The sequence below is a fragment of the Roseateles sp. P4_D2 genome (genome assembly GCF_056401875.1).
In genome coordinates this window covers 228,148-282,962 of the sequence record NZ_JBFUIM010000001.1, presented here as the reverse complement: position 1 = coordinate 282,962, position 54,815 = coordinate 228,148, and the positions used below count along the sequence as shown (strand labels likewise).

Below are 54,815 nucleotides of genomic sequence, written 5' to 3'. Positions count from 1 at the left end.
ACCTGGATCGCCCTCGCCACGCTGACCGCGCTGGAGCTGGTACTGGGCATCGACAACATCATCTTCATCAGCATCCTGGTGGACAAGCTGCCCAAGGCCCAGCAGGAAACCGCGCGGCGTGCGGGCCTGTTCGCAGCGATGTTCATGCGCATCGGCCTGCTGATGGTGCTGGCGTGGATCGTCGGCATGGTCGAGCCGCTGTTCAACGTGCCCGGCGTCGAACGGGGCATCTCGGGGCGCGACCTCATCCTCATCGGCGGCGGCCTCTTCCTGATCTGGAAGAGCACCGGTGAAATCCACGGCTCGCTCGAAGGCGAGGACGAAGACACCAGCGCCGGCGGCAAGGCCAAGGCGGCCTTTGGCGCCGTCATCCTGCAGATCATGGTCATCGACCTGGTGTTCTCGCTGGACTCCATCATCACCGCCGTCGGCATGGTGGACGACGTGCGCATCATGATTGGCGCCGTCATCGCCTCGGTCGGTCTGATGATGCTGTTCGCCGGCCCCATCGGCCGTTTCGTGTCCAACCACCCGACCATCAAGATGCTGGCCCTGAGCTTCCTGGTCGTCGTCGGCGTGGTGCTGGTCGCCGAGGGCTTCGGCCACCACGTGCCCAAGGGCTATATCTACTTCGCGATGGCCTTCTCGCTGGGTGTGGAGATGATGAACATCAAGATGCGCCGCAAGTCGGCCAGCAAGGTCAAGCTGCGCCAGCAGATGCCCGGCAGTTCGGGCGATTGAATTGAAGCCCCTCGTCCAAGGCTTACCTTGGCCGGTCCCCCGAGGGGACGGCGATGCTTGCCGGATCGACCGGCAAGCACATCGCCCAAGGCGGGCCGGCTAGGGAGCGGCCCGGCGCTCGGCCCGCAAGCTTCGGTGCAACTGAATGGTGGGACGATCGAGGTCATGGAAAAGCTGATGCGTTTCCCGACCGCGGTCCCGCACGATCCGGACATTGAGGCCTGGATGCAGGCCCATACGGGCGCGCTGGGCGACATTGCCCGGCACTGGTTCGACGCCATGCGCCGCTGCGGCGCCGACGTGCGCGAACTGCTGCATGACGGCCACCCGACCGCCTGCGTCGGCGACGCGGCCTTCGGCTACGTCAATGCCTTCACGGCCCATGTCAATGTCGGCTTTTTCAAGGGCGCCGAGCTGGCCGACCCGGCCGGCCTGCTGCAGGGCACGGGCAAGGCCATGCGCCATGTCAAACTCCGGCCCGCCGAGCCCGTCGACGAGCCCGCCCTGCGGGCACTGATCGAGACAGCCTGCGCCGACATGCGCAGGCGCCGGTGATGGCGCTGCGCCTGCAGCCGTTCGAGGCCTTCGACGACCTGCCCTTCAGCCTGAGCGTCGAGGAGCTGGTCGCAAGGCTGGGACCGCCTAACCAGCATTCCCGCAACGCGGCCGCGCTGGACGAGTACGACTACGGCCACTGCGTGCTGCGCTTCCAGGACAGCGGCCGCCTTGAGGAGATCACCCGCCGCGCGCCGGTGCTGCAACTGGACACGGTCGTCATTCCCTTTTCCGCGCTGGGCGGCTTCGTGCTCGCGCAGGATGCCGACGCCTTCGAGCGCGCCGGCTTTCTCGTCAGCCCGACCCTGGGCATCGCCTTCGTGCCAGAGGAGCCCGACTGGGTCACCGCGCTGGCGCGGCATTGCATTCCGACATGGCGGGCGCTGGAGCAGCGCTGATCAGGTGGCCCAGATGCGCGGGTCTGTGCTCGACAACGCCCACAGCCGCTGGCGCCACAGCGCCCTGACCCGCCGCAGCGCCAGCGTCACCGTCTCGACTTCGTCGCCGACGACGCGGGCAAGCAGCATTGCGCCGCGTGGGCTGGCCAGATGCGTGACGCCGCTGCGTGCCACGTCGTCCAGCAAGGCGCGGCTGTGGGTCAGCAGCGCGTCCACATCAGCCAGTGTGCCGGTCTGCGCATAGACCAGCGTGCCGAGCACCCGATGGCCGGCCAGGCCACAGGGGCCGTCCATCAGCGCCGCGTCCGTCGCATCCAGCCAGCCACGGTCCAGCCATTGACCGGTGATCTCCAGATGCTGCAGCATCCGGCCGGCCTCAAAGGGTTGCGCCGCGGCGGGCAAGCCCAGGCCCAGCACCTCGGTCGCGAACAGGCTGGCGCCCGGCGCGAGGCTGAGCTTCACTTCGTTGCGGGCGATGCAATCCGGATAGGCCAGCGTCTCCTGCGGCAGCCATTCCAGGCGAGCGCCCTCGCCCACCGTGGCCTGCACGACCTGGGCCGCCTCGCCGGCGTTGGACCGATAGAAGCGCGTCGCCGCCGGTGTCGTCACCAGCAGATGGGCACCGGCCTGCACGTCGACGTGGATGTCGAGCCGGTCACCGCCAACCAGGCCGCCGGGCGGATGCACGAGCACCGCATGCGCGATGCCGGCGCCCTCGGGGTAGAGGGTCTTCAGCAGGCGCAGCGGGCCGTCGTGGCGGGCATGCACGCGGGTGGCGTTGCCGCCATCGCGCGCCGCGCTCAGCGTCAGGCGCGCCGGCCAACGGATGGGATCAGCCGACAAGCAGGCCCTTGGTCTCGATGAAGCGCACCACCTCGTCCAGGCCGTCGCGCGTCTTCAGGTTGGTCATGACCCAGGGCTTGACGGGCCGCATGCGGGCGGTGTCACTGCGCATGACGTTCAGGTCGGCGCCGACATGAGGCGCCAGGTCGGTCTTGTTGATGACGAAGAGGTCGCTCTTGGTGATGCCGGGGCCGCCCTTGCGCGGGATCTTCTCGCCGGCGGCCACGTCGATGACGTAGATGGTCAGGTCAGACAGCTCGGGGCTGAAGGTGGCCGCGAGGTTGTCACCGCCGCTCTCGACGAAAACGATGTCGGCGTCGGGGAACTTCTCCAGCATGCGGTCCACGGCCTCGAGGTTGATGGAACAGTCCTCGCGGATGGCGGTGTGCGGGCAGCCACCGGTCTCCACGCCCATGATGCGTTCGGGCTCCAGCGCACCGGCCACTGTCAACAGGCGCTGGTCCTCCTTGGTGTAGATGTCGTTGGTGACGACAACCAGGTCCCAGCGCTCGCGCATGGCCTTGCACAGCATCTCGACGAGGGTGGTCTTGCCAGAGCCCACGGGGCCACCGACACCGACACGCAAAGGCGGTAGCTTCTTGGTGCGGTTGGGAATTGCGTGCAAGGGAGTCATGTGAGCCCCCCAACCTGCCGCTGAGCGTCAGGCCCCCCGAGGGGGATAAAAAAACTTGGAGCGGTCCGGCGTTTTTTTGTCATGAGCGGAACAGTCGTGAATATTGATTTTCGTGGCGGGCGCCATGGATGCCGAGCAGCGGCGCGAAGGCCATGGGCTCGGGCGCTGCCAACGCGGTCGCCACGGCTTGCGGGATGACTTGCACGAGGCGTGCCAACAGGCGCTGCCCCGAGGTCTGGCCCAGGGGCACGCAACGCACCGCGGCCTGCATCAGGTTCTCCGCCCAACCGAAGGCGATGGCCTGCAGCGCCGGCTCCAACGCAGCACCGCGGGACGCCGCGACTGCACCCATGACGACGGGCCAGGTCGGCGCCGGTTTGAGCTTTTGCAGCAGGGGCAGCACCGCGGCATCGGGCATCAGGCCCTGCATCCAAACCACAAGGCTGCGGCCCATCTGCTGGGCCTGCTGCAGGCTCTCGCTGGTTTCGCGCGTGTGCAGCACCCAGGCATTGAGTTCTGCCAGCCGCGCGCCATCAAGCGCCAGCGTCGCCGCGTGCGCCGCCGCCGCGATCGGCAGCTCGGCGCGCGCCTGCACGAGTTCGAGCTGGTTCAGCAGCCAGTCGCCGGCACTGGTCTCGTCATGCACGACGCCGGCGTCAACCGCGGCCTCCAGGCCCTCGGAATAGCTGAAGCCGCCGACCGGCAAGGCCGGCGAGGCCAGCCAGAGCAGGTGCAGCAGCGAGGTGGGGGCAGCGGGGGTCGGCATGGGGCGATTCTGGCCCCGCCAGACGCACCCAACCTTCGCCATCAGAAGTGGAATGCGACGCCCGCGCCGTAGAAGCGCGCCGAGAGAGTCTGCTTGGGGTCGTTGCTGCCCCAGCCTTGCAGGTCAGGCCGCGTCCAGTCGGTGGCCACTGGGGGCGACGACCTGCGGCCTGCGGCGGGCGGCGGGCGGCATGCTAGTCGCGAGTTGTGCCGTGCTGCAGCCATCGGCGGCATCTAGGCCGCAACGGGGAAATTGCCGACCTACCTGCTACCGCTCACACCGGCGCCGTGCCTACACTGCGCCGCACTTCAAGGAGGCTCAAGCATGCGAGACAAGACAGCGGCCGTCAGACGTCCCGCCCTGGCCGGGCTGTTCGCCGCGGTGCTGGTCAGCGCCACGCCTTGCGCCCAGGCCTGGGAACCACCAGCCGGGGCCAGCGCCCACGAGATCCTGATCGGCGCTCGCAAGGATGCCGACGAGGGCCGCTTCGCCGTGGCCGCCGAGAAGCATCTGTGGTTCCACGAGCATGTGCTGGAACGCGATCCGGCGATGTCGGGGGTGCGCATGTCCTTTGCGCTGTCCGCCTGGGCCTCGTTGGCGCACCGCCACGCACCCGCCATGACCCAGCTGCTGGCCGTGCGCGACCAGGCCTTGGCACGGATCGATGCCGGCGGCCGCCCGGGCCAACAGGCGCTGGGCGAGGTCATCCACATCAACAACTACCTCGGCGGCCAGAGCGAGTCCACCCGCGACGCCTTCAAGCGCCTCGCCGACCGCGACCCGGTGCTGGCCGAGCGCGACGTGCTCGACGTGCTGCCCGCGCTGATCCAGCTGAACGAGTTCGAGCTCGCGAGCCAGCATCTGCGCGTCGACGCCGTCGTGGGGCGCGTGGAAAGCCTTTACAAGCTCATCCAGGAACATCCGCCGAGCAAGCTCTCGGCCAGCGAGCGGGCCGAGATGCTGCGCTCTCAACAGCGCGTCATCGACGTGCAGCTGGCCCGCGTGGTGCTGGTGCTTGGCAAGGAACGGCGCGACGCCGAGGCCGAGCAGGTGCTGGCGCGCGGCCGGGCCTTGCTAGGCCCTGAAGCCAGCGTCCACCACATGACCCAGGCGTTGCGCGGCGTTGCGCCTCCGGACGACCGCGACGGCTGACGCGCGCGGGCGTCAGTGCCCGTGATCGTGGTCATGCTTGCAGTCGGGGCCGTGCACGTGGACCGGAATGGGCAGCGGCTTGCGCGCCGGTGCCGACGCCGTTGCATGGTCGTGCGCGTGGCCATGGGCATGGTCGTCATGCCCATGGTGATGATGGCCATGCCCAGCCCCTTCGCCATACGCCCCAGCCTCGGGCTCGAAGGCGGCCTGCGCTTCGGTCACGATGAGGTGCTGGCGGCGCAGCATGTCGGCCAGCACGGGGTCGGGCTCGAACTGCAGCAGCTCGGCCTGCAGCTCTAGTGGCACATGGCGGTTGCCGAGGTGGTAGGCGGCGCGCAGCAAATCAAATGCGGAGCCGTGCTCTGCGCAGAAACGCACCTGCAGCACGGGCTGGGGGGCGGCGATGACGCGCAGCAGGGAACCGTCTTCACCCACAAGCACGTCGCCGCCGCGCAGCGCCGTGCCGCGGGGCAGCACCACGGCCACTTCGCGACCGGAACTGTCAGTCGCGCCGAATCGGCTCTTGCTGCGGGTGTCCCAATCGAGTTCGAGAGCCGGAGAGCGCTTGAGCAGCACGGCGGCGAGGCCACCGCCTTGAGGGAGGCGTTTGGAGAAGGTGTGCATGATGGGTTCGGAGGGCAACTGGTTAGTATTGTCGACGCGGTCACCTCAGGAGCGGCAAGCATGGACATCGTTCAACTGGTAGAGGCGCAAGACTCTCTCGGCTTTGTGCTTCCCGACGCCGTGCTGGCACGCCTGAATCTCGCAGCAGGTGACACCCTGCAGCTGACCAAGACGCCCACTGGCATCCTGCTTACGCGGGCCAATGCTGCAACGACCGAGCCGCAACCCGACTCCGTTCCACAACCTTGACTCCCCAATGACCGCGCCCACACTCGAAACCCTCACCGTCTCCGTCCAGGACCACATCGCCACCGTCCGCCTGAACCGGCCGGACAAGGCCAACGCGATGAACGCGGCGATGTGGCAGGACATCCGCCGCGCCTTCGACTGGGTGGACACGCAGCCAGAAGCGCGCGTCGCCGTGCTGGAAGGCGAAGGCAGGCACTTCACCGCTGGTATCGACCTGCAGATGATGATGGGCATCGCCCCGCAGATCGAAGACCCCTGCGACGGCCGCACCCGCGAGGGCTTGCGCCGCGTCATCCTGGACATGCAGGACACGCTCACCAGCCTGGAGCGCTGCCGCAAGCCCGTGCTCGCGGCCATCCACGGTGCCTGTGTGGGCGGCGGCATCGACCTGATCTGCGCCGCCGACATGCGCTACTGCAGCGCTGACGCCTACTTCTCCATCAAGGAGATCGACATCGGCATGGTTGCCGATGTCGGCACGCTGCAACGCCTGCCCAAGCTGATCGGCTCGCAGGGCCTGGTGCGCGAGCTGGCCTACACGGGCCGGCGCGTGGAAGCGGCCGAGGCGCAGCAGGTCGGCCTCGTCAACCGCGTGTTCGACAGCCGCGAGGCGCTTGGGGTTGGCGTGCGCGAGATCGCCGCGACGATTGCGTCCAAGTCGCCGCTGTCCATCCGCGGCACCAAGGAGCAGCTGAACTACGCCCGCGACCACTCGGTGGCCGACGGCCTCAACTACATCGCGACTTGGAACGCCGCGATGTTGATGAGCGAGGACCTGACCAAGGCCATGATGGCCGGCAAGGGCACGGCACCCTCTTTCCGCAATTGAGCGCGAACGCAGCGGACGCCGGCACAGCCACGTTCTACGACGGCTACGCCACCCAGTTGGCCGCCACCGAGGCCAGTCGCAGCGCGATGCTGCCCCTTCTCGAAGCTGCTTTGCCGCCGGGCGCCTGGGTGCTGGACGTCGGCTCGGGCTCGGGCCGGGACGTGGCGGCGCTGCAGCAGGCCGGGTTCGAGGCCTTCGGCGTGGAGCCCAACGCCACCATGCGCGAAACCGCGCTGCGGCTGCGGCCCGGCCTTGCCGGACGGCTGCGCGACGCCAGCCTTCCCCAACTGGGCACGCCCTTCTCGGACTGCTGCCCCCAGGGCTTCGACGCCGTGGCGTGCAGTGCCGTGCTGATGCACATCGCCCCCGCCGACCTGCCCGGCGCACTGGCTTCGCTTGCTCGGCAGCTCCGCCCTCTCGCCGCAGGCGACGTGGCCCGCTGCCGGCCCGCACTGCTGATTGCCCTGCCGGAAATGAACCCCGGCCAGTTGAGTGGTGACCGCGACGCCGATGGCCGTCGGTTCCACAACCACGCCCCGGCCACGGTGCAGCGGCAGCTCACCGAGTTGGGACTGATGCTGGAGAGCAGCAGCGTCAACGACGCGGTGCTGGCCAGCGCCGGCACGCGCTGGCACATGCTCGTGTTCAGGCGGGTCTGAGCGCGTCGCGAAGACGCTTCGCCATTGCGACGCGGCTCGTCATCGCAGATGTTCATTCCAGCACCCGATCAGGCAACAATTCGTGCGTCGATAAAAGCGCGCCGTGACGGGCCGCCGACCGGATTCGTTCAGCCAGGGAGACCGCGTGGATTTCGCTCAACGGCAGCACCGCCCGGGCAGGCGCTTCACCGGCATCGGCGTCGTGGTGCTGCTGCATCTCGTGCTGGGTTGGGTCTTGGTCAGCGGCCTGGCGCACCACATCGTCCAGGTGGCCCGGCAGGCCCCTGTGGAGATCAAGCTCATCCAACCAGAAACACCGCCGCCGCCATCGCCGAAGATGGCCTTGCTGCCACTGCCCACCTTGTCTCCCCCACCGCCGCGCTTCATACCGCCGCCCGAAGTGCAGGTGACGCAGCCGCCGGAGACGACCGTCGCCGCCGCAGCCATCCCCCAGCCTTCGCCTGGCGCGGGCACTGAAGCGGCACCACAACCAGGCCGGGGCCAGCCGGGAGGCGCGCTGGTGCGCACACCGCTGCAACTGGACTTCAGCAAGTGCGGCTCACCGGCCTATCCCGACATCGACGTGCAAGGCACGACGATGGTCGTCTTCACGATGGACATCACCGGCGCCATCTCTGAAGCGCGGGTGGCCGAGTCCAGCGGTCAGTCACGCAGGCATAAGGTCCTGGACCGCCTGGCCGTCAACTTCGTGCTGTCGTGCAAGGGCACGCCCGGCACGGTGAATGGCAAGCCCGTGACGCTGCGCGGCATCACGCCCATCACCTGGAACCTGAAGGACTGAGAAGGCGGCTTTGGCCAGGACGGGCGGGCCTGCCCGCGTGCGTTGGCTTCCAGCGTCCCTCGTGCCGCGCCGCGCTGAATCCCGTGGCTAATTCCTTTTCGTGCTGTCCGGCGCGAGCTTGCGCCGCCTCATGGCTTCCATGCGCAGCCCCTGCGCGGCAGCAATCAGTTGGCTCTGCTGCGCGGGCTTCCCAGCGCTAAGCGCCATGGTCTCGAGGAAGGCTGCCGAGGCTTCCGCGTTGGAGATGAACTCCACGCTTTGCAGCGTGTCCTTCTTGTCGATGGTCCACTCCTTGAACGGCGCGTCGGGCGCTGGGTTGCGACGCATCTCCGCAAGGATGTCGCCGCGGGTCACGCCCGCTTCGAGGCGGCCCTGCCACTGCTTGGCCCATTGGGCCGAAGGCTCGTCGCGCACGTTTTGCGCCAGCGAAACGAGCGTATGGTGGGCCTCATCCGCATTGCCGGCATAGGCGTAGGCCAGCGCAGCGGAGCGCGCGAGCGCGTCGACTTCGCGTGCGGTCTGCCAGGCCGAGATGACACCCTCCAGCGCTGCGCTGTCCGGGGCATCCGTGGCGGCCACCTCGGTCTTGAAGGCGGCCAAGGCAGCTTCCGGCGATTGCGGGTTCAAGCCGCGGGCGCGCTGCAGGTGGCCCTGAGCAGCCTGGAGATAGGCGCGCTTGGCATCGCCCTCGTTGCGCTCGGCCAGGCGCAGGTTCGCCATGCCCAGCAGATAGCGGGCCTCGAAATTGGCGTCCTCCCCTTGCAGCACGGCGTTCAGCGCCGGCAGGGCGTCCTGCGGGTTGCCCCAGTCGATCTGCGCCCGGCCCAAGGTGAGGCGGGCCAGGTCGTCGTTCGGGAACTGCGCCGCCAGGCCGGCGACCTTCTTGAGCAGGGCCTCCCCGGCCGGCCGGCTCGGGCAGGCCTTCAGGGCGGCATCCGCGAGCACGAATTCGCCCGCCGCGCGGGGCAGCGCGTGGAACCTCACCCGGCTGGCGGGCAGCGATGGGAGTCCCACACGCAGGGCATCCGTGCCCCGAAGGCTATACCGCCACATCACCTGGCCGATCTCGGATGCCTTCAGGCCGTAGGCCCGCTCGAAGGCTGTCGTCGGGGAGGCGCCGCGGTCGACGAGACCGAGATAGCGGTTCAGGCGCTGGCGCCTTTCTTCCGAGGACAGCATGTAGTGCGTCAACAGCCAGGACTTCGCCTCGAACTCCAGGCGTGCCCCGCCCGGTCCGGCGTAGTTGTGGGCGTTGGCGAGGTTCTCCTCCAGGACGTCGCCATATTCCAGGCTGGATACCCGGCTGTCTCTGACAAGTCGCAGGTAGCCGCCGATGTCCTTCGGCAGCCGGCCCACCACCATCTGCTTTTCCGAGAACCGCACGGCGGAGAAGTACTGCGCGAAGCCGTCGACGAACGACGTCGGGATGCGGATGTCCGTGTGGCGATAAAGGAAGTGCCGCGCATACGCCTCAAAGACATAGGACAGGGTGTCGTTCAGCGGCGACCGTTCGAGTTGCTCGTCGGCGAGGCTGGAGACGCGTTCCAGATGCACCCCGAACCCCTGGACGCCGGAAGCGCAACTGCTGTACAGGCCCACGGCATCGGCCGGCACGCTGGCATCAACCTCACGCAGGGCCGAGACCCGGCTGTGGTAGTACAGCGTCAGCTTGGGTTCCTGCTGGTCGGCCTTGCCCTTGGTTTGATGATTAGGCCGGGTGTACAGGCGCAGCAGATGGTCGAGCTTTTCCAGGTTGTCCAGCAGCTGGGTGACGTCTTCCTGGTTGGCGTCGGAGTACACGACGAAGCGCTGGCTTTCGGCCCGCAGCCACGCGGAGAGGTCGCCCTTCTTGCCGGCCACCTCCACGCGCTCCAGGTTTGCCGGGCGGGTTTGCTGGGCGCTGGCGGCGCAGGCCGACAGCAGACAGAAGGCGGCGGCGAGTGTGTTTGCCCAGGGTCCCTTGCGCATTGGCTGTTCCTTCTGGAAGTGTGGCTCGGTGCGTGGTTGCAGATCCGAGCTTTCATCCTAACGGCCAGTCACTGCCGCGCGGGCGCCCTCCAGGGCCCAAAGCAGGTTCAGCGACACATTGTTATGCCCGGCCCGCTTGGCCCGGACGTAGGTGGCGACGGCGCCCAGCGCGCGCAGCTCTTCAAGCGTCGTGACGCCGACGCTAGCCAGCATCGCTGCGGACTTGGGGCCGAGGTTGGCCAGGGACTCGATCGTGTCTGACATGTGCGGACCCTAGTCGATCTGGTCAATCGCCCAATCGAACGACGGGTCGCCCACGTCGTTGTGCGCGATGTTGAAGTCCTTGCGCTGGATCAGCAGGTCCACATAGGCGCGGCCCTTGTAGCGCGCTTCGTAGGCGATCACGTCGTTCACGTTGCCCGGCGCATTCGCACTGGTCAGGATCAGGTGCACTGGCAGACGGGGGTTGGCCGCGAAGCGCGCCTGTTCGTCCTGGATGTTCTTGGCCGTCAACGCCCAGAAGGAGCCGTCGAACAGCAGGTAGTTCCTGAAGAAGGGCGTGCCCACGGCTTCGGTGCTCAGCAGGATGGAGCCCAGCAGCCCGCCGTAGGACGTGCCCGAGAAGCTGCGCACGCCGGTCGTGCGGTAGTTGGCCTCGATCAGCGGCGCCAGTTCCTCCTTCAGGAAACGGGCATAGGCCGGCGCGCCGTTGACGGTGTAGTCGATGGCCCGGCGGTCACCCGGGCCCTGCTCGATGTTCACCAGGATCATCGGCTTACGGCGTTTGTCCAGCAGCTGCGAGAACGCATTGAAGCTCCACTGCCCGTCGGTCGCGTACATCACCGCATAACTCTTGCCCGAGGTCGCGTAGTTCTCCGGCAGGTAGACGTGATACGGGTAGTTGATGCCGGTGATCCTGGACGTGATGGACTTGTCGCGCTCCAGCGTGCCCACGTAGACGTAGTTGGGCGTGATCACCACCGGCGGCGGCGTGACGGCCGGCGTCGCGTCGCTGCTCGACCCGCCACCGCCGCAGGCGGACAGCAGGCAGGCAAAGCTCAGAAGCAAACACAGGCGTCTGGACATGGAAGGCCCTCGAGTTGTCTTCTGCGCAGTTCCGGGCACTGCGGTCACGCAGACCCCCGGCGCAGCAGCGTCAGCCCGATCAGCCGCGACACCACGGCCGCCAGGTAGCCCACGCCAACGAACATCTCCAGGCTGGTCGCAGCCCGAGCCAGCGGCCGCACCGGGATGACGTCGCCGATGCCCGTGCTGGACAGCAGCGCGAAGCTCAGGAACATCAGCTCGGACCAGGTGCGGGGCTGTTCGGCGTTGACGGCGGCCGAGAAGCTGCCTGGTTGCACCGCCTGCAGCACCACGAAGCTGTAGGCAAAGCCCCAGGCCAGCAGTGTGAAGGTCGCGCCGGCCGCATACAGCTCGTCGGTCGTCGCATGCATGTCGCTCATCATGTAGGCGACGAGGCTGCCGGCGGCATAAAAGTAGAACAGCGCTTCCAGTGCGGCGGACCAAGGCTGCAGCCAGTGCATTTCCCACACCGCCTGCAGCACCAGCATGACGATGGCCGGCAAGGCCAGGCACACGCTCAGCCACGTCAGGCCCGGCGTGCGCCGCACCATGCCGGTCGTGAAGATCAGCACCGTGATGCCGAAGGCGCTCAACGCGATGGGACCAGCGCGTGTGGATTCAAGGATGGGGTAGAGCAGCAGGCCGACCAGCTGCACGATCAGCAAAATGGCCGACGGGTGGCGGCGCGTAAGGGCGAGAAGTCTTCGGTGGGGGACTTGCATGCCGGGATTCTGTGCCGTACGGCTTCGCGCCAGGCGCGAATCAGGGGCGCGCCTCGCTCGACTGCCGCTGACGCAAACCGGCGCGCTTCCTTCGGCGGATCTCAGAAAGGCGTCGTGCTTCGCGATCCGAGATCGATAGAAGTCGCCATTCGCACAGGCCTGTTCAGCCGCGCCGACGAAGCACCAGCGCCAGCAGGCCGCCACCCAGCAGCAGCGCCACCGAGGGCTCGGGAACCGGCGCATAGGGCACGTTCCAGTCGATGCCGCTCTGGCTGCTCAGCGTGTAGCCGATGGCACTGCCGGCCACCGTGACGCCGCTGACGCCTTGCCAGGTCAGCGTGCTGGCGAAGTCGCTGCTGGCCTCGCTGAACCAGTTCGGCCCGGCGCCGGCCGTGCCAGCAGACGCTCGCGAGAAGACACCCAACTCGAACGGCGTGCCCAGCTTGACCGTGACGCTGAAGTTGACGTCCTGGTCAATCACCTGGTGAAACGGAAAGCCGCCCTGCCCCTGGCCTTGGGCGCGAAAGCTCTGCCCGCCAACCGGCGCGTTGTTGAGCCAGACCTGGCTGCCGATCCGGGTGTAGCTGTTGCCGATGGGCAGGCCATCGAGCACGCCGTCGAGATGGACGCTGAAGCTCACCACGGCGTTCTGGCCGACCTGGGCCGGGTTGGCCGGCATCAGCGTCCACGTGTCGGTCCATCCTGCCGTGCTTTCGGCCGCTGCGAAGCCGGCGCTGGCATTGGCGCGGAAATGTGCGTACATCCCGACCGAGCCGTAGGTAGCGCTGCCATGCGAGTCCGCCTGAATGGAAGGCGTTGCCTGGTTGTAGGTGCCGCTGGTCGCCAGCTGCTGTCCCGGCGTGGTAGTCGAGGCGGCGTTGCAGTTGGACAGGCCCGGCTGCCAGTCGAACAAGTTGCCTTCAGTCGGGAAGGCGCCGGTGGCCAGGCCGGCGCAACTCGATACGAGAGCGCCCGTGGCGCCGAGATTCTGTTGGCTCAGTTCGGCCGCGAAGGTGGGCAAGCTTGCCAGCGCGAGGGGCAGCACTTTGAGGCAGATGCGCATGTCGGGCTCCTTGTTTGGTGACCGAAGGCTAGGCCTCCGCCCGGGCGCCGTCAGTCCCTAAATCCGGCTGATCCCTTGCGTGCTGGAAATACGTCTGTACACCGAAGGTGTCGTGTTCGGGGGCCGCCGAAATGTTGGTGTTTGCGGTGTCTTGCCAGCGAACGGGCTGGGACCCCGGCTTTCGGCTTTTCCGCGGGCGCTTTGGTCGACCTGCAGTCCTGCTCCTTACAGCAGCACCCCCATCCGGGTGGTCGCTATGAACCTAGGGAGTAATGCCTGCGGCCTGGCGGCGACTGCAGCACGCGGGGTGTCGCCCCGCGTGCCAACCAACAGGAGATCTCTCGAATGAACAACGCACATCACACCGCCCCTGCCCCCCACCGCCCAGCCATCACGCCCCATCGGCTGGGCGCCCTCGGAGTGGCGCTTGCGGCTGCCCTCTTGCTTCCTCAAGGGGCCGCCGCACAAGCGCCGGCATACCAGATCACGTTCAAGAACCTGACGAGCAACGCCGCGGCGACGGGGGCGGCGACGGCACAGACCGGCCAGCGGCTTTCGCCACCGGTGTTCATCACGCACAGCGCTGACTACACGGGTTACACCGTCGGCCAGGCCGCACCGGAGACGATCTGGCGCATTGCAGAAGGCGGCAATCGCAGCTTCCTGCTCGGCGAAGCCAACGCCCTGGTCGGCACGAGCGTGCGCAGCGTCGTGGCGCCGCTGTCTGCGCCTTTGCCTCAACAGGACGCCGTGACGGTCATGGTGAATGCCGACGCTTCCCACCACCTGCTGTCGTTTGCCAGCATGCTGGGCTGGACGAATGACGGCTTCATCGGCGTCAGTGGCCTGGACCTGTCGACCATCACCGGCACCGTCACGATCAACCTGTACGGCTACGACGCGGGTTCGGAGAAGAACAACGAGGCCAACGGCTTTCTCGGCGCACTCGGGCTGGGCAACGCCCGCGATCCCGAAGGTGGGTTGATCACCACCCACCTGGGCATCCGGGGCGACGCGAATGCGCCAGCGGCCTGGAACTGGCTGCCTGGCCCCGCAGCCAGCCTGACCATCAGCGCTGTGCCCGAGCCGAGCACATGGGCGCTGCTGGTCGGCGGGCTGCCGCTGCTCCATCTGCTGCGCAAGCGTGCAGGCGCCGGGAACGCGCACAAGGTCTGAGCGAAGTTGGGTAGAGGATGTGAAGGCAGCGGCGGGGCCGGCAGCAGCATGTCCACGCCAGCGCGGATGCCGCCTGCTTGGTGCTGTAGGTAGCGCCGGCACGGTCGGCTGATGCGCATGTTCAAGCGGCTTCATTAGTACGTTGCCAGCTTCCCCCCAACAAGAGGGCTTGCCACGAGGCAACCACGAACCTAGCCTCGCCAATCGGACGGATGCAGTGACTGACTGATCTTGTCGCGAGGGCTACTGGACAGGCACTTCTCGCCAACTGCCCAGGTCGGCGAGGTTGCGGCCGGAAAGAGTGGTTGCTCCGAGACGGCCTGCGCCTCCAACCCAAATGCGGTTAATTCGGAGTGTTCATGAAGATCACAAGACTTGGCGCAGCCTTCGTATTGGCGGGATTGGCTACGCTTTCGCAAGCGGGTGTCCTCCTGAGCGAGGGCTTCGACGACGTGGCGACCCTGGCCGGCAAGGGCTGGGTCCTGGCCAACGTCAGTTCACCCAGCCCCGGCACCGACTGGTTCCAGGGCGACAACACCACGGCGTTTACCGCGCAGGCGGGCGCTGCCAACGCTTACATCGCTTCCAACTACCTGGCCGCTCCTCCCGGCGGGTTCATCGACAACTTCCTGATCACACCGTACTTCTCCCTGGAGTCCGATGTGACCCTGACGTTCTATGTCCGCGGCGACGGTTCCGCGGGTGCGGGCTTCTCCGACACCTTTGCCGTGCTGGCCGGCGCCACCGCCCAGGGTGGCAGTGAAGCCGTCACCGAGAGACTGTCGCCGACGGTGGCATTGGTTGATGACTGGACCGCGTACACCGTGATGCTGCCCGGGTTGGGCGCGGGCGCGATAGGCCGCTTCGCCTTTGAGTACTTCGGCGACGCCGACACATCCAACTACATCGGCATCGACACCGTGATGGTGGCCGCGGCCGAATCAAATGCCGCGCCCGAACCCCAGACCCTTGCGCTAGTGGCACTGGGCTTGGCTGCATTGGTGCAGGCGCGCCGCAGGTCGGTCTGACACGAGAGGATGATCACCATGGCTGAAATCAAGTTCAAGGCTGCGGGTCTGATTGCCGTCATGTCGGTGCTCGTCGGGTCGGCCCCGGTATTTGCGGCCGATGCGGTGGGAATGCGCATCGTGCGCGACCCGGTGACGGGCCAGCTGCGCCCGCCCACGGCCGACGAAGCGAAGGCGATGGACGAGGCCGCCGCCAAGGCCCGCGCTGATGCGGCCGCTGCCGCACCCGGAACCAATCCCGACACCCGCGATCCGGTGGAAATCCGTACGACCAACGGCGTGCGCTACCGAGTCAACGATGCCTTCTTGTCATATTCGGTGGTCACCCGCAAGGCGGACGGTTCGCTGGACATGCAGTGCGTGACCGGGAAGGAAACCGCAGAGCAGCTGGTCCGCGACCCCAAGGCCGCCGTCTCCACCGTTGATCAATCTCGCGGGAAGCACAGCCATGAAGAAAAGTGAGTTCCTGGGCGCACTGGCGGGCGTCCTGCTGGCCGCCTCTGTCCTGCAGGCGCAGGCCGCAGCCACCATCGTCATCCAGAACTTGAACGCCGCGGGCGAAGGGTTCAACGACCCGACGCCTGCAGCTCCCGTGGGTGGCAACGCCGGCACGACACTCGGCCAGCAGCGCTTGATTGCCTTCCAGACCGCGGCCAACATTTGGGGTGCGACGCTCACCAGCTCGCAGACCATCGTCATCCGTGCCAGCTTCGAGCCGCTGACCTGCACTGCAACCTCCGCCGTTCTGGGCAGCGCCGGCGCATGGAACATATGGCGTGACTTTGCGGGCGCGGCCAAGGTCAACACCTGGTATCCCCAGGCGCTCGCCAACAAGCTTGCCGGCGTGAACCTGAGCGCTGGCGACCCGGTCGATGGCCAGGACATCCGCGCGCGCTTCAACTCGCGCCTCGGCTTGTTTGCAGATTGCCTGCCAGGCTCGCCCTTCTACCTCGGACTCGACAACAACCACGGTCCGAACGTCGACCTCGTCACCGTGCTGCTGCACGAGTTCGCTCATGGCCTGGGCTTCCAGACCTTCACCAGTGGCAGCAGCGGCGCGCAGTTCGACAACCGTCCGTCGATCTGGGATCACTACATCTATGACGACACGGCCAAGCTGCTGTGGGTGGACATGACCAACTCGCAACGTGCGGAGTCGGCGTTGAACACCGGCAAGCTGACCTGGAGCGGAGCCGGGGTGCTGGCCAGCCTGCCCACGGTACTGAGCCTGGGCACGCCCTCGCTCACGATTGGCGGGCCCGCGGCCGGTTCCGCGGCGGGGCCGTACAACATCAGCACGGCCTCCTTCGGCGCGCCGCTGTCGTCGTCCGCCGTGACCAACACGCTGATGCCGGTGGTTGATACCGGCACCTCGACGGGTCTGGCCTGCAACCCATTGAGCGCCGCCAACGCGCTGGCCGTGAATGGCCGCATCGCCTTGGTGGACCGCGGCACCTGCACCTTCGCCATCAAGGCCAAGAACGTGCAGAACGCGGGCGCCATCGGTGCGATCGTCGTGAACAACGTCGCAGGAAGCGCGCCCGCCCTGGGCGGCGCCGACCCGACAGTGACGATTCCAGTGATCAGCGTGTCCCTGGCCGACGGGAATCTGTTGAAGACCGCGCTGTCCAAGCGCACGCGCACTTCCTCGGGCGTCACCGCGCTGATGGGCGTGAATGCCTCGCAGTACGCCGGTGCCGACATTTTCGGCCGAGCCCGCCTGTTCGCGCCGAATCCGTTCCAGGGCGGGTCGTCGGTATCGCACTTCGACACCATCGCCTTCCCGAACCTGCTGATGGAGCCGGCAATCAACGGCGATCTGCTGCACGCAGTCACTCTGCCCCAGGACCTGACCTTCGCGTTGCTGAAGGACATTGGCTGGTAGGCCGCACTTCACTGGGATCGACTCAGGGGCGCGGAGAAATCCGAACTCACACGCACGGCAGCGCCGCGCCTTTCAGTCGCGCCTCACCGAAGGCCTGCCGTGGGCTACGGGGCGCCGCGCGTCGAAGTCCTGCTGAGTGAACACGGCCAGGGCATGGGCTCGCTGCTCATGACCGACGTGGTTGTTGGCTGAGGCACTGTGGGTTCTGGCGTCGGCCTATGAGCAGAACAAGGCCGCCCAGCTTGCGGCCGTGCACAGCCTGTTGGACGAGCCCGCGTTTTGCTTCGAGGACCGCGATGCGGTCGCGGTGGCGGCCGACCTGTTCGCGAAAGCGTCGTGCGGGTTCTCGGACTGCCTGATCGCGGCCAAGCACCAGCAGCTGGGCTGCGAGTTCACGGCAACGTTCGACCGGCGGATGGCGAAGTTGCTGGGGGTGCGGGTTATTTGAAGCGGGTGGCGGCGAACAAAACGCCGGGTCCTGCACTCCTGAATTGGCGTTGTCGATACAGAGGGTCGGTGTGGTTGCCGAGGACTTTGGGGGATTGAGATTTAAGACTTGACCCCGGCTTCTTGACCCGTATCAGTACCTCAAGGACGTGCTCCATCGGCTGCCGACACAGCGAGTCGGTGACATAGCCGAGTTGTTGCCCCATCGGTGGTTCCCCGCGATATCCGGCTAGGCAGCCAAACGCCTGCCAGAATCTTCGCTGGGCGCGGGCGATGGCCTATTTTGGAGGGCGCGTGAAGGTTTGGAACAGGCTCTGTATGGTCGCGCCGCTGGCGGTTGCGGCCTCTATGGCTCAGGCAGCGATGGGGGAAATCAGCGAAGTGGCAGGAGCCGTACTCCCTGTGCCCTTGGTCGCTGAATACGCCTGCGGCACCTATGCGGAGGGCGTGCTGAGTAGCGTTTTCATCGCGCGATGGTCTCAGAAGTTGAAGTCTGGGCCTTCCGAAAACGACGCGCTCAAAGAGGCTCTCACTGAGTACACCCGGCTAATGCGCTCTTTTTGCGGCGACATGCAGACGGCCTTTAATGGCAAGGACTCTGTCATTGCGACTATCTATGCGCGTCAGCTCCCTGGGTCCAACGACACCCTCTCATCCTTGTGCAATGCCCGCTGCGTGCCTTGGCTCAAAAGGGAAACGGACTTCCTCAGGCGCAGTGTCGTCTTGATAAGCGTGTACCGGATCGCACGGACCCTCGCGCCGACTCTCGTTGGCCCGCCCGATCCGCTTCGAGTGAAGGACGATGAGGACAAGCAGATCAAGCGAATGTCCTTCGGCCTGAAGGCGCAGGGGGATCGGTTTGACTTGTTGATGTTGCTGCGGGACGAGGACTTTCGCCGTGTCGTCCCGAAAGACTTCGATCTTTCGCAATGGCAATTAGAAGAGCGGCAGCTGCGTGAGGAAGGAGCACGGCTTTCGCCTTGGTTCAATGGCAATGCCAATGACCTCATTCTGAGATACGTGCTGTCAGGGGACTACGAGAGTCAATTGCAGATTTTTCCGATCGTGCAGCGTCACAAAGCGGCTTTCTCGGCTACCCCGCCTGGAAAGTAGCGGCTTGATTCCGGAGCGCTTTTCCTGCGCTGCAGCCGAAGAGCGATGCAACATGACTTGCCGGGACGCTTACAACAGGGGGGCAAATGAACCAAGCTGACGCAGTTGCAGCGTTTCTGGACGCGGCCGACGGGTGGCTTTGCGACAACTACTCGCTGGACGTCCGATACATCGCTCATCGCAAAGAGCAACACTGGACGATCTGGTCGGCAAGCGTCGGACTAAGTCCAATCCGTGCAGAGCAACATCACGAGCTAAAAGTCTCCTCGAAGACCTTCGTCTTGGGACAACACCATGCAGTTCTCACAAAGGCATCCGCACGGCGCATCCTTCGTGAAGCGTCCAAGGGAACACTGCATGTTCACAAGCGCACCCTGTCCCTGATGCCGACTGCTGACTTGAGCTATTACTCTGAGATGCAGCAGCGAGATCGCTGGTTCTGCGATCTTCATTTGCAGGTACAGGGGATTCGCCTTCCACTACCGTCTCCGACTGATGCATCGCGCATCGACAACCATCTGCGCGGCAACGAAGTCCCGTTTGATGGTTTGGAAGACGCAGCCGCTTGGCTTGGCCTTCCGGCGCCCTGGTTGTCCGCTCAACCGCCTTCAATCACCCTAAGAGTTCTACCCCCGGTCGATTTGATGTTCGACAGCTGTCTTCTTCGCGAGAACGACCTGTCGCTGACACTCAAGGCACACAGTGAATTCGACACTTCAAAAGTGGGGCTTGCCGTCCGAGCCGTCCCCGGTGACGGACTACTGACCAGACGACAAATAGGCAAAGCGCTCACCTGGCAGAGCGACGGTGATCTCCAATCTGCCAGGCTCTCGGTTCCGATTGATCGGGCAGACAACGCCCTTACGGTGCTGATGATTGGCGACACCGTAGTCCGTCGCCAATGGTTCATCGATTCGGCCCGAGCTAGAAATAACCGCTACTTCGCCATGCAGCACTTCGACAAAGACCTTCGGATGCTGAGAAAGGCAGTTCTTGAAAGTAACGGACGGGAATTTGAGGCGGGTGTCGCAGCACTGCTCTTCGTGCTGGGCTTCAGCACAGGTGCTCCTGCAGAGACTGACGCTCCTGACCTTGTCGTCACCACGCCCCAAGGCCGACTAGTGTTGATTGAGTGCACTTCAAAACTTTCCGACGTCATGGCCAAGCTTGGGAAGCTTGTCCAACGGCGGGGCGCCTTGTCAGAGAGCCTCAAGAACGCCGGGCATGTCGGGGACGTAGTGGCAGTCCTTGTGTGTCGCGTACCAAGGGCGCAAATTGCAGTGCAACTCGACGATCTAAAGGCGGCCAACGTAGTACTAGTAGCAGGCGAGTTATTGTTGAACGCTCTAGAAACAGTTCGCATCCCAAGAGATCCTGACGTGCTGCTCGATCAGGCAAATAAGGCGATTCAATCTACGAACCAGTAGCGTTGGTGCGTGCTCAGAACAAAAAATACCTCTGCGCCATCGGCAACTCCTTCGCCGGCTCGCAGGTCAGCAGCACGCCGTCCGCCCTCACCTCGTAGGTCTGCGCGTCGATCTCCATCGTTGGCAGGTAGTTGTTGAGCAGCATGTCGGCCTTCTTGACCGAGCGGCAGCCCTTCACCGGCACCAGGGTCTTGGCCAGGCCCAGCTTCTCGACATTGCCCTGCCCCGCCTGGCTGACGAAGGTCAGCGAGCCCTGCTGCAACGCCGCGCCGAAGCTGCCGAACATCGGCCGGTAGTGCACCGGCTGCGGCGTGGGGATGGAGGCGTTGGCGTCTCCCATCGCGGCGGCGGCGATGAAGCCGCCCTTCAGGATCAGTGACGGCTTCACGCCGAAGAAGGCGGGCTTCCACAGCACGAGGTCGGCCCATTTGCCGACTTCGATCGAACCCACCTCATGGCTGATGCCGTGGGCCAGCGCGGGGTTGATGGCGAGCTTGGCGAGGTAGCGCTTCACGCGGGCGTTGTCGTTGCCCGGACCGTCCCCCGCTGAACCTCCAACGCGTCCTTCGGCCGCGAGTGCCCCGCGCTGAACCTTCATCTTGTGCGCGGTCTGCCAGCAGCGTAAGGAGACCTCGCCCACACGGCCCATGGCCTGGGAGTCGGACGAGAACATGCTGATGGCGCCGAGGTCGTGCAGGATGTCTTCGGCGGCGATGGTCTCGCGGCGGATGCGGCTCTCGGCAAAGGCCAGGTCTTCGGCAATGCCCGCGTCCAGGTGATGGCAGACCATCAACATGTCGAGGTGCTCGTCCAGCGTGTTGACGGTGAACGGCCGCGTCGGGTTGGTGGAGCTGGGCAGCACGTTGGCTTCGCCCACCACGCGCATGATGTCCGGCGCGTGGCCGCCGCCCGCGCCTTCGGTGTGGAAGCTGTGGATGGTGCGGCCCTTGAAGGCGGCAATCGTGTCCTCGACAAAGCCGCTCTCGTTGAGCGTGTCGGTGTGGATGGCAACCTGCGTGTCGGTCAGCTCGGCCACGTTCAGGCAGTTGTCGATGGCCGCGGGCGTGGTGCCCCAGTCCTCGTGCAGCTTCAGGCCGATGGCGCCAGCGTCGATCTGCTGCATCAGCGCCTCGGGGCGGCTGGCGTTGCCCTTGCCCATGAAGCCGAGGTTCATCGGGAAGGCCTCGGCGGCCTTCAACATGGTCGCGATGTGGTGGGGCCCGGGCGTGCAGGTGGTGGCCAGCGTGCCGGTGGCGGGCCCGGTGCCGCCGCCGATCATGGTGGTCACGCCGCTCATCAGCGCCTCTTCGATCTGTTGCGGGCAGATGAAGTGGATGTGGGTGTCGATGGCGCCGGGCGTGACGATGAAGCCCTCGCCCGCAATGATTTCGGTGCCGGGGCCGATGACGATGTCCACGCCGGGCTGCACGTCGGGGTTGCCGGCCTTGCCGATGGCTGCGATGCGGCAGCCGCGCAAGCCGATGTCGGCCTTGACGATGCCCCAGTGGTCGAGGATGACGACATTGGTGATGACGGTGTCGACCGCGTCACCCGCGCCCGGGCCGTTCGGGCGCTGGGACTGGCCCATGCCGTCGCGCACGGTCTTGCCGCCGCCAAACTTGACCTCTTCACCGTAGCCGCCGGCACGCAGCGTCAGGTCCTGCTCGATCTCGATGATGAGGGCGGTGTCGGCCAGGCGCAGCTTGTCGCCGACGGTGGGGCCGAGCATCTCGGCGTAAGCCCTGCGGGAAATCTTCATAGCTTGCCCTGCACGAGGCCACGGAAGCCGTAGACCGTCCGGTCGCCGGCCAGGTCGACCAGTTCGATGGTGCGCGACTGCCCGGGCTCGAAACGCACGGCGGTGCCGCTGCAGATGTTCAGGCGCATGCCGCGCGCGGCATCGCGGTCGAAGCCCAGCGCCGCGTTGGTCTCGGCGAAGTGATAGTGCGAGCCGACCTGGATGGGCCGCTCGCCGGTGTTGGCGACCTTCAGCGTCAGCGTGCGGCGGCCCGGGTTGAGTTCGTGTTCACCCTCAGCGGTGATCAATTCGCCCGGCACCATCACTTGCGGCCCTTGGCGAACCACCAGATCGCGAAGCCGGCGGCGGCGACGAGGGCCGTCATGCCGACGCCATCCCAACCGTGCAGGTGGACACCCGGTGCGCCGTGGCCGTCGTGGGCCAGGGCGGAAGCGCCGATCAACGGCAGCAGCAAAAGCATTTTGCGCATGGGAAGGGCTCAGGCAATGGGTTGATGAACGGTCACGAGCTTGGTGCCGTCGGGAAAGGTGGCCTCGACCTGGATCTCCGGGATCATCTCGGCGATGCCGTCCATGACATCGGCCCGGGTCAGGATCTCGCGGCCCTCGCTCATCAGCTGCGCGACCGTCTTGCCGTCACGCGCGCCTTCGAGGATGGCGGCACTGATGAAGGCCACGGCCTCGGGGTAGTTGAGCTTGAGCCCACGCGCGCGGCGGCGTTCGGCGAGCAGCGCTGCGGTGAAGAGCAGCAGCTTGTCCTTCTCTCTTGGGGTGAGTTCCATCTCTCTTCACTTGTTGGTCAGCTTGGTGGCCAAGCATGGGGAGGCAGCTCCATGTTGGCTTCGCGACAGCTTGAGGGCAATCGGGGCTACCTAACCCCTAGCTTGAAGCATGCCAGAGATGCTTTCTCCACAGGGCTGAGGATTCAATGTCCTCACCACCGGCTCAGCATGCCGTTCTGCCCTCGTTTTTTCAGGAGACCGCCATGACCACCCCCAACAACGGCCACGGCCTGCTCGGCACCCGCGAACAGAAGTTCACCCGCCTGCTGCCCGAGAACCACAAGCCCTTCAGCGACGCCAGCCTCGACGCGCTGGCCGCGCTGATGATCGTGCCGGACGACGAACTCAACGACGGCGCCGACGCCGAGGAGAACCTCAAGGTGCCGGCTGGCTACACCTACTTCGGCCAGTTCATCGACCATGACCTGACGCTGGACATCACCTCGTCCTTCTCCCGACCCACGGACGCCGCGTCCAACCTGCGCAACCCGGCCTTGGACCTGGACTGCGTCTACGGCGCCGGCCCACAGGACCAGCCCTACATGTACGCCGCCGACGGCGCCACGCTGCTGATCGACCCGAGCGGCAAGGACCTGATGCGCCAGCCGGCCAATGGCCGCGCCATCATTGGCGACAAGCGCAACGACGAGAACTCCATCGTCTGCCAGATCCAGCTGGCGATGATCAAGTTCCACAACGCCGTCGTCGCCAAGCTCGCCGCCAGCGGCGACACCGGCAACCTGTTCGAGCGCGCCCGCGCCGAGGTCACCTGGACCTACCAGCGCGTCGTGCTGGAGGACTATCTGCTGCGCATCGTCAACACCCACACCTACGACTTCTTCACGCAGCGCCGTGCTGCGCTGGGCGACGCGGCCTACGACCTCTACGTGCCGACGCTGCGCACCCAGCTGCCCAAGGAGTTCGTCGGCGCGGCCTACCGCTACGGGCATTCGATGGTCAGGCGCGGCTACCGGCTCAACAGCGCGACCAAAAAGCTCATCTTCGACGGCGGCGACCTCAACGATGACAGCCTGATCGGCTTCCAGCCGCTGCCCGAGGCGCATGTCATCGACGACTGGGGCCGCTTCTTCACGCCCAGCTTTGCCATTCCCGTCAAGAACGGCCCCGAGCCGGTGGAGAACAACCCCGCCGTGCGCCTGCAGTGGGCCTACAAGATCGACCCCTCGCTGGTGGACCCGCTGGCCACCCTGCCACCCAGCGTAGGCAATGGCGCGTCGCTGGCTGGGCTCAACCTCAAGCGCGGCAACCTGCCCAGCTACGCCATCGCCACCGGCCAGGCCTTTGCCGCCAAGCTGCACGAGAAGCCGCTGGGCCCGGACGATCTGATGGTGCGCGAGGAAGGGCTCAACGGCTTCACCTACAAGAGCATCGAGAGCGCCGACAAGCGCTTCCTGACCGAGACGCCGCTGTGGTTCTACATCCTGGCCGAGGCCCAGGTGCCGGTGCTGAAGTACTGGCGCGAGGCGGGCAAGCGTGACCTGAACGATGACGACTTCGTCACCGGCCCCTGCTCGGTCTCCCAGCTCGGCCCGGTGGGCGGGCGCATCCTGATGGAGGTGTTCAACGGCGTCGTCGATGCCGACCCGCGCTCCTTCCGCAATGCCGCGCCGGCGGGCTGGGTGCCGATGATCGGCAACGAGATCAGCTTCTGGAACGTGCTGAAGTTCACCGGCCTGGTTTGATCGGCGGCGCCCACTCCAGCAGCACCTGATCCGCGGCTGGCTTGCGCGCCGGCCCGGTGGGGCGGCGCGCGGGCGTGCCCAGCGCAATCCATCCGACCAGCGTCTCGCCCGGCTCGCAGAAGGCCGCGGCGATGGCCGGGTTGCGCACCTTGGCGCCGCTGAGCATCTTGCCGCCAAAGCCCAGCGCATGTGCCGCCGTCAGAAAGTTGGCGATGGCGCCGCCCACGGCCGCCCATTGCTCGTGGGCCGGCACCTGCGGGTGGCCCAGGTCGATACGGGCGACGACGGCGACCGTCATCGGCGGCTTCAACGCACGCTCGGCATCCAGGGCCGCGCCCTCCTCGTCCTTGCCGGCCGCACGGGCCGCGTCGGCAAACAGGGCGGCCATGCCTTGTTTTGCGGCGCCGCGCACCAGCTTGAACCGATAGGGCACCAACTCGGCGTGATCGGGTGCGCGCAGCGCAGCCTGCGTCATCAGCGCGAGCTGCTCGTCGCTGGGGCCGGGCTCGATAAGATGCTTGGGGCCGACCGAATAGCGGGTCAGCAGGGCTTGCAGGGGTTCAGGATTCATCGCGTGAGGCTTTTGCGGGCGACCCAGGACAGCGCGTCCACGAGGCCGACCAGCGCGATCATGCCGGCCAGCACCGTGCACGTCTCGGCCATCTGGAACAGGCCCAGGTGGTAGCTCAGCATCTGGCCCAGGCCGCCAGCGCCGACGACGCCCATCACGCTGGCCGCGCGGATGTTGTTTTCCCAGCGGTACAGCGTGTAGCTGACCAGCTGCGGCAGCGTTTGCGGCAACGTGGCGAACAGCCACACGCGGCCCTCACCCAGGCCGCGCTGGCGCAGCGCCAGTGCACCGGCCGCTGGCGCGTTCTCGAAGCTCTCGGCAAACAGCCGCCCCAGCACGCCGCTGGTGTGCAGGGCCAGCGCCAGCGTGCCGGGCAAGGGGCCCAGGCCGGCGAGGATGAGCAGCTGCGTGGCCCAGACCAGTTCGGGCACGCTGCGCAGCAGGTTCAGCAGCATGCGCGCCACCGCCCGGCCCACGCCCTGCCCGGAGGCCGGCAGCGCCAGCAGCAGCCCGCCAACGACCGCCAGTGCTGTACCGAGAGCCGACATGGCCAAGGTCTCCAGCAGCGCCCAGCCGGTCTTGGCCAGGAATGCCGGCGCGAGCTGCGGTGGGAAGAAGCTCATCCCGAAACGGCCCATGCTGGCCAGCGCATCCACGCCGAGGAAAGCCGACCACTGCAGGTTCAGCGACCAGAAGCTGGCGACGACCAATGCCGCCAGGCCGGCGAGCACAGCCCAGGTCGACGCTCGCACGGGTTCGCGCTTCATGCCAGGCGCCCGCGCAGCCAGCGACTGAAGGCATCGCTCAGCATGACCAGGCCGATGAAGACCAGCAGGATGGCGCTGACCTCGTTGCCCGCGAACATCTTGGACGCGTTGTCCAGCTGCTGGCCCAGCCCGCCCGCGCCGACAAAGCCCAGCACGACCGACGATCGCACCGCGCATTCCCAGCGATAGACCGTGTAGCTCAGCAGCTCGGGCAGGCAGCTCGGCAGCGCGCCGAAGCACAGCGCCTGCCAGCGCGTGGCGCCGGCGCTCAGCAGGGCGTGCGTGGGCGCGGCATCGGCGCTTTCAAGGATCTCGGCGTAGACCTTGCCCAGCATGCCGCCGTAGGCGATGGCAATGGCCAGCACGCCGGCCGTGGCGCCCAGGCCCACGACGCGCACGAACACCAGCGCCCAGATCAGCTCGGGAATGGACCGCAGCGCCACCAGCAGCGCCCGCACCGCGCGGCGCAGCCAACGTGCCGGGCCGGGCCGGCCCTCCAGCGTGCTGGCGGACAAGCGCGCCGTGGCCAGCAGCGACAGTGGCACGGCCAGCACCAGCGCCAGCGTCAGGCCCGCGGTCGCGATGGCTACCGTGCGCCAGGTGTCCTGTGCCAGCATCTGCAGGAACTCGGCGTCGCTGCGCATGTGGATGAACTGCGCGAGATAGCGCCCGGTGGCGCGCAGGCCGCGCTCGTCCAGCAGCGTCCAGGGCTTGAACTCGGACAGCACCAGCAGCGGCCACAGCAGCACCAGGCCGATCAGCAAGGCCAGCCAGCGGCGGCTCAGCGCCGGGTCGCGCAGGGCGGGATTCATCAACGGCACATCGCCTGCGGCAGAGGCACCGGCTGCGGCAGCGGCGCGATCTCGGGCGGCGGCTCCAGCTGGCTGCGGTAGAGCTCGTCCAGCAAGTCGCCGCCCAGGCCCGACGGCGCACCGTCGAACACCAGCTGCCCGGCGCGCAGCGCAATCACGCGCGGAAAACGCGCCAGCGCCAGGTCCACCTGGTGCAGGCTGCAGACGAGCGCGGCGCCTGCGGCGCGGGCGCCGTCCTGCAGCGCCGCCAGGGATTGCCCGGCGCGAGTCGGGTCCAGCGCGGCGAGCGGCTCGTCGGCCAGCCACAGTTGGGTGTCGGACACCAGCAGCCGCGCCAGGCCCACACGCTGGCKCTCGCCGCCGGAGAGACGGTCCACACGCAACCAGAGCTTGTCGGGCAGGCCGAGCTTTTCGAGCGCGTCCTGCGCGAGTGCGGCGTCCGGCGGGCTCCACAAGGTGCGCAGTGCGCGGCCGAAAGACATGCGCGGCAGCCGCGCGGCCAGCACAGCCACGGCCACACGCTGGCGCGGTGGCAGCGGCGGATGCTGGGGCGCCAGCGCAATGCCGGCGCGCAGCCGGCGGCGCTCGGCGCGCGCCAGCGACCAGGGCTCGCGGCCCAGCAACGTGAAGCGGCCGGCCAGCGGGCATTGCATCAGCGCGAGCAGGTTCAGCAGCGTCGTCTTGCCCGCGCCGGAGGCGCCGATGACGGCCACCTGCTCGCCGGCGGCCAGCCCGAGCGTGATGCCGCGCAGCACCGGCGTCACACCGCCCAGCGCGGCGGCGTCGACGCCATTCAGTTCAATCATTTCAACAGACCAGCGTTCTCGGCAGCGGCCTTGATGCCGACGTAGTTCTCAGGCTTGGTGGCGATGAACTTGGTCGCACGCTGCAGGCCGAGGATCTCCTTGCCCTGCGCCGTGTTCGGGTCCAGTGCCAGGAAGGCGGCCTTGATCTTGTCCTGCAGGGCCTGCGGCATGTCGGCGTGGACCGACCAGTTGTAGTCGTAGTAGGGCGGCGTCGTGTAGAAGACCTTGACCTCGTTCGGGTCGACCTTCTTGTCGGCCACGAACTTCTCCCAGACCGAGATGTTCAGCGCACCGGCGTCCACCTTGCCGCTGGCGACGGCGGCGATGGTCGCGTCATGCGCGCCGCTGAAGGCCACGCGCTTCAGGTCCACATCGGGGTTGATCTTGGCGGCCAGCAGGAAGCTGCGCGGCATCAGGTGGCCCGAGGTGCTGCTCTGCGAGCCGAAGCTCAGCGTCTTGCCCTTGAGGTCTTCCAGCTTGGCGATGCCGCTGGCCTTGTCGGTGATGAAGACGGAGCGGAACTTCTCGTCCTCCTCGCGCTGCACCAGCGGGATGATCTTGCCGCCCGAGCGTACGTTGGCCTGAACGAAGGTGAAGCCGCCAAACCAGGCCAGGTCGATCTTCTTGTTGACGACGGTCTCGACAGCCGCGGCGTAGTCGGTCACCGGCGTCCATTCGACCTTCATGCCGAGCTTGCTCTCCAGGTACTGGCCCAGCGGCGCGAACTTGCGCGCCAGTTCGGTGGGCGACTCGTCGGGAATGGCTGTCACGCGCAGCACCTGCTGGGCCTGCGCCGCAGCGCCGGTGAGCGCCAGCACGGCAACCAGGCCACGCGCCACACGGGCGACGGAACGGGGGAAGGCGGTCATCAGGGTTCTCCAGTCGTGGGAAGCAAGGGGTCAGAAAACGAGCGTGGCCCAGGCAGGGTCGGCCGCGCGAAGGGCGTATTGGACCGCACCGCCGTGATGACGGCCGGCGGGGATCAGATCGGCCAGCGCCAGGCCCTGCGCCGCGAGGGCGTCGGAGCAGGCGAAAAAGCGCGCGCCATGGTCCAGCGCGTCCTTCATCCAGCCGGCAATGGTCTTGTCGAAACGCTCCGACGCTCGCAAGGCCTCGGCCACGCCAGGCTTGAGCAGCAGCACCGCCCGCGCCGAAAAATAGACCTCGACCTGCAGTTCCAGAGCCGCTGCCGCGGCGGCATGCGCGAACGGCGTGGCCAGGCGCACCGGGTCGTCGGGATCGGCCGCCCAGAGCAGGATGGCGAGGCCGGTTCGGGACTTCAGCTCAGCTGGTTCAGCCATGCCCACTCCTGCATCGCCTTGCGGATCGCGTCCCCGCCGATGGTCAGTTGCGCCTTTTCCGCTTCCAGATTCGACGGTGCCAGCTCCACCAGCCAGCCAGCGTCATACGGCGATTGATGCACCAGCTCCGGCCGCTCTTCCAGCGCCTCGTTGACCTTGACGACCCGGCCCGACAGCGGTGACTTCACCGACACGATGGACTTGGCCAGCTCCACAACGCCGATGGAGCGGCCCTGCTCGACCTCGCTGCCGACCGGCTTGGGGCGGCACATGTAGATGTCGCCCGAGGCCTTGAGGCCCAGGGCTGTGATGCCGATGCGGACATGGCCGCCGGGCAAGGGCTTGACCCAGCTCTGGTCGGCTGTCCAGTACCAGAGCGCCTCGGGCATTTCGGCGCTGGCGATCAGCATGGCAGGGCCTCGCGGCGGAAGGGGGTGGGAGTCGAACCCACCCAGCAGCGCGTGGCGCCACCCACCGGGTTTGAAGCCCGGCCGACACACCGGTGTCGTTCCCCTTCCCTCATGACGTGATGCTTTCGGCGAACAGCGCGCTGTCCGCCCGAAGCCGATGTTCGTCGCCCACGCGGCGCAGCAGGCCGACGCGGTCGAAATGTTCCAGATGCTGGATGGCCCGCTTGCGGCCCAGGCCGGTCGCGTCGCGAAAAGCCGCAGCGGTGACCGTGCCCTGCTCAGCGCCGATAGCGCGTGCGATGCCGGCGAGCCGCGTCATCGTCGCCGTGTCGCAGTACAGGTCCTTCACCACCTGGTGCAGTTCGCCTTGCTGGGCCAGCCGCGCCAGCGTGGCGCGCATCAGCGACTCGGGCTCGGCGCAGTCCTTGGCGAGGTCGCGGGCCCAGGCGCCTTCCGCACCCGCAGCGGCCAGCCGGGGCGCGATCTTCTCGGCGATGCGCTGCTCGGCGGCCGACAGCTGCACGCCGTGCTCGGGCAGGTGCATGCAGCCGCCGCGCTGGGCGATGTGACCCGCGGCGCGCAGCTCAGCCAGCAGCTGGCGCCACAAGGCCTCGGCGATGCGGGGCGCGACGAGGCGGCGCAGCCGCGCGGCATCGGGGCCGAGTTCGTCAGGCGACTTCGCATGAAAGTCGGCCAGCGTGGTGAGCAGCTTGGTCGTCAGCGCCGCACGGGCCTCGGTGCCCAGGGACCAGCCGTCCAGCGCCTCGGCGAGGCCCTCGGCCTGCGCAAAGCGGGCCAGGTCCAGCCCCAGCGACGACAGCGCCATCAGCCGCTCGCGACGTTGCTCGGCGGTGGGCAGCTCGCAGGCCGTGAGTTCGGCAAGCCGCTCGGGGGCACGGCGATAGCGCGCAGGCGCAAAGGGATCGAGCACGATGCCGCCGGCGATGGTGCGGCTGGCGCCGGCATCGCGCAGCACGAGGCGGTCGCCGCGCCAGGCACCGACGGGCGCGTGGCAGACGAGCTGCACGCGGGCCGTGCCGCCCGGCTCGATGGCGTCGCCGTCCAGCACCGCCACACTGGCCATGACGGCTTGGGCGCCGAGGTGCAGGTGAACACGCGTGCCCGAGCGCAGCGGCCTGGCCTCGCCGGGCCATAGCGTGAGCCGCGCATCGAGCCGTTCGGTCGCTAGCGCCACGGCCGGCGCGGTCAGCCACTGGCCGCGCGGCGCCTGCTCCCTGGTCAGGCCGGCAAGCGCGACGGCGCAGCGCTGGCCGGCCTGGGCTCGCTCGACAGCTCGGTTCTGCGCATGCAGGCTGCGCACGCGGGCGCGGCGACCTTGAATGACGAGCTCGTCGCCGACGGCGATCTCGCCGGCATGCAGCGTGCCGGTGACGACGGTGCCGACGCCGTCGAGACTGAAGGCGCGGTCCACGGCAAGGCGGGCGGCGAGATGCGGCGAGGCGCGGGCCGGCAGTTGGCGGGCGGCGGCGAACAGCAGTTCGCGCAGTTCACCCAGGCCCTGGCCCGTGGGCGCGGACACGGCCTGGATGGGCGCGGCGTCCAGGCCCGTCCCGGCGAGCAGCGCCCTCACCTCCTCCTGCAGCGCGGCAACGCGGCCGGGCTCGGCGCGATCAGCCTTGGTGATGACGACGGCACCGCGCGTCAGGCCCAGCAGGCTGAGCACCGCCAGGTGTTCGCGCGTCTGCGGCATGACGCCGTCGTCGGCCGCGACCAGCAGCAGCGCGAAGTCGATGCCACTGGCGCCAGCCAGCATGGTGTGCACCAGCTTCTCGTGGCCGGGGACGTCGATGAAGCCGATCCGTTCATCGTGATCAGGGACATCGAGATAGGCATAGCCCAGCTCGATGCTGATGCCACGCGCCTTCTCTTCGGGCAGGCGGTCGGTGTCCACACCCGTCAGCGCACGCACGAGCGTGGTCTTGCCGTGGTCGATGTGGCCGGCGGTTCCCACGATCACGCCAGGGCCTCCTTCAACAAGGCGAGCTGAGAGGTCAGCAGCGCGGGCTCTTCGAGGCAGCGCAGGTCCAGCAGCAGCCGGTTGTCCTGCACGCGGCCGATGACGGGTCGTGGCAGCTCGCGCAGCGCGGTGGCCAGCGCTTCAAGCGTGCGGCCGCGGCCGTCGACCGCGCTGATTGCCAGGCCGGCAGACGGCAGCCGCTCGACAGGGAGTGAGCCAGAGCCGATCTGGCTCTGCAGTGCCACCGTCTCGACGGTGAAGCGCGGCGCGACAGCGGCGGCGATCTCGAGCAGCAGGCGTTGGGCCAGCGCGGCGATCTGGTCCTGAGGCCTCGTCAACAGGCGCAGTGTCGGCAGGTCCCGCGCCAGCCTTTCGGGCCGCAGATAGAGCCGCAGCGTGGCCTCCAGCGCCGCGAGGGGCAGCTTGGACAGGCGCAGCGCGCGCTTCATCGGGTACTTGCGGATCCTGCCGACCGCCGCGCGGCTGCCGACGATGAGGCCGGCCTGCGGGCCGCCGAGCAGCTTGTCGCCGCTGAAGGTGACGACGTCGCAGCCGGCCGCGAGCATGGCCTGGGGCAGCGGCTCGGCGGGCAGGCCGTAGGCGGCCAGATCCACCAGCGCGCCGCTGCCGAGGTCGGTCATCAAGGGCAGGCCAGCGGCATGCGCGATGGGCGCCAGCGTGGCCTCGTCCACCGCCGCAGTGAAGCCCTGCACCTGGTAGTTGCTGGTGTGCACCTTGACGATGAGACCGGTGCGCGGCGTGATGGCCTGCTCGTAGTCGCGCGGGTGGGTGCGATTGGTGGTGCCCACCTCCACCAGCGTCGCGCCGGCCGCGGCCATCACGTCGGGCATGCGGAAGGCGCCACCGATCTCGACCAGCTCGCCGCGCGACACGATGGCTTCCTTGCCACCGGCCAGCGCCGCGATCCCCAGCAGCACGGCGGCGGCGTTGTTGTTGACGACGGTGGCGGCCTCCGCGCCGGTCAGCTCGCACAGCAGGGCTTCGATCAGTTCGTCGCGGTCGCCGCGGCCACCCGCGGCAAGGTCGAACTCGAGGTTGTTGGGCGAACCCATCAGCGCCAGCACCTGCTGCAGCGCAGCGTCGGCCAGCAGGGAGCGGCCGAGGTTGGTATGGATGACGGTGCCGGTCAGGTTGAGCACGGCGCGCATGGCGGGCCGCATGCGGGCCTGCACGCGGGCGGCGAGCGCCGCGGGCAGGCCGTCCAGGTCCGAACGGGTCAGCGCGCCGGCCAGGGCCTGGGTGCGCAGCGCGTCCAGCAGCGCCCTCGCCTCCTTGGCGACCAGCGTGTGGCCATGCTCGGCCACCAGCGGCGCGGCTTCGCGCAGCAATCTGTCCAGGGCCGGGAGGTCTTTTGGACTTGCCTTGGAACCGTGGACCACGGATTCGTCGGGCGCAGCCATCAGTGCTCTCGTCCTGGCGGCGGTGCCTCGTCCGGCTCGCCGAGCAGCAGCAACAGGTTGACGCCATGCGGATGCAAGCCGGCTTCGCCGACCAGCAGGTCCAGCGTCAGGCTGGCGAGGTCGTCGGCGACGGGCTCGACGCCGTTGTCGCGCGCCGGGTGCATCAGCTTCAGGTAGTGGCCGCACTCGCTGCAGCACTCGGCCTGCACGACGGCGCCAGTGGTGGTCGAGGCGCCATCGGCCGCGACCAGGCTTTGCAGCGAGATGCCCTTGGTGCTCTGGCAGTGCGTGCACTTGATGCGCACGTAATGCCATTGCGTGGCGCACAGGCCGCAGGCGAGATAGCGCGCGCCCTCGGCGCCGAGGCGTTCCAGCGAGGCGACCGGGCGGGAGCCACAGCAGGGGCACAGCGTGGGGTCGTCGGTGCGGCCGAAGGGCGGCACGGGCGCGTCGACATGCGCGGCATAGGTCTGCCGCACGAGGCGCGTGAAATGCAGCTGCAGGCCAGCGGCGATCAGCGGTGCGCTGGCCAGGTCCAGCCCCAGCATGACGCCGGACAGCAGGCGGCCGGCCTGGGTCTCCAGTTGCTCGTCGCTGGCGGCGGCGAGTTGCAGCGCGGCGGCCTTGGCGGGACCGTCGGGCAGGCGGCGGGCCAGGTCGGTCAGCAGGGCACGCAGCGAGTCGCGCCAGATGGGCTCGCGCGGCCAGGTTTCGGCCGGCAGCAGCGGCGCGCCGGCACGGGCGGCGGCGTCGATGTCGTCCGGTGTGGGCAGCGGCACGGCAACCTGGGCCGACAGCGCGCGGTGCTGGGCGTCGGCCAGCTCGGCGACGAAGCGCAGGAAGTCGCCCATGGCATGCCCGTCGGCCAGCGCGCGCAGGCGCAGCGCGCGATCGGCAAACACGCCGGGCTCGGGCAGGTGCAGAAAGCTCAGTTGCTCGCCGGCGCGAACGGCGATCTCTTCCGGGCTGAGGATCTTCTGCGGGTTACCGACGGTCATTGGTCATTTCGCGATGCCATAGCGCGTGATTCTGGCGCGCCCAGCCCTCGGTCACCGTGCCGCGCGTCATGGCGCGCAGCGAGCCCCTGACCCAGATGGCCGCGTAGACGTGCACGATGACGGTCAGGATCAGCACCGTGGCCGACAGCGCATGCAGCACGACGGCGATGCGCCGCGCCAGGATGGGGAAGCTGTCGGCGAACCAGGGCTGCCAGAAGATGAAGCCGGTCAGCACCAGCACAAGCAGGCTGGCGGCCATGAGCCAGAACACCACCTTCTGCCCCCCGTTGTAGCGGCCCACGGGCGGCATGTGGCTCTTGTCGCCGCGCAGCATGTCGCCGCTGTGCCTCATCCATTCCTTGTCCGCCTCAGTCATGCGGTTGTGCCGCCACAGCTTCATGAACATGACGACGAAGCACAGCGCCATCACCACTCCCATGAAGGGATGCAGGATGCGCGCCCAGGTGCCGCCGCCGAACAGCGCTGTCAGGAAGTAGAAGGCGGGGTGGAAGAAGGCCAGGCCCGAGAGGCCGGCGCCGAGGAAGAACAGCACGATCAACCAGTGGTTGGTGCGGTCGCCAGCGCTGTAGCGCTGCAGAAGGCGGGTTGCCATGGTGCGCTCCTGTCAGGCGGTGGGGTGGTCGGCATCGTCACGGGCGACGTTGCGATCCGCTTCGGGGTCGTCCGGGTCCTCGATGGGGCCCACGCGCGTGTAGTGGAAGAAGCCCGCGATGACCGCGCCGATCATGGCCGCAACAGCCAGCGGCTTGGCCGCCCCCTTCCACAGCCATACCAGCGGGCTGATCTTCGGGTCCTTGGGCAGGCCGCTGTAGAGCTCGGGCTGGTCGGCATGCTGCAGCACATAGACAACGTGGGTGCCGCCCACGCCCGGCGGGTCGTACACGCCCGCGTTCGCGTAGCCGCGCTCCTTCAGGTCGACGACGCGTTCGGCGCCGTAGTCCAGCATGTCCTCCTTGGTGCCGAAGCGGATGGCGCCGGTCGGGCAGGCCTTGGCGCAGGCCGGCTCCAGGCCGACGCCGACGCGGTCGGAACACAGGCTGCACTTGTAGGCCTTGCTGTCGACCTTGCTGATGCGCGGCACGTCGAAGGGGCAGCCCGTCACACAGTTGCCGCAGCCGATGCAGTGCTCGGAGATGAAGTCGACGATGCCGTTGGTGTACTTGACGATGGCACCGGGCGCCGGGCAGCTCTTCAGGCAGCCCGGGTCCTCGCAGTGCATGCAGCCGTCCTTGCGGATCAGCCATTCCAGCTTGTCTTTCTCGACCTCCACTTCCGAGAAGCGCATGACCGTCCAGCTTTGCGGCGTCAGGTCGCGTGGATTGTCGTAGGTGCCGTGGTTGTCGCCGACCTCGTCACGCAGGTCGTTCCACTGCATGCAGGCCACCTGACAGGCCTTGCAGCCGATGCAGGAGGACACGTCGATGAGCTTGGCGACCTCGGCCACATGCTTGCGGGCCTGGGTCGATGGCGTCGTGGTGGCCGAGCGCTTGGCGATGTCGAGGGATTGAAGTGAAGACATGACGTGTTCCCTCAGGCTTTCTCAAGGTTCACGGTGAAGCTCTTGAACTCCGGCGTCTGCGTGTTCGCGTCGCCCACGAAGGGGGTCAGCGTGTTGACCAGATAGCCGGGCTTGGCCACGCCGACAAAGCCCCAGTGGTTGGGCAGGCCCACGGTGTGGATGCGCTTGCCGTCCACGTCCAGCGAAGGGATGCGCTTGGTGACAACGGCCACGGCCTTGATGAAGCCGCGGTTGCTGCTCACCTTGACCCAGTCGCCGTTGGCGACGCCCTTTTCCTTGGCCAGCTCCTCGCCGATCTCGACGAACTGCTGCGGCTGCAGCACGGCCGACGTCAGCACGTTCTTGGTCCAGTAGTGGAAGTGCTCGGTGAGCCGGTAGCTGGTGGCCACGTAAGGAAAGTCCTTGGGCGTGCCGAAGGCCTCCATGTCGCCCTTGAAGACGCGCGCGGCCGGGTTGGACTTGGCCTTGGCGTTGCCCGGATGCATGGGGTTGTTGGCCAGCGGCGTCTCGAAGGGCTCGTAGTGCTCGGGCAGCGGGCCGTCGACCAGGCCGGTCGGTGCAAACAGCCGCGCCACGCCCTCGGCAGTCATGATGAAAGGCCGCACCGCGTCGGCATCGGTCGGGTTGGCGTCGGGCCGGATGTCGGGCACGTCGGAGCCGCCCCAGCGTTCGCCGTTCCAGGCCATCAGCCGGCGCTTGGGGTTCCAGGGCTTGCCGGTCGGGTCGCAGGACGCCGCGTTGTAGAGCACGCGCCGGTTGGCCGGCCAGGCCCAGGCCCAGGCCAGCGTCTGGCCGATGCCATAGGGGTCGGCGTTGTCGCGCCGGGCCATCTGGTTGCCGGCCTGCGTCCAGGCACCGGCATAGATCCAGCAACCGCTGGACGTGCTGCCGTCGTCGCGCAGCAGGCCGAAGCCGCTGAGCTGCTCGCCTGCCTTGGCCAGCACCTTGGTCGCGTCCTTGGGGTCGGTCACGTCGGCCAGGGCCTTGCCGTTGTACTCCTTGGCCAGCTCCTCGGCCGAGGGGTTGGTGGGCTGCAGATAGGGCCAGCTCAGGTTGACGATGGGGTCGGGGAAGGCGCCGCCCTCCTTCACATAGGCCGCCTTCATGCGCATGAACAGCTGCGCAATGATCTCGGGGTCCCCCTTGGCTTCACCGGGGGGCTCGGCGCCCTTCCAGTGCCATTGCAGCCAGCGGCCGGAGTTGGTGAGGGACCCGTCCTCCTCCGCGAAGCAGGTGCTGGGGAAGCGGAACACCGTCGTCTGGATGTCCTCGCTCTTCACGTCGTTGTGCTCGCCGTGGTTCTTCCAGAACTCGGCGGTCTCGGTGTTGAGCGGGTCGATGACGACGAGGAACTTCAGCTTGGACAGGCCCGCGACGATCTTCTTCTTGTTGGGGAAGGAGCCGACCGGGTTGAAGCCCTGGCAGATGTAGCCGTTGAGCTTGCCCTGGCCCATCAGCTCGAAGGTCTGCAGCACGTCGTAGCCCTTGTCCCACTTGGGCAGGTAGTGGAAGGCCCAGTCGTTCTCGGCCGTGGCGGCCTTGCCCCACCAGGCCTTTTGCTGGCTGACGAAGAACTTGGGGTAGTTCTGCCAGAAGCTCATCTGGCCGGGGCGCAGGGGCTTCAGTGCGCGGGTCTTGTAGTAGGTCTCCAGGTCCTGCTCGCTGTCGCGGGCCAGGCTCATATAGCCCGTCAGCGACGTGGACAGCAGGCCCAGGTCGGTCAGCCCCTGGATGTTGGAGTGGCCGCGCAGCGCATTCATGCCGCCGCCGGGCAGGCCGATGTTGCCCAGCAGCAGCTGCATGATGGCGCCGGTGCGGATCATCTGCGAGCCCTGGCTGTGCTGTGTCCAGCCCAGGGCGTACATGATGGTCATGACCTTGTTGGGCCTGGAGGTCTCCGCGATCATTTCGCAGACCTTCAGGAACTTGTCCTTGGGCGTGCCGGTGATCTTGCTGACCTGCTCGGGCGAGTAGCGCGAGTAGTGCGCCTTCATGATGTTGAGCACGCAGCGCGGGTGCTCCAGCGTCGGGTCGACCTTGGCGAAGCCCTTGTCGTCGAGCTCGTAGCCCCAGCTCTTGTTGTCGTAGCGGCGCTTGGCTTCGTCATAGCCGCTGAAGATGCCGGCCTCGAACTTGTAGTCCTCGCCGACGATGAAGCTGGCGTTGGTGTAGGCCTTGACGTACTCGGTCTGGATCTTGTTGTTGGTCAGCAGGTAGTTGATGACCCCGCCCAGGAAGGCGATGTCAGAGCCCGCGCGGATGGGCGCGTAGTAGTCGCTCATGGCGGCCGAGCGCGTGAAGCGCGGGTCCACGACGATGAGCTTGGCCTTGTTGTGGTGCTTGGCCTCGATGACCCACTTGAAACCACACGGGTGGGCCTCGGCGGCATTGCCGCCCATGATCAGTACCAGGTCTGCGTTCTTGATGTCCACCCAGTGGTTGGTCATCGCGCCGCGGCCAAACGTCGGGGCCAGACTGGCCACCGTCGGGCCGTGTCAAACACGTGCCTGGTTGTCGAATGCGAGCATCCCCATCGAGCGCATCGCCTTGTGGGTGATGTAGCCCGCTTCGTTGGAGGATGCGGAGGCGCAGAGCATGCCGGTGGTCAGCCAGCGGTTCACCGTCTTGCCGTCGGCGTTCTGGGCGACGAAGTTCGCGTCGCGGTCGGCCTTCATCAGCTTGACAAGGCGGTCCATGGCCTCATCCCAGCCAACGCGCTTCCATTCCTTGCTGCCCGGCTCGCGGATCTCGGGGTGCTTGAGCCGGTTGGGGCTGTGCACGAAGTCCAGCAGGCCGGCGCCCTTGGGGCACAGCGTGCCACGGTTGACCGGGTGGTCGGGGTCGCCCTCGATGTGGATGATGGACGACGTGACGTTCTTCGCCTTGTCGCCCAACGAGTACATGATGACGCCGCAGCCCACCGAGCAGTAGGGGCAGGTGTTGCGGGTCTCGGTTGCCCGGGCAAGCTTGAAGTTGCGCGCCTCGGCCAGTGCGGCCGTTGGCGAGAACCCCAGCGCTACCAGGCTGGACGCTGCCAGCCCCGCGCCGCTCACCCGGAAGAAAGCCCTCCGGTTCATGTCCATTCGGCTGTCTCCTGCGGGCAGGGCCCGCTCTTGTGCAGGAACGAATCACGCCAGCAGCCATCGTTGGCCACCGCACTGTGATTTCTTCACAAAGGAGGGCCCTTGTCCAGGCAGGGCAACCCCGGGGGACTGGATCAGTCGGGTATCAGGTCGACTTGGAAATCGAGATGCTCGGGAACTTGGCCGAGTAGTCCTTGCCTTGGGCGGCGATCTTGGCCGCGACCTTGCGGGCCAGCGCCTTGTATAGATTCGCTACCTCACCGTCCGGCTCGGCAGCCACCGTGGGCGTGCCCGAATCGGCCTGGGCGCGGATGCTCATGGCCAGCGGCAGGGAGGCCAGCAGCTCGGTGCCGTACTGGGCCGCCATCTTCTGGCCGCCGTCGGCGCCGAAGATATGTTCGGCATGGCCGCAGTTGGAGCAGATATGCACGGCCATGTTCTCGACGATGCCCAGGATGGGGATGCCCACCTTCTCGAACATCTTCAGGCCCTTCTTGGCGTCGATCAGCGCGATGTCCTGCGGCGTCGTGACGATGACGGCGCCGGTGACGGGCACGCGCTGCGACAGGGTCAGCTGGATGTCGCCGGTGCCCGGCGGCAGGTCGATGACGAGGTAATCCAGCTCCTGCCAGCGCGTCTGGCGCAGCAGTTGCTCCAGCGCCTGCGTGGCCATGGGGCCGCGCCAGATCATGGCCTGGTCGTCCTCGACGAGAAAGCCGATGGAGTTGACCTGCAGCCCGTGCGCGATGTGGGGCTCCATGTTCTGGCCGTCCAGCGACTCGGGCCGGCCGCTGGCGCCCAGCATCAGCGGCTGGCTGGGGCCGTAAACGTCGGCATCCAGTACGCCCACGCGGGCGCCTTCGGCATGCAGGGCCAGGGCCAGGTTGGCGGCCGTCGTGCTCTTGCCCACGCCACCCTTGCCGGAGGCGACGGCGATGATGTTCTTCACGCCCGGCAGCAGCTGCACGCCGCGCTGCACCGCGTGAGCGACGACCTGGGTGGTGATGGCGACGCTGACATTGCCGACGCCCGCCAGTCCCTTGGCCGCGGCGATGACAGCCGCGCGCAGGGCCGCGTGCTGGCTGGCAGCCGGGTAACCCAGTTCGATGTCGACGGCGACATCCGCGCCATCCACCTTGATCGACCTGACCGCCTTGGCTTCACCCAGCGGGCGGCCGCTGCCGGGGTCCACCACGGCTTGCAGCAGGGGTTGCAGCTGGACATCGGAGATCGCGGTCATGGCAGGGAACAGTTCACGGCAAACGGGGCGAACAGTCTAGCCCGCAAGCGGTCTGCATCCAGTCGGCGGGCTTTGTGCGTAGAGTGAGGCGGCCCCGCATTGCCGCCGGAGATTTCATGCGCCGACCTGTTGTCTTGCTTGCCGCCGCCCTGCTGGGAACCTCGGCCCTTGCCCAGTCCGGCAAGCTGCTGTTGACCGGCGGCGTGTCCAGCATCGACGGCGCCGCCGGCGGTGGGCTGACGCCCTGGGCCGTGACCGGCAGCTATGCCACGGCCGGCGAAGTCGGCGCCACCGCCTTCGTCACCCGCGCCAAGACCGGCAACTACGGCCTGCTGACCTATGGCGCGGCCATCGCCTTCCACGACCGCATCGAGGTCTCGCTGGCCAGGCAGGACTTTGACACCGAAAGCAACCTCGCTCCCCTCGGCCTGGACGGCCTGCACCTGAAGCAGGACATCCTGGGCGTGAAGGTGCGCGTCATTGGCGACGCCGTGCTGGACAGCGACACGCTGATGCCGCAGATCGCCATCGGCCTGGAGCACAAGAAGACCCACGCCGGCAACCTCGGCCCGACGCTGTTCGGGCCACTCGGCGCCAGGGATTCGGGCACGGACTTCTACGCCAGCGCCACCAAGCTCTTCCTGGCCGACGGCGTGCTCGTCAACCTGACGCTGCGCGCCACCAAGGCCAACCAGAATGGGCTGCTGGGCTTCGGCGGGGCCCAGGGCAAAGGCTACCGGCTGCAACCCGAGTTCTCGCTCGCCAAGCTGCTGGCCAAGAACCTGGCCGTCGGCGTCGAGTTTCGCGCCAAGCCAGACAACCTGAACCAGTCGGTACTGGGCGCGGGCGCGCTGAAGGAAGACGACTGGAAGGACATCTTCATCGCCTGGGCGCCGAGCAAGCATGTCTCGCTGACCGCCGCCTGGGTGGACCTCGGCCGCATCGCGCCCGCCGTGCAGCCCAAGCGCCAGACGGGCAGCTATCTGTCTGCGCAGTTCGCGCTCTGAAGGAATCTCCATGCGTCGTGCCGCTATTGCCTGCCTGCTGCTCGCCAGCGCCTGTGCCTTGGCCCAGACGCCACCGGCCAACGACAGCGTCTACCAGGCCTGGGGCGGCAAGGCTGGCATCCGCGCCGTCATGGACGACTTCGTGCCGCGCCTGTTGACCGACCCACGCACGGCGCCCTTCTTCAAGAACACCAACCGCGAAAACCTGGCGACCCAGCTGACCGATCAGCTCTGCCAGGAGGCCGGCGGCCCCTGCGCCTACCAGGGCCCACCGATGAAGCTGGTGCACCAGGACCTGGACATCGGCCGGCGTGACTTCAATGCGCTGGTGGAGATCCTGCAGCAGGCCATGGATGCCAAGGGCATTCCCTTCAGCGCGCAGAACGGCATGCTGGCAAGGCTGGCGCCGATGCACCGCGAAATCGTCACCACGGTGACTGAAACGCAGCAACGTCGGTAAAGAATTCTTTCGTTAACCGCGGCGCCACAAGGCGGCCGGGCCCGCGCGGCACACTGCCAGCCATGCAACTCACCCGTGTATCCGCGGCCGCCCTGCTGGCGGCCTGCGGCAGCTTGCCTGCCCTTGCGCAGTTCCCCGCCGCACCCGATGCGGCGGCCTCCGCGCCGGCTCGCCAGGCGCCCAAGCCCGCCGACGCCAAGTCCGAGCAGCTCAAGCGCGTCGAAGTCACGGGCACCGCCAATGACGAATCCATCCGCAAGGCCTCGACGGCCAGCAAGATCGTCATCACCCGCGAGGAGATCGAGAAGTTCGGCGACTCGACGCTGGGCGAGATGATCAAGCGCCTGCCCGGCGTGACGACCGGCGGCCGCCCGGGCCGCGGCGGCGACATCCGCATGCGCGGCATGGGCGGCGGCTACACGCAGATCCTCGTCAACGGCGAGCGCATGCCGCCCGGCTTCTCGCTGGACCAGCTGCCGCCCGAGCAGGTCGAGCGTATCGAGGTGCTGCGCGCGCCCACGGCCGAGTACGGCACGCGTGCCGTGGCCGGCACCATCAACATCGTGCTGCGCGAGGCGTTGAAGAAGAAGCTCAACGAGTTCCGCGCCGGCTTCGCGACCGAGCGCGGCCAGATCAGCCCCGGCATCAGCTGGACGCGCAACGACAACTTCGGCGAGGGCCATGCCTACAACCTGACCGTCAACGCGATGCGCGGTGAGCGTATCGACGACATCATCAATGACACGCTGACCCATACCGTCGCGAGCAACAGTGACAGCCTGCTGACCTCGCGCGGCCGCACCGAAGACCAGCGCAGCGCGCTGAACCTGACCGGCCGCGTGCAGTTCAAGCTCAACGCGACGGACAGCCTGGCCATCCAGCCCTTCATCGTCTCGACCAAGTCCAGCAGCAACACCCAGCTGCTGCAAACGACGACGCCTCAGCCCAATCCGCAGCCGCCCGGCTTCTTCGACCAGGCCGACACCGACGGCGACAACCGCTTCACGATGGCGCGCCTGAACGCGCAGTGGCAGAGCAAGCTGAGCAGCGACACCCGGGTCGAGGCCCGCGGCGGCATCGGCCGCGCCCGTGGCGAGAGCCACAGCGTGCGCCAGGAGCGCCTGGTGGGCGCGGCCACGCGGCTGCAGGACGACAGCAACACCAGCCGCGACAGCAACTGGAGCGCGCTGGCCAAGATCTCGCACAACCTGGGCGGCGACCATGCTCTTGTCAGCGGCATCGAGGGCGAAGGGACAACACGGCACACCAACCGCGTGACCCTGGTCAACGGCGCGCCCCAGCCGGGGCTGGACGATTTCGGCGACGACCTGGATGCGTCCTCGGTGCGCGTGGCGGCCTATGCGCAGGACGAGTGGAACGTTGGCAAGCAATGGGACTTCTACGCCGGCCTGCGCTGGGAGGGCATCACCACCAAGTCCAGCGCCGCAACTTACGACGCGCGCAACAAGTCCAGCGTCTTCACGCCGCTGGCGCATGCGCGCTACAAGCTCGACGACAAGGGCCGCGACATGATCCGCGCCAGCCTGACGCGCAGCTACCGCAGCCCGCAGCTGCAAGACCTGATCGCGCGGCCGACCATCAACAGCCAGGTGCCTCACCAGGCCAACACGCCCGACCGCGCCGGCAACCCCGACCTCAAGCCCGAGCTGGCGACCGGCTTCGAGATTGGCTACGAGCATTACCTGACCAAGGGCGGCCTGCTGAGTGCCAACTTCTTCGCGCGCCGCATCACGAACCTGATGCGCACCGTGACAGCGCTGGAGACGGTGCCCTGGGCCGCGACGCAGCGCTGGGTGGCTCGCCCGCAGAACATTGGCAAGGCGTCGACCGCTGGTGTCGAGTTGGAGGCGCGCTTTCGCCTCGATGAGTATTTCGAGGGTGCACTGCCCATCAATGTGCGCAGCAACTTCAGCGTCTTCACGTCCAAGGTCGACGGCATCCCGGGGCCGAACAACCACATCGACGGCCAACCCAAGGGCACGGCCAACCTGGGAGCCGACTACCGGCTGCGCTCCGTGCCGCTGACCCTGGGCGCCTCGCTGAACTGGACGCCGTCGACCACCATCCAGCAGACGCTGATCACCGAGACCACGGCCAGCCGCAAGGCCGTGGTCGACGCGTTCGCGCTGTGGGCCATCAACACCGAACAGTCGCTGCGCCTGTCGGCGACGAATCTGTCGGCGATGGACTACTTCACGGGCTCGGTCATCGCCACGGGCGATCAAGTCATCACGTCGCGCAGCGGCGGGCCAAGCTACGTGCAGTGGCAGCTGCGCTGGGAGATGAAGATCTGAGCCGAGACGGCTAGCGCGTGAGCGAGAACGCGCTGACGGCAGTGACCAGGCGCCCGGCCTGGTCCTTCAGGCTCTCAGCCGCTGCGGCGCTCTCTTCCACCAGCGCGGCGTTCTGCTGGGTGACCTGGTCCATCTGCGAAACGGCGTCACCCACCTGACCGACGCCGGTGCTCTGCTCGCGGCTCGCCACGCTGATTTCGGCCACGATGCCACTGACCCGCCCGATGGCTTCGACGACGTCGCGCATGGTCTCCCCGGCCCGGTCGACCAGCGCCGAGCCCTTGCTGACGTGGGTCACGCTGGAGTCGATGAGGCCCTTGATTTCCTTGGCCGCGACCGCGCTGCGCTGCGCCAGCGTGCGCACTTCTCCGGCCACCACGGCAAAGCCCCGGCCCTGCTCCCCGGCGCGGGCGGCTTCCACGGCCGCGTTCAGCGCGAGGATGTTGGTCTGGAAGGCGATGCCATCGATGGTGCCAATGATGTCGGCCATCTTTCGGGAGCCGGCATCGATGTCGCGCATGGTGGCGATGACGTCGCTCACCACGGCGCCGCCCCGGGCCGCGACGCCCGTCGCCGTCTTGGCCAGTTCGCTGGCCTGTTCTGCATGGTCGGCGTTATGGCGCACGGTGGTACCCAGTTCCTCCATCGTGGCCGCCGTCTGCTGCAGGGCACTGGCCTGCTCTTCGGTACGCTGGCTCAGGTTGGCGTTGCCCGACGCGATCTGCGTTGAGCCGGTGGCGATGGATTCCGACGCCTCGCGCACTTGCTGCACGATGCCGGCCAGGCTGTCGCGCATGGCCCCCAGCGATGCCAGTACGCTGCCGACCGGTGCGCGCTCGCTGCCGGCCACGGGGCTCAGGTCGCCGTCGGCAACCTTGGTCGCGGCCGCGCTCAATTCGGCCGGCTCGGCCCCGAGTGCCCGTGACAGGCTGCGCACGATGAGGGCGCCACTGACGGCGGCAAGCACCAGGGCGCAGGTGACGACAGCCAGGAAGCCGTTGCGCTGGCTGCTGACCCGCGCTTGCGCCTGTTCAATCAGCTCTTCGGCGCGCTGCGCGGTGTAATCCGAATAGGCGCTCGACGCCTGCACCAGTTCGGCCAGCAGGGGACGGCACTGCTCGTTCATGCGCAGCACGGCCTCGTCGCGCTTTTGCTCCAGCGCCAGCTTGACGATGCCCAGGGCCACCGGCGCGTATTTCTGCTCGACGCGGACGATGTCGGCGATCAGCGCCTTCGCCTTGGCCGACACGTCGGCGGCCTCGGCCATGTGTTGGAGCCGGCCGAGTTGCTCGGAGGCCGTGGCGTGCGCCTTTTCCACCCGGGCCCTCTCGACATCCAGATCCTGCGGCTGCGTGACCAGCACAAGGTTGCGCGCTGCGATGGCGCGCTCGTCCACGGCCAGCCGTACCGCGTTGGCGACGCGCATGCGCGCGTCAATGCCTGTGACGTAGCCCTCGAAGGCCTCCGCCTCGGTTTGGAGAGCCCGCCAGGCGAGCCCCGCGATCAGCAGCAGCAGCGCCACCACGGCACCGAAGGCGAGGATGAGTCTTGCGCGGACGGTCAAAGAGGAGACGTTCATGGTGGCTCTTCGGGTTGGCCAAGGCGATGCCGAAAGTTACCCGAGAGACCTGATATCTGATTTATTTGACAGCCATGAGGTGCAAACAATGCCACGGATCAGTCATTTCTCGCCGCAACACCCCCCATCAAGCACGAGATCTGTTGATGCTGCGCATTGGCGATCCTGTCACTCTGCTCGCAGGTTTTCGCCTGGCGAACCTCGGCACGGCATTGGGCGGCTGCCTGCCTGCCGGGAGTCGGCCACGTGACGCTGGCGGCCGCGCGATACAGAAATGGCTCGGCCGCACGCAGTACGGCCAGGACCCGCACTTCAACGGCTGGCTGCAGGATTCCCGCATCTACAGCGGCGCGCTGGGTGCCGCGCAGGTGCAGGCCCTGGCCCAGCCTGGGCGCGCACATCGTCAGCCGGCGTGCTGGCTGGTCGTCACCCACGGCCCCGTGAGGCCGTCGAGCTCGCAATCCCACAGCGCTTGCGCATCCATCTCATCGACGACACCCTCGCCGTAGACCTTCAGCGCCAGGCTGCGCAGCATGATGACCATGCCCCTCACAAACGCCGCACGCCCCGCTTCCCCGGCCACGCCGAGCAGCACCGAAGCGTCCAGCTTCACGTAGTCCAGCCCAGCTTGGTAGAGCTTCTCAACCTGAGCCAACCCCGCGCCGGCATGCTCCAACCCCAGCTTGACGCCAAGTGGCCGCAGCTGGCGGCCGAACTCCAGCAGACGCTCGAAATGCTCGGTTGCGGCAGCCTCGGCCAGGTCCAGCAACAACGAGCGCGCCGGCTGCGGCCATTGCGCCAGCAGCTCGCGCAGTTGCGGCAGGAAGGCCGCGTCGGCCAGCGACACCGGCGCCACATTGATGCAGCGCGCCTTGCCATCAGCAGCGATGGCCTGCAGGGCCAGACCGACGGCGAGCAGGTCGACATGCGCCGTCATGCGCGCCCGCACGGCCAGCGGCAGCCAGGCCGTGGCAGGCTGGAAATCTTCATCGAGGCGCAGCTGCAGCGGGCACTCCAGATGCAGCACGCGGCCACCTCGGTCACGCACCGGGAACTCGACCAGGCGGCCACGCTGCTGGCTGACGGCCTCCTGCAGCTGGGCACGCCACAGGCCCTCGCCCTGCTCGCGGCCAATGCCGGGGTCGGCCACGATCTCGACGACAAAGCCACCACGCGCCTCGCTCTGGTGCTCGGCCCGGGCCAGCGCGGCATCGGCCTCGCCCAGCCAGACGTTGCTCGGCCGCTCGCGTGGCAGCTCGACGGCGCCGAGCGCCACCTGCACACCGGGCCCGAAGGCCGGCAGGCTGGCACGCAGCGCATCGGCCAGCGCATGGGCCGTCTCGGCGGCCACGCCCTCGGCCGGCAGCCACAGCGCGAAGTCGCCGCCGTTCAGGCGGCCGACGCGGCAACCGGCCACCGACTCGGGATAAGCCTGCAGGGCCGAGACGACGGTCAGCAATACATCGTCGACAGCGCCCCGGCCCAGGCGGGCATTCAGGCCGGACAGGTCACGCAGGCGTACCAGCACCAGGCCAGCCACCGCCGGGCCGTCGTCGCGGCGCAGGGCTGCGTCCAGCTCGGCCAGGAAATGCTTGCGGGTGGAGACGCCGGTCAGCGGGTCGTGGTGCACCTGCTCGCGCAGCACCAGCAGCTGGCCGGCCTGGGCCTCGAAGAGGTCGCGCACGCGCTGCACCATCGCGTTCATGGCGCGGGTGAGGCGCTGCAGTTCCGGCACGCGCGGCTCGACGACCTGGCCATAGCTGCCGGCAAGCACGCCCTCGGCCTGGGCCACGGCGGCGTCCAGCGGGCGGCGGATGCGCCGCAGGCCCGCCCAGGCCAGCACGGCGGCGACGATGCCGACGATGAGCAGCCAGGCCAGCAGGCGCCGCGAGGTCAGCCACAACGCGTCATGGGCGTAGCTGGAATGGCTCTTCAGTTCGACCGCACCGATGGCGTTCCAACCGTTGGACAGCTGGGCCACACCGGACGCGGCTTCAATGGGCAGCATGGCGCGGAACCAGGCCGGCGCCTGGCCCGGGCGCGGCGCCTCGGCACGCTCGAACAAGGTCTCACCATTGGCGCCACGCCAGCGCACGAATTCGTAGGCGCCGGTATCGAACTGGGCCGACACCAGCAGCTTGATGAGCTCACGGTCGCCCTGCTGCTGCGACAGGGCGAGAGCCAGGGCCTGGGCGTTGTCGGCGTTCTTCAGCTCCAGTTGGGTGTGCATCAACTGCCGCGCGGAGACCATGGACAGGCCGACCGCGCCCACCAGCGCGGCCAGCACCACGCCAAGCACCAGCCAGGCGATCTGCCGCATCAACGACATGTCTCACTCCCCATCACAGAAACCCTTCTGCCCTGACCTTGGCCACCAGCTCGCGCCACAGCGACAGGCGCGCCAGCGGGTCACCCGCCGTCACCTGGCCCACGCCCTGCCACAGGCCCTCGGTGTTGAAGCTGAACACCGGCGTCAGGTCGCTGCGCTGCGACGCGGGCAGCACCTCGGGGCGCAGGTTGTCCAGGATCAGCGGCTCGGCGCCCGGCTGGGCATAGTAGGCCAGCACCATGTGGGCGAGCGACTGGCCCTGCAGCCGCGCCCGCACATAGACCATCCTCAACTTGGCCGTCGGCACGCCCGTGGCCGCCAGGCCGAAATATTTGGCGATGGCGTAGTCCTCGCAGTCGCCGGCGCGCTTTTCCAGGCTTTCCAGCGGCGAGGCCCAGTAGTCCGGCAGGTTCCAGGTGACGGCGTCGTCCTTGAAGGCCAGGCGGCGGTTGAAGAAATCGTTGATGTCCTTGAGCCGCTGCAGCTCCTCGCTCACGCCGCTGCGCTCGATCTGCTGCACCAGGGCCTGGGCCTGCTCGACGACGCGGGGACCGCGGGCTGCGGCAGCTTCCAGCACACGCGCCGCGTCATAAGCCGCCAGCGCCAGCACCGGCCCGGCCACCAGGACGGCCAACCACCACCGATGCCGACGAAGGGCGAAAGCGACGCGAGGCGGGGAAGTGGGCAAGATTGACGGCGGGCTGCAGTTGAATTCACTGTACCCGGCCGGCACATGTCCGAAGCGCCATAAGATTTTTGGATGATGCAGAACCCGGCACCTTCCCACGACCTGCGCACTCGTGCGCAGCAGATCCGCGACGACATCGACCAGTCGCGCCGCCGCGGCCCCCTGCAGCAGATCCAGATCCCGCCCTGCCCCGAGCTGCTGGCTCAGCTGCAGCAGGCCATGAGCCAGCCCGAGCCTGACCTCAACCTCGTCGCCCGCATCGCCTCCAGCGACGTGGCCATGGCCGCCACGCTGCTGCGCATTGCCAACGGGCCGCTGTTCAAGCCCGTCGGCCTGCCCTGCACCACCGTCGGCCAGGCGATGACGCGCATCGGCCTGCGCGAGAGCGTGGCCGTCATGACGGGCTTCCTGGCCCAACACGCCATCCCCGTCAACGCGCCACAGCTGGCGCGCTTCTGGGAGCGCAGCACCAAGCGCGCGATCGCGATGGCCATCATTGCCCAGCAGCTGCCAGGCCTGTCGCCTGACCTGGCGCACAGCTTTGGTCTCTTCCTGCACGTTGGCATGCCGGTGCTGATGCAGAGCGTGCGCGGCTATGCAGCCACCATGGTGGAGGCCGGCGCTCGCATCGACCGCCCCTATATCGCCACGGAAAACGCCAACCACAAGACCGACCATGCCGTCGTCGGCGCGCTGGTCGTGCGCGTTTGGAACCTGCCGGCGCCGCTGATGTCGGCCATCCGCCTGCACCACGACTTCGCGGCCCTCGGCCACGACGGCATTGAGCCTGAGATCCACACGCTGATCGCCGCCGGCCTGATCGCCGAGCATCTGATGCGCCGCCACGAAGGCCTGCCCGAGGACGCCGACTGGGCCGGCCACCACCAGGCTGCGATGGCCTGGCTGCACATCGACTGGGAAGAGCTGGCCCAGTGGGAAGAAGCCATCAGCGCGCAGTTCGATGCGGCTTAGGTTCCCGCGCCTGCGTGTCATCGTGCTGGTCGCCATGGTGGTGGCGGCACTGGCTATCGTCGGCTGGTGGGCGTTCGGCCCGTCCGGCGTCGCCGTCGAGTTGACCAAACGCAGCTGGCGCATGGAGATCATCGTCGAGCGGCTGCGTTCCGAGTCCGGCTCGGACTGGTGCGACGAGCTTCCCGAGGGCGCTTTCGACATCAGCCGCCGCACCATCGCCGATCCCACCGGCAAGCGCGCCGAGCCGGGCGAGCATTGCCGCTACAACGTCCTGGCCTGGCGCCGCAGCTGGATCGTCAAGAACGAGGGCGGCCCCGGCGAGCGCCCCGACTGGCCGCGCCCGCCGCTGCGCATGGCCCCGCCCGGCCAACCCGGCAGCGAGCGCCTGAGCAAGCGCGAAGCCTATTTCGAGATCGAGCTGCGCGACCGCGAGGACCATGCCTGGGTCTGCCGCGTCGACCCCGAACGCTGGCAGCAGCTGCGCGTGGGCATGCGCTTTCGGATCCCGGTGGACCGCTTCGGCACGGCGAACTGCCCGGCGATGTATCCGTCCAACATCTAGCCGGCCTTGGCCGCCTTCCAGCGCTTCAGGATCTCCGCTTCCTGCTCAGGCGTGTCCGGCTGCGGGCTGCGCCCTTCGATCAGCGGCAGCAGCGCTCGCGTACCTTCGTACAGATGCTCGAACAGCTTCTTGACGCGGGGCACCTGGCGCAGCTCCACGCGGGTCAGCAGCCACAGCTCGCTGCGCCAGTCGCGCGGCGGATCGAACACGCGACGCAGTTCGGGGTCGGCATCGCCGAGATAGCAGGGCAAGGCGCCCAGGCCCATGCCCGCACGCACGAGTTGGCGAACATGAGTCAGGCTGTTGGTGCGCACCGCCACCTGGCGGCCCAGGCCCTGGCCCTCCAGCCAGCGGGCCGATGCCAGGTGGGCCAGGTCCTCGTCGACACCCACCCAGGGTTGCAGGTCCAGGGTCTCCGCGCTGACGCCGCCCAGCTTGCGGGACGCATAGACCGTCGCCTCGACACGCGCCAGGCGGCGCCCCACCAGCGACTCCGGCGGTGGCCCGCCGGAGCGCAGCGCGACATCGGTTTCGCCCTGCTGCACGTCCAGCAGCGCGTTGCCGCTGCGCACCTGCAGCTGAACCTGATGCCGGGTCTGGTAGCTGGCCAGCAGCGGCGGCAGCAGGGCCTGCATCCAGGTATCGGCCGCGCTGAACCTCAGCAGGCCGCCAGGCCAGGCCTGCCGCCCACGCAGGCTCTCGGTCACGACATGCAGCTCACGCCCCATGCGGCGCGACAGCTCGACCAGCTCGGCCCCGGCGCGCGTGGCCACATAGCCGCCGCGCAGGCGCTCGAACAGCCGCAGGTCCAGCTTCTGCTCCAACGCCCGCAGCCGCCGGAACAGCGTCGCATGGCTCAAGCCGCCCGCGCCGGCCGCCTTGGCCAGGCCGCCATGCTGGGCGATCAGTTGCAGCAGGCGCAGGTCGTCCCAGTTCAGGTCGTTGAGGGTGGCGGCTGTCATGACCAGCAATTTTGCAATGACAAATTGCAAATTCGCATGCTCAGGAGGCTCAGTGCGTTCCTAGACTGCAGGCCTTCCCAGCACAACAAGAAACCACGCCATGTCGATGTACGAACAGCTTCCCTTCCAGCCCGCCAACCGTGGCGAGATCGACCGCGTGGTGGCCGACTTCCCGCTGGCCACCCTCGTCAGCGCCGACGAGGGTCGGATGCTGGCCACGCCGCTGCCGTTGATCCTGGAGCGCGATGCGGCCAGCGGCGAAGCACGGCTGATCGGCCATCTGTCGCGTCGCAACCCGCAGTTCGCCCTGCTGCAGCGCCAACCGCGCGCCCTGGCCACCTTCACCGGTGCGCAGGGCTATATCGCCAGCAGCTGGATGAGCAACCGCCGCTACGCACCGACCTGGAACTACGAGTTCGTCCAGTTCGAACTGGACGTCAGGATCGAGGACAGCCCGGAACAGCTGCTGCGTGCGCTGGAGCTGCTGAGCGCCCATGTCGAAGCACCCTACCCCAATGCTTGGCGGCCGGCCGAGATGGGGCCGCGGCTGGAGCAACTGGCGCAGTACATCGTGCCCTTCAGTGCCCGCATCCTGGAGACCCGCGCCCAGTTCAAGCTGGGCCAGGGCGACCCGGCCGACGCGCGGGCCGACGCCTACGCCGGCCTGTCCCGCTACGGCGGCCATCAACTGGCCGCCGCGATGCGGCGGCATGAGGAGTTGCTGCGACAGGTGCCGTCGAGATGAAAAAGACCGGGCCGTTGCCGGACCGGGCTTGATTTCAGTCTTCAGACATTCGCGTCACATGCTGCCCCGTGTGGGCCGAGCGCTGGGCCGCTCCCGAGCCGGCCCACTCTGGCGATGTGCTTGCGGCTTGATGCCGCAAGCATCGCCGTCCCCTCGGGGGACCGACCAGGCACGCCCGCGTACAGCGGGGCGGGACTGGGCGAGGGGCTTGCTCTATTTCTTGCGCACCGGCGGCACGTCCGTGCAGGAGCCGTGCGCCACTTCCGCGGCCATGCCCAGGCTCTCGCCCAGCGTCGGGTGCGGGTGGATGGTCTTGCCGATGTCTACCGCGTCGGCGCCCATCTCGATGGCCAGTGCGATCTCGCCGATCATGTCGCCGGCATGCGTGCCGACGATGCCGCCACCGATGATGCGGTGGCTTTCCTCGTCGAAGAGCAGCTTGGTGAAGCCTTCGTCGCGGCCATTGGCGATGGCGCGGCCCGAGGCCGTCCACGGGAACAGGCCCTTGGTGACCTTGATGCCCTTGGCTTTCGCCTCGTCCTCGGTGATGCCCACCCAGGCCACCTCGGGGTCGGTGTAGGCCACGCTCGGGATCACGCGGGCGTCGAACTGGCTCTTCTTGAGCTTCTCGTCGCCCAGCAACTCACCAGCGATGACTTCCGCCGCGACATGGCCCTCGTGCACCGCCTTGTGGGCCAGCATGGGCTGGCCGACGATGTCGCCGATGGCGAAGACGCTGGGCACATTGGTGCGCATCTGCACGTCGACCGGGATGAAGCCACGGTCACCGACGATGACGCCCGCGTTCTCGGCGCCGATCTTCTTGCCGTTGGGCGTGCGGCCCACGGCTTGCAATACCAGGTCGTAGCGCTGCGGCTCTTTCGGGGCACCCTCGCCTTCGAAGGTGACCCAGATGCCATCGGGCTTGGCCTCGGCGCCGACCGTCTTCGTGTTCAACATGATGTTGTCGAAACGGTGAGCGTTGAACTTCTGCCAGACCTTGACGAGGTCGCGGTCGGCGCCGGTCATCAGCGTGGGCAGCATTTCGACGACGTCCAGGCGTGAGCCCAGCGTGGAGTACACCGTGCCCATTTCCAGGCCGATGATGCCGCCGCCGACGATGAGCATCTTCTCGGCCTCGACCTGCATCTCCAGCGCGCCGGTCGAGTCGACGATGCGCGGGTCGTCAGGCAGGAAAGGCAGGCGCACAGCCTGCGAACCGGCCGCGATGATGAGGCGCTTGAAGGCCACGGTCTGGGCCGCGCCGGTCTTGGCCTGGCCCACGGCGCCTTCGGTCGCTTCGACCTTGAGATGTTGCGCGTCGATCAGCGAGCCGACGCCGCGCAGCACGGTTACCTTGCGCATCTTGGCCATCGCCGCGAGACCGCCGGTCAGCTTGCCTGTCACCTTGTTCTTGTGGGCGCGGAGCTTGTCGATGTCGACTTCCGGCTCGCCGAAGGCCACGCCGAGGTCGGCCATGTGGCTGACCTCGTCCATGACCGCCGCGACGTGCAGCAGCGCCTTGGACGGGATGCAGCCGACGTTCAGGCAGACGCCGCCGAGAGTGGCGTAACGCTCGACGATGGCGACCTTGAGGCCCAGGTCGGCGGCGCGGAAGGCGGCCGAGTAGCCGCCGGGGCCACCGCCGAGGACGACGAGGTCGAAGGCCTGGTCGGCGCTGCCCGAGTAGGTCGCGGCGACCGGTGCCGGTGCCGCAGCCACGGGTGCTGGTGCTGGTGCAGGCGCAGCGGGAGCCGGCGCGGGGGCCGCGGCTCCAGTCGACTCCAGCGTCAGCACGACCGAACCCTTCTTGACCTTGTCGCCGATCTTGACGCGCAGCTCCTTCACCACGCCGGCAGCGGATGACGGAATCTCCATCGACGCCTTGTCGCTCTCGACGGTGATGAGGCTCTGCTCGACCTTGACGGTGTCGCCGGCCTTCACCAGCACCTCGATGACGCCGACTTCGTCGAAGTCGCCAATGTCCGGAACTTGAACTTCCACGATTGCCATGTGTTCAGCTCCCGACTTAGAGCGCGATCCGACGGAAGTCGGAGAGCAGCGAAGCAAAGTAGACGTTGAAGCGCGCAGCCGCAGCGCCGTCGATGACGCGGTGGTCCCAGCTCAGCGACAGCGGCAGGATCAGGCGCGGCTGGAAGGCCTTGCCGTCCCACACGGGTTCGATCGAGCTCTTGCAGACGCCCATGATGGACACCTCGGGCGCGTTGATGATGGGCGTGAAGTACTTGCCGCCGATGCCGCCGAGCGACGAAATCGAGAAGCAGCCGCCGCTCATGTCGGCCGGGCCCAGCTTGCCGTCGCGGGCCTTCTTGGCCAGATCGCCCATTTCCTGGGTGATCTGGAAGATGCCCTTCTTGTCGGCGTCCTTGATGACGGGCACGACCAGGCCGTTGGGCGTGTCCGCCGCGAAGCCGATGTGGAAGTAGTTCTTCAGGACGAGCGTGTCGCCATCCAGCGAGCTGTTGAACTCTGGGAACTTCTTCAGCGCCGCCACGGCCGCCTTGATCATGAAGGCGAGCATCGTGACCTTGATGCCGGCCTTCTCGTTCTCCTTGTTCAGCTGGACGCGGAAGGCTTCGAGATCGGTGATGTCCGCGTCGTCATGGTTGGTGACGTGGGGGATGACGACCCAGTTGCGGTGCAGGTTGGCGCCCGAGATCTTCTTGATGCGGGACAGTTCCTTGCGCTCGACGGGGCCGAACTTCTCGAAGTCGACCTTGGGCCAGGCCAGCACGTTCAGGCCGGAACCGCTGCCACCACCGCTTGCGGGCGCGGCGGCCTTCTGCGCGGCAGTCTGGAGCTGACCGGACATGACGGCCTTGACGAAGCCCTGCACGTCGCTCTCGACGATGCGGCCCTTGGCGCCCGTGCCCTTCACTTCGGCCAGCGGCACGCCCAGCTCGCGGGCGAGCTTGCGGATGCTGGGCGAGGCGTGGGGCAGCTTGCCAGTCGGAGCAACCGGCTCGTGCGGCGGCAACGCCGCCGTCGGCACGGTCTTGGTCTCCGCCGGTGGAGCAGCCGGGGCTGCTGCAGCAGGCGCCGACGCGGCTACGGGCGCTGCGGCAGGCGCAGGCGCACCACCGGTGGCGGCCACGCGCGCCAGCGGCGAGCCCTTCTTGACCTTGTCGCCGACCTTGACGAGCAGTTCCTCGACCACACCGGCATGCGACGACGGGATCTCCATCGACGCCTTGTCGCTCTCGACGGTGACGAGGCTCTGCTCGACCTTGACGGTGTCGCCGACCTTCACCAGCAGCTCGATGACGGCCACCTCGTCGAAGTCGCCGATGTCCGGCACTTCGATGGTGACCGGGCCGCTGCTTTGCGCAGGGGCCGCCGGTGCCGGCGCGGGTGCTGCGGCAGGCTCGGCCGCCGGGGCGGGGGCTGCAGCGGCAGGCGCCGGCGCAGCGGCCGCAGGCGCGGCAGCACCCTCGGCTTCAACCATCACCAGCACGCTGCCTTCCTTGACCTTGTCGCCCACGGCGACCTTGATCTCCTTGACCACGCCGGCCTGCGACGACGGGATCTCCATCGACGCCTTGTCGCTTTCGACGGTGATCAGGCTCTGCTCGACCTTGACGGTGTCGCCGACCTTGACGAGCACCTCGATGACGCCGACTTCATCGAAATCGCCGATGTCTGGAACCTTGACTTCAACCAATGCCATAACCCATATCTCCAATGTTTGCGGATGTAGTGCCTTCCCAAGCGGCACCCGTGGAACTGGCTTTGCCAGGCCACTGGGTGCGCCCCCCTCGAGGGGGAGGCGCGTCAGCGCCTCGGGGGTGGGCTATGCATACAGCGGGTTGATCTTGTTGGCGTCGATGCCGTACTTGGC

Annotated in this window: 57 protein-coding genes, 1 tRNA gene and 1 pseudogene (2 of these 59 only partly in view); 23 read left to right on the top strand and 36 right to left on the bottom strand. The window is 67.6% G+C overall.

The features are described 5' to 3' along the window. The 3 genes from AC1DW0_RS01275 to AC1DW0_RS01265 all read left to right on the top strand — a co-directional run. On the top strand, positions 1–741 hold the 3' portion of the coding sequence (locus AC1DW0_RS01275) for a TerC family protein (protein WP_477944603.1). The gene continues 27 nt to the left of window position 1, outside the view; 741 of the gene's 768 nt are visible here — the last part of the coding sequence; the start codon falls outside the window, past its left edge; the stop codon is at positions 739–741. A gap of 177 nt (positions 742–918) precedes the next feature. Then, on the top strand, positions 919–1,296 hold the full coding sequence (locus AC1DW0_RS01270; RefSeq protein ID WP_200955253.1) for a DUF1801 domain-containing protein: 378 nt from the start codon (positions 919–921) through the stop codon (positions 1,294–1,296). Then, on the top strand, positions 1,296–1,694 hold the full coding sequence (locus AC1DW0_RS01265) for a hypothetical protein (protein ID WP_477944601.1): 399 nt from the start codon (positions 1,296–1,298) through the stop codon (positions 1,692–1,694). Before AC1DW0_RS01270 ends, AC1DW0_RS01265 begins: the two co-directional genes overlap by 1 nt. Here the strand turns inward: AC1DW0_RS01265 and AC1DW0_RS01260 are convergent, their stop codons facing one another. The 3 genes from AC1DW0_RS01260 to AC1DW0_RS01250 all read right to left on the bottom strand — a co-directional run bounded on the left by AC1DW0_RS01260 (position 1,695) and on the right by AC1DW0_RS01250 (position 3,937). Beyond that, entirely contained in the window at positions 1,695–2,537 is an 843-nt protein-coding gene (locus AC1DW0_RS01260) for an urease accessory protein UreD (RefSeq protein ID WP_477944600.1), read from the bottom strand. Then, positions 2,527–3,171 (bottom strand): urease accessory protein UreG, encoded by a 645-nt coding sequence (gene ureG, locus AC1DW0_RS01255; RefSeq protein WP_056195175.1) that lies wholly within the window; start codon positions 3,169–3,171, stop codon positions 2,527–2,529. Before ureG ends, AC1DW0_RS01260 begins: the two co-directional genes overlap by 11 nt. A 79-nt stretch (positions 3,172–3,250) precedes the next feature. Continuing rightward, positions 3,251–3,937, bottom strand: a complete 687-nt coding sequence (locus AC1DW0_RS01250; protein ID WP_457355918.1) for an urease accessory protein UreF — start codon at positions 3,935–3,937, stop codon at positions 3,251–3,253. Between the two features lie 324 nt (positions 3,938–4,261). On the opposite strand from AC1DW0_RS01250, the gene AC1DW0_RS01245 reads away from it, so the two are divergent. Next, positions 4,262–5,089: a hypothetical protein gene (locus AC1DW0_RS01245; protein ID WP_477944597.1), complete on the top strand. Its 828-nt coding sequence runs from the start codon at positions 4,262–4,264 to the stop codon at positions 5,087–5,089. Positions 5,090–5,101: 12 nt separating this feature from the next. Here the strand turns inward: AC1DW0_RS01245 and ureE are convergent, their stop codons facing one another. Further along, positions 5,102–5,713, bottom strand: a complete 612-nt coding sequence (gene ureE, locus AC1DW0_RS01240; protein ID WP_477944595.1) for an urease accessory protein UreE — start codon at positions 5,711–5,713, stop codon at positions 5,102–5,104. A 60-nt stretch (positions 5,714–5,773) separates the two neighbouring features. Between ureE and AC1DW0_RS01235 the strand changes: the two genes are divergently transcribed. The 4 genes from AC1DW0_RS01235 (at position 5,774) to AC1DW0_RS01220 (ending at position 8,252) form a co-directional block, all read left to right on the top strand. Further along, positions 5,774–5,962 carry an AbrB/MazE/SpoVT family DNA-binding domain-containing protein gene (locus tag AC1DW0_RS01235; protein ID WP_477944593.1) on the top strand — a complete coding sequence of 63 codons (189 nt, stop codon included), beginning with the start codon at positions 5,774–5,776 and terminating at the stop codon, positions 5,960–5,962. Positions 5,963–5,969: 7 nt separating this feature from the next. After that, positions 5,970–6,791: a crotonase/enoyl-CoA hydratase family protein gene (locus AC1DW0_RS01230; protein ID WP_477944591.1), complete on the top strand. Its 822-nt coding sequence runs from the start codon at positions 5,970–5,972 to the stop codon at positions 6,789–6,791. Continuing rightward, positions 6,788–7,450, top strand: a complete 663-nt coding sequence (locus tag AC1DW0_RS01225; protein WP_477944589.1) for a class I SAM-dependent methyltransferase — start codon at positions 6,788–6,790, stop codon at positions 7,448–7,450. Before AC1DW0_RS01230 ends, AC1DW0_RS01225 begins: the two co-directional genes overlap by 4 nt. 145 nt (positions 7,451–7,595) lie before the next feature. Then, positions 7,596–8,252, top strand: coding sequence for an energy transducer TonB (locus AC1DW0_RS01220; RefSeq protein WP_477944587.1), 657 nt, complete (start codon positions 7,596–7,598; stop codon positions 8,250–8,252). Positions 8,253–8,339: 87 nt separating this feature from the next. Here the strand turns inward: AC1DW0_RS01220 and AC1DW0_RS01215 are convergent, their stop codons facing one another. From AC1DW0_RS01215 to AC1DW0_RS01195, 5 genes are all read right to left on the bottom strand, one after another. Beyond that, positions 8,340–10,220 (bottom strand): hypothetical protein, encoded by a 1,881-nt coding sequence (locus AC1DW0_RS01215; RefSeq protein WP_477944585.1) that lies wholly within the window; start codon positions 10,218–10,220, stop codon positions 8,340–8,342. A 57-nt stretch (positions 10,221–10,277) separates the two neighbouring features. Next, positions 10,278–10,484: a TfoX/Sxy family DNA transformation protein gene (locus tag AC1DW0_RS01210; protein ID WP_457326390.1), complete on the bottom strand. Its 207-nt coding sequence runs from the start codon at positions 10,482–10,484 to the stop codon at positions 10,278–10,280. A gap of 9 nt (positions 10,485–10,493) precedes the next feature. Continuing rightward, positions 10,494–11,306 (bottom strand): alpha/beta hydrolase, encoded by an 813-nt coding sequence (locus AC1DW0_RS01205; RefSeq protein ID WP_477944583.1) that lies wholly within the window; start codon positions 11,304–11,306, stop codon positions 10,494–10,496. A 44-nt stretch (positions 11,307–11,350) separates the two neighbouring features. Continuing rightward, positions 11,351–12,028 (bottom strand): ion channel, encoded by a 678-nt coding sequence (locus tag AC1DW0_RS01200; RefSeq protein ID WP_477944581.1) that lies wholly within the window; start codon positions 12,026–12,028, stop codon positions 11,351–11,353. 163 nt (positions 12,029–12,191) lie between these two features. Further along, positions 12,192–13,091: a PEP-CTERM sorting domain-containing protein gene (locus tag AC1DW0_RS01195; protein ID WP_477944579.1), complete on the bottom strand. Its 900-nt coding sequence runs from the start codon at positions 13,089–13,091 to the stop codon at positions 12,192–12,194. A 345-nt stretch (positions 13,092–13,436) separates the two neighbouring features. On the opposite strand from AC1DW0_RS01195, the gene AC1DW0_RS01190 reads away from it, so the two are divergent. The 8 genes and pseudogenes from AC1DW0_RS01190 to AC1DW0_RS01155 all read left to right on the top strand — a co-directional run bounded on the left by AC1DW0_RS01190 (position 13,437) and on the right by AC1DW0_RS01155 (position 20,167). Further along, positions 13,437–14,267 (top strand): spondin domain-containing protein, encoded by an 831-nt coding sequence (locus AC1DW0_RS01190; RefSeq protein ID WP_477944577.1) that lies wholly within the window; start codon positions 13,437–13,439, stop codon positions 14,265–14,267. A gap of 359 nt (positions 14,268–14,626) precedes the next feature. Further along, a complete protein-coding gene (locus tag AC1DW0_RS01185) occupies positions 14,627–15,295 on the top strand; it encodes a choice-of-anchor J domain-containing protein (RefSeq protein ID WP_477944575.1) in 669 nt (222 codons plus the stop codon). Between the two features lie 18 nt (positions 15,296–15,313). Beyond that, positions 15,314–15,757 (top strand): post-PEP-CTERM-1 domain-containing protein, encoded by a 444-nt coding sequence (locus tag AC1DW0_RS01180; RefSeq protein WP_477944574.1) that lies wholly within the window; start codon positions 15,314–15,316, stop codon positions 15,755–15,757. Next, positions 15,744–17,180: a PA domain-containing protein gene (locus AC1DW0_RS01175; RefSeq protein ID WP_477944572.1), complete on the top strand. Its 1,437-nt coding sequence runs from the start codon at positions 15,744–15,746 to the stop codon at positions 17,178–17,180. Before AC1DW0_RS01180 ends, AC1DW0_RS01175 begins: the two co-directional genes overlap by 14 nt. 184 nt (positions 17,181–17,364) lie before the next feature. Further along, entirely contained in the window at positions 17,365–17,628 is a 264-nt protein-coding gene (locus AC1DW0_RS01170; protein ID WP_477944570.1) for a PIN domain-containing protein, read from the top strand. Positions 17,629–17,752: 124 nt separating this feature from the next. Further along, positions 17,753–17,860: pseudogene (locus tag AC1DW0_RS01165) on the top strand (transposase domain-containing protein); the annotation flags it as partial. A 61-nt stretch (positions 17,861–17,921) separates the two neighbouring features. Next, positions 17,922–18,740 carry a hypothetical protein gene (locus tag AC1DW0_RS01160; protein WP_477944568.1) on the top strand — a complete coding sequence of 273 codons (819 nt, stop codon included), beginning with the start codon at positions 17,922–17,924 and terminating at the stop codon, positions 18,738–18,740. A gap of 86 nt (positions 18,741–18,826) precedes the next feature. After that, positions 18,827–20,167: a hypothetical protein gene (locus AC1DW0_RS01155; protein WP_477944566.1), complete on the top strand. Its 1,341-nt coding sequence runs from the start codon at positions 18,827–18,829 to the stop codon at positions 20,165–20,167. A gap of 13 nt (positions 20,168–20,180) precedes the next feature. Here the strand turns inward: AC1DW0_RS01155 and ureC are convergent, their stop codons facing one another. Genes ureC through AC1DW0_RS01135 form a run of 4 tightly spaced genes read right to left on the bottom strand, consistent with a single transcriptional unit; the run spans position 20,181 to position 22,707 of the window. Further along, positions 20,181–21,926 carry an urease subunit alpha gene (gene ureC / locus AC1DW0_RS01150; RefSeq protein WP_477944564.1) on the bottom strand — a complete coding sequence of 582 codons (1,746 nt, stop codon included), beginning with the start codon at positions 21,924–21,926 and terminating at the stop codon, positions 20,181–20,183. Beyond that, entirely contained in the window at positions 21,923–22,228 is a 306-nt protein-coding gene (locus AC1DW0_RS01145) for an urease subunit beta (protein WP_477944916.1), read from the bottom strand. Before AC1DW0_RS01145 ends, ureC begins: the two co-directional genes overlap by 4 nt. After that, the gene (locus tag AC1DW0_RS01140) at positions 22,228–22,395 is read right to left on the bottom strand and encodes a hypothetical protein (RefSeq protein WP_477944562.1); all 168 of its coding nucleotides are present in this window, start codon (positions 22,393–22,395) and stop codon (positions 22,228–22,230) included. The genes AC1DW0_RS01145 and AC1DW0_RS01140 overlap by 1 nt, the downstream gene beginning before the upstream one ends. A 9-nt stretch (positions 22,396–22,404) precedes the next feature. Then, positions 22,405–22,707, bottom strand: a complete 303-nt coding sequence (locus tag AC1DW0_RS01135) for an urease subunit gamma (RefSeq protein ID WP_056195107.1) — start codon at positions 22,705–22,707, stop codon at positions 22,405–22,407. Positions 22,708–22,910: 203 nt separating this feature from the next. Between AC1DW0_RS01135 and AC1DW0_RS01130 the strand changes: the two genes are divergently transcribed. After that, on the top strand, positions 22,911–24,410 hold the full coding sequence (locus tag AC1DW0_RS01130; RefSeq protein WP_477944560.1) for a peroxidase family protein: 1,500 nt from the start codon (positions 22,911–22,913) through the stop codon (positions 24,408–24,410). On the opposite strand, the gene AC1DW0_RS01125 is transcribed toward AC1DW0_RS01130, so the two are convergent. From AC1DW0_RS01125 to apbC, 15 genes are all read right to left on the bottom strand, one after another. Further along, the gene (locus AC1DW0_RS01125) at positions 24,394–24,981 is read right to left on the bottom strand and encodes a nitroreductase family protein (protein ID WP_477944558.1); all 588 of its coding nucleotides are present in this window, start codon (positions 24,979–24,981) and stop codon (positions 24,394–24,396) included. The two genes, AC1DW0_RS01130 and AC1DW0_RS01125, sit on opposite strands and share 17 nt — an antisense overlap. Then, positions 24,978–25,748: a PhnE/PtxC family ABC transporter permease gene (locus tag AC1DW0_RS01120; protein WP_477944557.1), complete on the bottom strand. Its 771-nt coding sequence runs from the start codon at positions 25,746–25,748 to the stop codon at positions 24,978–24,980. Before AC1DW0_RS01120 ends, AC1DW0_RS01125 begins: the two co-directional genes overlap by 4 nt. Next, positions 25,745–26,560, bottom strand: coding sequence for a phosphonate ABC transporter, permease protein PhnE (phnE, locus tag AC1DW0_RS01115; protein WP_477944555.1), 816 nt, complete (start codon positions 26,558–26,560; stop codon positions 25,745–25,747). Before phnE ends, AC1DW0_RS01120 begins: the two co-directional genes overlap by 4 nt. After that, complete coding sequence (locus AC1DW0_RS01110; protein WP_477944553.1) at positions 26,560–27,366, bottom strand: phosphonate ABC transporter ATP-binding protein; 807 nt, start codon at positions 27,364–27,366, stop codon at positions 26,560–26,562. Before AC1DW0_RS01110 ends, phnE begins: the two co-directional genes overlap by 1 nt. Beyond that, a complete protein-coding gene (locus tag AC1DW0_RS01105) occupies positions 27,363–28,235 on the bottom strand; it encodes a putative selenate ABC transporter substrate-binding protein (RefSeq protein WP_477944551.1) in 873 nt (290 codons plus the stop codon). Before AC1DW0_RS01105 ends, AC1DW0_RS01110 begins: the two co-directional genes overlap by 4 nt. Before the next feature lie 30 nt (positions 28,236–28,265). Then, complete coding sequence (locus tag AC1DW0_RS01100; protein ID WP_457394628.1) at positions 28,266–28,667, bottom strand: DsrE family protein; 402 nt, start codon at positions 28,665–28,667, stop codon at positions 28,266–28,268. Beyond that, positions 28,646–29,077 carry a glycine cleavage system protein H gene (locus tag AC1DW0_RS01095; protein ID WP_477944549.1) on the bottom strand — a complete coding sequence of 144 codons (432 nt, stop codon included), beginning with the start codon at positions 29,075–29,077 and terminating at the stop codon, positions 28,646–28,648. The genes AC1DW0_RS01100 and AC1DW0_RS01095 overlap by 22 nt, the downstream gene beginning before the upstream one ends. A 15-nt stretch (positions 29,078–29,092) precedes the next feature. Continuing rightward, positions 29,093–29,185 (bottom strand) — tRNA-Sec (locus AC1DW0_RS01090). 1 nt (position 29,186) lies between these two features. Then, a complete protein-coding gene (gene selB, locus AC1DW0_RS01085; protein ID WP_477944547.1) occupies positions 29,187–31,055 on the bottom strand; it encodes a selenocysteine-specific translation elongation factor in 1,869 nt (622 codons plus the stop codon). Further along, the gene (gene selA, locus AC1DW0_RS01080; RefSeq protein WP_477944545.1) at positions 31,052–32,476 is read right to left on the bottom strand and encodes an L-seryl-tRNA(Sec) selenium transferase; all 1,425 of its coding nucleotides are present in this window, start codon (positions 32,474–32,476) and stop codon (positions 31,052–31,054) included. Before selA ends, selB begins: the two co-directional genes overlap by 4 nt. Further along, positions 32,476–33,474 (bottom strand): formate dehydrogenase accessory protein FdhE, encoded by a 999-nt coding sequence (gene fdhE / locus AC1DW0_RS01075; RefSeq protein ID WP_477944543.1) that lies wholly within the window; start codon positions 33,472–33,474, stop codon positions 32,476–32,478. The genes selA and fdhE overlap by 1 nt, the downstream gene beginning before the upstream one ends. Next, positions 33,461–34,087 (bottom strand): formate dehydrogenase subunit gamma, encoded by a 627-nt coding sequence (locus tag AC1DW0_RS01070; protein WP_477944541.1) that lies wholly within the window; start codon positions 34,085–34,087, stop codon positions 33,461–33,463. Before AC1DW0_RS01070 ends, fdhE begins: the two co-directional genes overlap by 14 nt. 12 nt (positions 34,088–34,099) lie before the next feature. After that, on the bottom strand, positions 34,100–35,014 hold the full coding sequence (fdxH, locus tag AC1DW0_RS01065; protein WP_477944539.1) for a formate dehydrogenase subunit beta: 915 nt from the start codon (positions 35,012–35,014) through the stop codon (positions 34,100–34,102). Between the two features lie 11 nt (positions 35,015–35,025). Beyond that, positions 35,026–38,097: a formate dehydrogenase-N subunit alpha gene (fdnG, locus tag AC1DW0_RS01060; protein ID WP_477944537.1), complete on the bottom strand. Its 3,072-nt coding sequence runs from the start codon at positions 38,095–38,097 to the stop codon at positions 35,026–35,028. Positions 38,098–38,242: 145 nt separating this feature from the next. Further along, complete coding sequence (apbC, locus tag AC1DW0_RS01055) at positions 38,243–39,337, bottom strand: iron-sulfur cluster carrier protein ApbC (RefSeq protein WP_457324777.1); 1,095 nt, start codon at positions 39,335–39,337, stop codon at positions 38,243–38,245. A gap of 116 nt (positions 39,338–39,453) precedes the next feature. On the opposite strand from apbC, the gene AC1DW0_RS01050 reads away from it, so the two are divergent. The 3 genes from AC1DW0_RS01050 (at position 39,454) to AC1DW0_RS01040 (ending at position 43,119) form a co-directional block, all read left to right on the top strand. Further along, complete coding sequence (locus AC1DW0_RS01050) at positions 39,454–40,344, top strand: DUF3034 family protein (protein ID WP_477944535.1); 891 nt, start codon at positions 39,454–39,456, stop codon at positions 40,342–40,344. A 10-nt stretch (positions 40,345–40,354) separates the two neighbouring features. Beyond that, positions 40,355–40,804 (top strand): group I truncated hemoglobin, encoded by a 450-nt coding sequence (locus AC1DW0_RS01045; protein WP_477944533.1) that lies wholly within the window; start codon positions 40,355–40,357, stop codon positions 40,802–40,804. Positions 40,805–40,866: 62 nt separating this feature from the next. Continuing rightward, entirely contained in the window at positions 40,867–43,119 is a 2,253-nt protein-coding gene (locus AC1DW0_RS01040) for a TonB-dependent receptor plug domain-containing protein (RefSeq protein WP_477944531.1), read from the top strand. Between the two features lie 10 nt (positions 43,120–43,129). On the opposite strand, the gene AC1DW0_RS01035 is transcribed toward AC1DW0_RS01040, so the two are convergent. From AC1DW0_RS01035 to AC1DW0_RS01020, 4 genes are all read right to left on the bottom strand, one after another. Continuing rightward, positions 43,130–44,698, bottom strand: coding sequence for a methyl-accepting chemotaxis protein (locus AC1DW0_RS01035; RefSeq protein WP_477858214.1), 1,569 nt, complete (start codon positions 44,696–44,698; stop codon positions 43,130–43,132). Between the two features lie 98 nt (positions 44,699–44,796). Beyond that, on the bottom strand, positions 44,797–45,132 hold the full coding sequence (locus AC1DW0_RS01030; protein WP_477944529.1) for a hypothetical protein: 336 nt from the start codon (positions 45,130–45,132) through the stop codon (positions 44,797–44,799). Beyond that, complete coding sequence (locus AC1DW0_RS01025) at positions 45,102–47,027, bottom strand: bifunctional diguanylate cyclase/phosphodiesterase (protein WP_477944527.1); 1,926 nt, start codon at positions 47,025–47,027, stop codon at positions 45,102–45,104. The genes AC1DW0_RS01030 and AC1DW0_RS01025 overlap by 31 nt, the downstream gene beginning before the upstream one ends. A gap of 13 nt (positions 47,028–47,040) precedes the next feature. Further along, positions 47,041–47,661, bottom strand: coding sequence for a transglutaminase-like cysteine peptidase (locus AC1DW0_RS01020; RefSeq protein WP_056195047.1), 621 nt, complete (start codon positions 47,659–47,661; stop codon positions 47,041–47,043). Positions 47,662–47,787: 126 nt separating this feature from the next. Between AC1DW0_RS01020 and AC1DW0_RS01015 the strand changes: the two genes are divergently transcribed. Together AC1DW0_RS01015 and AC1DW0_RS01010 are read left to right on the top strand one after the other, a co-directional pair. After that, on the top strand, positions 47,788–48,687 hold the full coding sequence (locus AC1DW0_RS01015) for an HDOD domain-containing protein (RefSeq protein ID WP_157281336.1): 900 nt from the start codon (positions 47,788–47,790) through the stop codon (positions 48,685–48,687). Next, entirely contained in the window at positions 48,677–49,249 is a 573-nt protein-coding gene (locus tag AC1DW0_RS01010) for a hypothetical protein (protein WP_457391605.1), read from the top strand. The genes AC1DW0_RS01015 and AC1DW0_RS01010 overlap by 11 nt, the downstream gene beginning before the upstream one ends. Here the strand turns inward: AC1DW0_RS01010 and AC1DW0_RS01005 are convergent. Continuing rightward, on the bottom strand, positions 49,246–50,211 hold the full coding sequence (locus AC1DW0_RS01005; RefSeq protein ID WP_477944524.1) for a LysR family transcriptional regulator: 966 nt from the start codon (positions 50,209–50,211) through the stop codon (positions 49,246–49,248). The two genes, AC1DW0_RS01010 and AC1DW0_RS01005, sit on opposite strands and share 4 nt — an antisense overlap. Positions 50,212–50,311: 100 nt before the next feature. On the opposite strand from AC1DW0_RS01005, the gene AC1DW0_RS01000 reads away from it, so the two are divergent. Continuing rightward, on the top strand, positions 50,312–50,956 hold the full coding sequence (locus AC1DW0_RS01000) for an FMN-binding negative transcriptional regulator (protein ID WP_477944522.1): 645 nt from the start codon (positions 50,312–50,314) through the stop codon (positions 50,954–50,956). A 213-nt stretch (positions 50,957–51,169) separates the two neighbouring features. Here AC1DW0_RS01000 and lpdA read toward each other — a convergent pair whose 3' ends face one another. From lpdA to aceE, 3 genes are all read right to left on the bottom strand, one after another. Continuing rightward, the gene (gene lpdA / locus AC1DW0_RS00995; protein WP_477944520.1) at positions 51,170–52,969 is read right to left on the bottom strand and encodes a dihydrolipoyl dehydrogenase; all 1,800 of its coding nucleotides are present in this window, start codon (positions 52,967–52,969) and stop codon (positions 51,170–51,172) included. Positions 52,970–52,985: 16 nt separating this feature from the next. Further along, a complete protein-coding gene (gene aceF / locus AC1DW0_RS00990; RefSeq protein WP_477944518.1) occupies positions 52,986–54,644 on the bottom strand; it encodes a dihydrolipoyllysine-residue acetyltransferase in 1,659 nt (552 codons plus the stop codon). 123 nt (positions 54,645–54,767) lie between these two features. Continuing rightward, positions 54,768–54,815, bottom strand: the final stretch of a protein-coding gene (gene aceE, locus AC1DW0_RS00985; protein WP_056195024.1) for a pyruvate dehydrogenase (acetyl-transferring), homodimeric type. Its footprint extends 2,661 nt past the window's final position; 48 of the gene's 2,709 nt are visible here — the last part of the coding sequence; its start codon lies off the right edge, out of view — the gene reads right to left on this strand; it ends in the stop codon at positions 54,768–54,770.

Bases quoted from the DNA above. Each gene is read 5' to 3' on its own strand.
- AC1DW0_RS01270 (WP_200955253.1), top strand. From the start codon at position 919: ATGCGTTTCCCGACCGCGGTCCCGCACGATCCGGACATTGAGGCCTGG.
- AC1DW0_RS01265 (WP_477944601.1), top strand. From the start codon at position 1,296: ATGGCGCTGCGCCTGCAGCCGTTCGAGGCCTTCGACGACCTGCCCTTC.
- ureG (WP_056195175.1), bottom strand. From the start codon at position 3,171: ATGACTCCCTTGCACGCAATTCCCAACCGCACCAAGAAGCTACCGCCT.
- AC1DW0_RS01250 (WP_457355918.1), bottom strand. From the start codon at position 3,937: ATGCCGACCCCCGCTGCCCCCACCTCGCTGCTGCACCTGCTCTGGCTG.
- AC1DW0_RS01245 (WP_477944597.1), top strand. From the start codon at position 4,262: ATGCGAGACAAGACAGCGGCCGTCAGACGTCCCGCCCTGGCCGGGCTG.
- ureE (WP_477944595.1), bottom strand. From the start codon at position 5,713: ATGCACACCTTCTCCAAACGCCTCCCTCAAGGCGGTGGCCTCGCCGCC.
- AC1DW0_RS01235 (WP_477944593.1), top strand. From the start codon at position 5,774: ATGGACATCGTTCAACTGGTAGAGGCGCAAGACTCTCTCGGCTTTGTG.
- AC1DW0_RS01230 (WP_477944591.1), top strand. From the start codon at position 5,970: ATGACCGCGCCCACACTCGAAACCCTCACCGTCTCCGTCCAGGACCAC.
- AC1DW0_RS01215 (WP_477944585.1), bottom strand. From the start codon at position 10,220: ATGCGCAAGGGACCCTGGGCAAACACACTCGCCGCCGCCTTCTGTCTG.
- AC1DW0_RS01210 (WP_457326390.1), bottom strand. From the start codon at position 10,484: ATGTCAGACACGATCGAGTCCCTGGCCAACCTCGGCCCCAAGTCCGCA.
- AC1DW0_RS01205 (WP_477944583.1), bottom strand. From the start codon at position 11,306: ATGTCCAGACGCCTGTGTTTGCTTCTGAGCTTTGCCTGCCTGCTGTCC.
- AC1DW0_RS01200 (WP_477944581.1), bottom strand. From the start codon at position 12,028: ATGCAAGTCCCCCACCGAAGACTTCTCGCCCTTACGCGCCGCCACCCG.
- AC1DW0_RS01195 (WP_477944579.1), bottom strand. From the start codon at position 13,091: ATGCGCATCTGCCTCAAAGTGCTGCCCCTCGCGCTGGCAAGCTTGCCC.
- AC1DW0_RS01190 (WP_477944577.1), top strand. From the start codon at position 13,437: ATGAACAACGCACATCACACCGCCCCTGCCCCCCACCGCCCAGCCATC.
- AC1DW0_RS01185 (WP_477944575.1), top strand. From the start codon at position 14,627: ATGAAGATCACAAGACTTGGCGCAGCCTTCGTATTGGCGGGATTGGCT.
- AC1DW0_RS01180 (WP_477944574.1), top strand. From the start codon at position 15,314: ATGGCTGAAATCAAGTTCAAGGCTGCGGGTCTGATTGCCGTCATGTCG.
- AC1DW0_RS01175 (WP_477944572.1), top strand. From the start codon at position 15,744: ATGAAGAAAAGTGAGTTCCTGGGCGCACTGGCGGGCGTCCTGCTGGCC.
- AC1DW0_RS01155 (WP_477944566.1), top strand. From the start codon at position 18,827: ATGAACCAAGCTGACGCAGTTGCAGCGTTTCTGGACGCGGCCGACGGG.
- ureC (WP_477944564.1), bottom strand. From the start codon at position 21,926: ATGAAGATTTCCCGCAGGGCTTACGCCGAGATGCTCGGCCCCACCGTC.
- AC1DW0_RS01145 (WP_477944916.1), bottom strand. From the start codon at position 22,228: ATGGTGCCGGGCGAATTGATCACCGCTGAGGGTGAACACGAACTCAAC.
- AC1DW0_RS01140 (WP_477944562.1), bottom strand. From the start codon at position 22,395: ATGCGCAAAATGCTTTTGCTGCTGCCGTTGATCGGCGCTTCCGCCCTG.
- AC1DW0_RS01135 (WP_056195107.1), bottom strand. From the start codon at position 22,707: ATGGAACTCACCCCAAGAGAGAAGGACAAGCTGCTGCTCTTCACCGCA.
- AC1DW0_RS01130 (WP_477944560.1), top strand. From the start codon at position 22,911: ATGACCACCCCCAACAACGGCCACGGCCTGCTCGGCACCCGCGAACAG.
- AC1DW0_RS01125 (WP_477944558.1), bottom strand. From the start codon at position 24,981: ATGAATCCTGAACCCCTGCAAGCCCTGCTGACCCGCTATTCGGTCGGC.
- AC1DW0_RS01120 (WP_477944557.1), bottom strand. From the start codon at position 25,748: ATGAAGCGCGAACCCGTGCGAGCGTCGACCTGGGCTGTGCTCGCCGGC.
- phnE (WP_477944555.1), bottom strand. From the start codon at position 26,560: ATGAATCCCGCCCTGCGCGACCCGGCGCTGAGCCGCCGCTGGCTGGCC.
- AC1DW0_RS01105 (WP_477944551.1), bottom strand. From the start codon at position 28,235: ATGACCGCCTTCCCCCGTTCCGTCGCCCGTGTGGCGCGTGGCCTGGTT.
- AC1DW0_RS01100 (WP_457394628.1), bottom strand. From the start codon at position 28,667: ATGGCTGAACCAGCTGAGCTGAAGTCCCGAACCGGCCTCGCCATCCTG.
- AC1DW0_RS01095 (WP_477944549.1), bottom strand. From the start codon at position 29,077: ATGCTGATCGCCAGCGCCGAAATGCCCGAGGCGCTCTGGTACTGGACA.
- selA (WP_477944545.1), bottom strand. From the start codon at position 32,476: ATGGCTGCGCCCGACGAATCCGTGGTCCACGGTTCCAAGGCAAGTCCA.
- fdhE (WP_477944543.1), bottom strand. From the start codon at position 33,474: ATGACCGTCGGTAACCCGCAGAAGATCCTCAGCCCGGAAGAGATCGCC.
- AC1DW0_RS01070 (WP_477944541.1), bottom strand. From the start codon at position 34,087: ATGGCAACCCGCCTTCTGCAGCGCTACAGCGCTGGCGACCGCACCAAC.
- fdxH (WP_477944539.1), bottom strand. From the start codon at position 35,014: ATGTCTTCACTTCAATCCCTCGACATCGCCAAGCGCTCGGCCACCACG.
- apbC (WP_457324777.1), bottom strand. From the start codon at position 39,337: ATGACCGCGATCTCCGATGTCCAGCTGCAACCCCTGCTGCAAGCCGTG.
- AC1DW0_RS01050 (WP_477944535.1), top strand. From the start codon at position 39,454: ATGCGCCGACCTGTTGTCTTGCTTGCCGCCGCCCTGCTGGGAACCTCG.
- AC1DW0_RS01045 (WP_477944533.1), top strand. From the start codon at position 40,355: ATGCGTCGTGCCGCTATTGCCTGCCTGCTGCTCGCCAGCGCCTGTGCC.
- AC1DW0_RS01040 (WP_477944531.1), top strand. From the start codon at position 40,867: ATGCAACTCACCCGTGTATCCGCGGCCGCCCTGCTGGCGGCCTGCGGC.
- AC1DW0_RS01035 (WP_477858214.1), bottom strand. From the start codon at position 44,698: ATGAACGTCTCCTCTTTGACCGTCCGCGCAAGACTCATCCTCGCCTTC.
- AC1DW0_RS01025 (WP_477944527.1), bottom strand. From the start codon at position 47,027: ATGTCGTTGATGCGGCAGATCGCCTGGCTGGTGCTTGGCGTGGTGCTG.
- AC1DW0_RS01015 (WP_157281336.1), top strand. From the start codon at position 47,788: ATGATGCAGAACCCGGCACCTTCCCACGACCTGCGCACTCGTGCGCAG.
- AC1DW0_RS01010 (WP_457391605.1), top strand. From the start codon at position 48,677: ATGCGGCTTAGGTTCCCGCGCCTGCGTGTCATCGTGCTGGTCGCCATG.
- AC1DW0_RS01005 (WP_477944524.1), bottom strand. From the start codon at position 50,211: ATGACAGCCGCCACCCTCAACGACCTGAACTGGGACGACCTGCGCCTG.
- AC1DW0_RS01000 (WP_477944522.1), top strand. From the start codon at position 50,312: ATGTCGATGTACGAACAGCTTCCCTTCCAGCCCGCCAACCGTGGCGAG.
- lpdA (WP_477944520.1), bottom strand. From the start codon at position 52,969: ATGGCAATCGTGGAAGTTCAAGTTCCGGACATTGGCGACTTCGACGAA.
- aceF (WP_477944518.1), bottom strand. From the start codon at position 54,644: ATGGCATTGGTTGAAGTCAAGGTTCCAGACATCGGCGATTTCGATGAA.